41 protein-coding genes and 1 pseudogene are annotated in these 48324 nt (G+C 43.3%); 23 read left to right on the forward strand and 19 right to left on the reverse strand.

What is annotated here, in order from left to right:
• Window positions 1-128: 128 nt before the first annotated feature.
• A pseudogene (locus F6K57_RS16720) lies at window positions 129-440 on the forward strand (transposase); the annotation flags it as partial.
• Between the two features lie 386 nt (window positions 441-826).
• Here F6K57_RS16720 and F6K57_RS16725 read toward each other — a convergent pair.
• From F6K57_RS16725 to F6K57_RS16735, 3 genes are all read right to left on the reverse strand, one after another.
• Entirely contained in the window at window positions 827-1207 is a 381-nt protein-coding gene (locus F6K57_RS16725; RefSeq protein ID WP_293028451.1) for a DUF760 domain-containing protein, read from the reverse strand.
• Between the two features lie 170 nt (window positions 1208-1377).
• Entirely contained in the window at window positions 1378-1851 is a 474-nt protein-coding gene (scpB, locus tag F6K57_RS16730) for an SMC-Scp complex subunit ScpB (RefSeq protein WP_071104321.1), read from the reverse strand.
• A gap of 15 nt (window positions 1852-1866) precedes the next feature.
• The gene (locus F6K57_RS16735) at window positions 1867-2742 is read right to left on the reverse strand and encodes an ABC transporter ATP-binding protein (RefSeq protein ID WP_293043746.1); all 876 of its coding nucleotides are present in this window, start codon (window positions 2740-2742) and stop codon (window positions 1867-1869) included.
• A gap of 370 nt (window positions 2743-3112) precedes the next feature.
• Between F6K57_RS16735 and F6K57_RS16740 the strand changes: the two genes are divergently transcribed.
• The 5 genes from F6K57_RS16740 (at window position 3113) to F6K57_RS16760 (ending at window position 7845) form a co-directional block, all read left to right on the forward strand.
• On the forward strand, window positions 3113-4621 hold the full coding sequence (locus tag F6K57_RS16740) for a peptidoglycan-binding protein (protein WP_293069359.1): 1509 nt from the start codon (window positions 3113-3115) through the stop codon (window positions 4619-4621).
• Window positions 4622-4965: 344 nt separating this feature from the next.
• Complete coding sequence (locus tag F6K57_RS16745) at window positions 4966-5499, forward strand: hypothetical protein (RefSeq protein WP_293069361.1); 534 nt, start codon at window positions 4966-4968, stop codon at window positions 5497-5499.
• A 9-nt stretch (window positions 5500-5508) separates the two neighbouring features.
• Window positions 5509-5700, forward strand: coding sequence for a hypothetical protein (locus tag F6K57_RS16750; protein WP_293055933.1), 192 nt, complete (start codon window positions 5509-5511; stop codon window positions 5698-5700).
• 378 nt (window positions 5701-6078) lie between these two features.
• A complete protein-coding gene (locus tag F6K57_RS16755) occupies window positions 6079-6216 on the forward strand; it encodes a hypothetical protein (RefSeq protein WP_293069363.1) in 138 nt (45 codons plus the stop codon).
• A gap of 279 nt (window positions 6217-6495) precedes the next feature.
• A complete protein-coding gene (locus F6K57_RS16760) occupies window positions 6496-7845 on the forward strand; it encodes a serine/threonine-protein kinase (RefSeq protein ID WP_293069365.1) in 1350 nt (449 codons plus the stop codon).
• A gap of 193 nt (window positions 7846-8038) precedes the next feature.
• Here the strand turns inward: F6K57_RS16760 and F6K57_RS16765 are convergent, their stop codons facing one another.
• Both F6K57_RS16765 and F6K57_RS16770 read right to left on the reverse strand, forming a co-directional pair.
• Window positions 8039-8905 carry a DUF928 domain-containing protein gene (locus F6K57_RS16765; RefSeq protein WP_293028468.1) on the reverse strand — a complete coding sequence of 289 codons (867 nt, stop codon included), beginning with the start codon at window positions 8903-8905 and terminating at the stop codon, window positions 8039-8041.
• A 319-nt stretch (window positions 8906-9224) separates the two neighbouring features.
• On the reverse strand, window positions 9225-11477 hold the full coding sequence (locus F6K57_RS16770; protein ID WP_293069367.1) for an adenylate/guanylate cyclase domain-containing protein: 2253 nt from the start codon (window positions 11475-11477) through the stop codon (window positions 9225-9227).
• A 431-nt stretch (window positions 11478-11908) separates the two neighbouring features.
• Here F6K57_RS16770 and F6K57_RS16775 point away from each other — a divergent pair, with 431 nt between their 5' ends.
• The 4 genes from F6K57_RS16775 (at window position 11909) to F6K57_RS16790 (ending at window position 14939) form a co-directional block, all read left to right on the forward strand.
• Window positions 11909-12229 (forward strand): DUF2282 domain-containing protein, encoded by a 321-nt coding sequence (locus F6K57_RS16775; RefSeq protein WP_293040768.1) that lies wholly within the window; start codon window positions 11909-11911, stop codon window positions 12227-12229.
• A gap of 706 nt (window positions 12230-12935) precedes the next feature.
• A complete protein-coding gene (locus F6K57_RS16780) occupies window positions 12936-13796 on the forward strand; it encodes a DUF692 domain-containing protein (RefSeq protein ID WP_293069370.1) in 861 nt (286 codons plus the stop codon).
• Between the two features lie 182 nt (window positions 13797-13978).
• On the forward strand, window positions 13979-14206 hold the full coding sequence (locus F6K57_RS16785; RefSeq protein WP_293026384.1) for a hypothetical protein: 228 nt from the start codon (window positions 13979-13981) through the stop codon (window positions 14204-14206).
• On the forward strand, window positions 14160-14939 hold the full coding sequence (locus tag F6K57_RS16790) for a DNA-binding domain-containing protein (RefSeq protein WP_293069372.1): 780 nt from the start codon (window positions 14160-14162) through the stop codon (window positions 14937-14939). Before F6K57_RS16785 ends, F6K57_RS16790 begins: the two co-directional genes overlap by 47 nt.
• 447 nt (window positions 14940-15386) lie before the next feature.
• Here the strand turns inward: F6K57_RS16790 and F6K57_RS16795 are convergent, their stop codons facing one another.
• Together F6K57_RS16795 and F6K57_RS16800 are read right to left on the reverse strand one after the other, a co-directional pair.
• Window positions 15387-16235, reverse strand: coding sequence for a hypothetical protein (locus F6K57_RS16795; RefSeq protein ID WP_293069374.1), 849 nt, complete (start codon window positions 16233-16235; stop codon window positions 15387-15389).
• Between the two features lie 425 nt (window positions 16236-16660).
• The gene (locus F6K57_RS16800) at window positions 16661-18634 is read right to left on the reverse strand and encodes a hypothetical protein (protein ID WP_293069376.1); all 1974 of its coding nucleotides are present in this window, start codon (window positions 18632-18634) and stop codon (window positions 16661-16663) included.
• Window positions 18635-18885: 251 nt separating this feature from the next.
• Here F6K57_RS16800 and F6K57_RS16805 point away from each other — a divergent pair, with 251 nt between their 5' ends.
• Window positions 18886-19101 carry a hypothetical protein gene (locus tag F6K57_RS16805; RefSeq protein ID WP_293069378.1) on the forward strand — a complete coding sequence of 72 codons (216 nt, stop codon included), beginning with the start codon at window positions 18886-18888 and terminating at the stop codon, window positions 19099-19101.
• Window positions 19102-19114: 13 nt separating this feature from the next.
• Here F6K57_RS16805 and F6K57_RS16810 read toward each other — a convergent pair whose 3' ends face one another.
• From F6K57_RS16810 to F6K57_RS16820, 3 genes are all read right to left on the reverse strand, one after another.
• A complete protein-coding gene (locus tag F6K57_RS16810) occupies window positions 19115-21106 on the reverse strand; it encodes a tail fiber protein (RefSeq protein WP_293069380.1) in 1992 nt (663 codons plus the stop codon).
• Between the two features lie 389 nt (window positions 21107-21495).
• Window positions 21496-24756 carry a DUF6603 domain-containing protein gene (locus F6K57_RS16815; RefSeq protein WP_293069382.1) on the reverse strand — a complete coding sequence of 1087 codons (3261 nt, stop codon included), beginning with the start codon at window positions 24754-24756 and terminating at the stop codon, window positions 21496-21498.
• A 288-nt stretch (window positions 24757-25044) separates the two neighbouring features.
• The gene (locus F6K57_RS16820) at window positions 25045-29058 is read right to left on the reverse strand and encodes a hypothetical protein (protein WP_293069384.1); all 4014 of its coding nucleotides are present in this window, start codon (window positions 29056-29058) and stop codon (window positions 25045-25047) included.
• Window positions 29059-30385: 1327 nt separating this feature from the next.
• Here F6K57_RS16820 and F6K57_RS16825 point away from each other — a divergent pair.
• On the forward strand, window positions 30386-30787 hold the full coding sequence (locus F6K57_RS16825; RefSeq protein WP_293030289.1) for a hypothetical protein: 402 nt from the start codon (window positions 30386-30388) through the stop codon (window positions 30785-30787).
• A gap of 351 nt (window positions 30788-31138) precedes the next feature.
• Here F6K57_RS16825 and F6K57_RS16830 read toward each other — a convergent pair whose 3' ends face one another.
• Window positions 31139-31351, reverse strand: coding sequence for a DUF2281 domain-containing protein (locus F6K57_RS16830; protein ID WP_293069387.1), 213 nt, complete (start codon window positions 31349-31351; stop codon window positions 31139-31141).
• Between the two features lie 85 nt (window positions 31352-31436).
• On the opposite strand from F6K57_RS16830, the gene F6K57_RS16835 reads away from it, so the two are divergent.
• From F6K57_RS16835 to F6K57_RS16845, 3 genes are all read left to right on the forward strand, one after another.
• A complete protein-coding gene (locus F6K57_RS16835) occupies window positions 31437-31604 on the forward strand; it encodes a hypothetical protein (RefSeq protein ID WP_293069389.1) in 168 nt (55 codons plus the stop codon).
• A gap of 71 nt (window positions 31605-31675) precedes the next feature.
• Window positions 31676-32215 (forward strand): TRAP transporter small permease subunit, encoded by a 540-nt coding sequence (locus F6K57_RS16840; protein WP_293069391.1) that lies wholly within the window; start codon window positions 31676-31678, stop codon window positions 32213-32215.
• 4 nt (window positions 32216-32219) lie between these two features.
• Window positions 32220-33551 carry a TRAP transporter large permease subunit gene (locus tag F6K57_RS16845; RefSeq protein WP_293069393.1) on the forward strand — a complete coding sequence of 444 codons (1332 nt, stop codon included), beginning with the start codon at window positions 32220-32222 and terminating at the stop codon, window positions 33549-33551.
• Window positions 33552-33560: 9 nt separating this feature from the next.
• Here the strand turns inward: F6K57_RS16845 and F6K57_RS16850 are convergent, their stop codons facing one another.
• On the reverse strand, window positions 33561-33740 hold the full coding sequence (locus F6K57_RS16850; RefSeq protein WP_293069395.1) for a hypothetical protein: 180 nt from the start codon (window positions 33738-33740) through the stop codon (window positions 33561-33563).
• An 81-nt stretch (window positions 33741-33821) separates the two neighbouring features.
• On the opposite strand from F6K57_RS16850, the gene F6K57_RS16855 reads away from it, so the two are divergent.
• On the forward strand, window positions 33822-34649 hold the full coding sequence (locus F6K57_RS16855; RefSeq protein WP_293042015.1) for an ABC transporter permease: 828 nt from the start codon (window positions 33822-33824) through the stop codon (window positions 34647-34649).
• Window positions 34650-34671: 22 nt separating this feature from the next.
• Here the strand turns inward: F6K57_RS16855 and F6K57_RS16860 are convergent, their stop codons facing one another.
• The 4 genes from F6K57_RS16860 to F6K57_RS16875 form a co-directional block, all read right to left on the reverse strand.
• The gene (locus tag F6K57_RS16860; protein ID WP_293042012.1) at window positions 34672-35985 is read right to left on the reverse strand and encodes an ATP-binding protein; all 1314 of its coding nucleotides are present in this window, start codon (window positions 35983-35985) and stop codon (window positions 34672-34674) included.
• A 2-nt stretch (window positions 35986-35987) separates the two neighbouring features.
• The gene (locus F6K57_RS16865) at window positions 35988-36437 is read right to left on the reverse strand and encodes a response regulator (protein ID WP_293019839.1); all 450 of its coding nucleotides are present in this window, start codon (window positions 36435-36437) and stop codon (window positions 35988-35990) included.
• A gap of 20 nt (window positions 36438-36457) precedes the next feature.
• Window positions 36458-38494: a PAS domain S-box protein gene (locus F6K57_RS16870; protein ID WP_293069398.1), complete on the reverse strand. Its 2037-nt coding sequence runs from the start codon at window positions 38492-38494 to the stop codon at window positions 36458-36460.
• A gap of 297 nt (window positions 38495-38791) precedes the next feature.
• Window positions 38792-39445: a hypothetical protein gene (locus F6K57_RS16875; protein WP_293069400.1), complete on the reverse strand. Its 654-nt coding sequence runs from the start codon at window positions 39443-39445 to the stop codon at window positions 38792-38794.
• A gap of 526 nt (window positions 39446-39971) precedes the next feature.
• Here F6K57_RS16875 and argB point away from each other — a divergent pair.
• The 4 genes from argB (at window position 39972) to F6K57_RS16895 (ending at window position 41749) form a co-directional block, all read left to right on the forward strand.
• The gene (gene argB / locus F6K57_RS16880; RefSeq protein WP_293069402.1) at window positions 39972-40865 is read left to right on the forward strand and encodes an acetylglutamate kinase; all 894 of its coding nucleotides are present in this window, start codon (window positions 39972-39974) and stop codon (window positions 40863-40865) included.
• Between the two features lie 79 nt (window positions 40866-40944).
• Window positions 40945-41076 carry a hypothetical protein gene (locus F6K57_RS16885; protein WP_293069404.1) on the forward strand — a complete coding sequence of 44 codons (132 nt, stop codon included), beginning with the start codon at window positions 40945-40947 and terminating at the stop codon, window positions 41074-41076.
• The gene (locus tag F6K57_RS16890; RefSeq protein ID WP_293069406.1) at window positions 41076-41591 is read left to right on the forward strand and encodes a hypothetical protein; all 516 of its coding nucleotides are present in this window, start codon (window positions 41076-41078) and stop codon (window positions 41589-41591) included. Before F6K57_RS16885 ends, F6K57_RS16890 begins: the two co-directional genes overlap by 1 nt.
• 29 nt (window positions 41592-41620) lie before the next feature.
• Window positions 41621-41749: a hypothetical protein gene (locus F6K57_RS16895; protein ID WP_293042925.1), complete on the forward strand. Its 129-nt coding sequence runs from the start codon at window positions 41621-41623 to the stop codon at window positions 41747-41749.
• On the opposite strand, the gene F6K57_RS16900 is transcribed toward F6K57_RS16895, so the two are convergent.
• The gene (locus tag F6K57_RS16900) at window positions 41750-42073 is read right to left on the reverse strand and encodes a PepSY-associated TM helix domain-containing protein (protein WP_293019827.1); all 324 of its coding nucleotides are present in this window, start codon (window positions 42071-42073) and stop codon (window positions 41750-41752) included. It abuts the gene before it with no gap.
• A gap of 137 nt (window positions 42074-42210) precedes the next feature.
• Between F6K57_RS16900 and F6K57_RS16905 the strand changes: the two genes are divergently transcribed.
• Window positions 42211-43044: a DUF3153 domain-containing protein gene (locus tag F6K57_RS16905; RefSeq protein ID WP_293069408.1), complete on the forward strand. Its 834-nt coding sequence runs from the start codon at window positions 42211-42213 to the stop codon at window positions 43042-43044.
• A gap of 373 nt (window positions 43045-43417) precedes the next feature.
• Window positions 43418-43618: a hypothetical protein gene (locus F6K57_RS16910; protein WP_293069410.1), complete on the forward strand. Its 201-nt coding sequence runs from the start codon at window positions 43418-43420 to the stop codon at window positions 43616-43618.
• A 151-nt stretch (window positions 43619-43769) separates the two neighbouring features.
• Here F6K57_RS16910 and secA read toward each other — a convergent pair whose 3' ends face one another.
• Window positions 43770-46586: a preprotein translocase subunit SecA gene (gene secA / locus F6K57_RS16915; RefSeq protein ID WP_293019823.1), complete on the reverse strand. Its 2817-nt coding sequence runs from the start codon at window positions 46584-46586 to the stop codon at window positions 43770-43772.
• Between the two features lie 347 nt (window positions 46587-46933).
• Complete coding sequence (locus F6K57_RS16920) at window positions 46934-48010, reverse strand: hypothetical protein (RefSeq protein WP_293019821.1); 1077 nt, start codon at window positions 48008-48010, stop codon at window positions 46934-46936.
• A 166-nt stretch (window positions 48011-48176) separates the two neighbouring features.
• Between F6K57_RS16920 and F6K57_RS16925 the strand changes: the two genes are divergently transcribed.
• Window positions 48177-48323 (forward strand): hypothetical protein, encoded by a 147-nt coding sequence (locus tag F6K57_RS16925; protein ID WP_293069412.1) that lies wholly within the window; start codon window positions 48177-48179, stop codon window positions 48321-48323.
• The last annotated feature ends 1 nt before the right edge of the window (window position 48324 follow it).

Raw genomic sequence — 48324 nt, forward strand, 5'->3', positions numbered from 1 at the left:
AGATGAAAATCCGTTCTAGAGGTACCAATGTCAGTGGTTCCGTTTGATGAGGAGCCGGATGATGTGAAAATGTCACGTCCGGTTCTGAAGACGAGTCGGTGAGGCGACTCACCGGCTTAGTTTAATAGTGGCTGGAATATTTTGGTCAAAAGTTTGGTCGGGTAACTGTTGCAGTCAACCCTGCTTATACCAGCCAGAATTGCTCTAATTGTGGCGAAGTAGTCAAGAAGTCTTTATCGACTAGAACTCATGTCTGCAAGTGTGGGTGTCGGCTAGATCGCGATCACAACGCCGCAAAAAATATACTAACTAGAGCCTTAAGTACCTTGGGGCACACGGGAACTCTACTCAACGCTCGGGGAGATTTGTCCTCTACTCTTTTTGGTTCCGGCCTGGAAGGGCAAGACGAGTCGCTGAACCGAGAATCCCCTAGCTTCTAGCTATGGGGAGTGTCAACAGATTAAGATTTGGCTGGGTCGTTGACCTTCTGTGCATCCAGTCCGCGTCGAAGATTTTGTTTGGGTTACGATAATGGGTAATCGGTAACAAACTTCGCTGCAGTTGTCGGTAATTTAGGACAAGAGAACTTCGGATCAGGGCAGAATAATGGATGCACGAGTATCCCCCTTTATCCGCCCATCCTCCCATCCGATCCATCTCGACCTGCGCCTAAAAAGGAAAAAGGGACAATAGATTGTTATAGTATCATCCCTTTAACCTATTCCATTTACTCTTTTTCCCAAGTTAATCATTCTGAACATAGTGGAATTCACTGGTGTCTACCTAACTTAGTAGGTATCAAAGTAGGTATTAAACCAGAGGACATCTATGACTCAGTTGGGTTTGGGGAGTCGCTACGCTTTTCACTTGGCCGCTTGTGAGTAGGTAAGGGAGTGGAGTTGCTTAAGTTGTCCTCAAGAACCATACGCTGTTCCATCTGACGGAGAAAATAACCAGTCATCATGGCTGAAGCCAACAATCCAGCTAAATTTTCCCGATCAGTGGTGATTTGAACATTAAAGTTTTCTGATGGCAGCATCCCTACTAGCCCCTGAACGTTCTGAGAGATGATTTGTTGGATTTCAGGGCTAGCAGACTTAGCAATCCTTGCTAAAACATCAGAAGGTTGATTCTGGAGGTATTGCAGCAGTTGGTTCGCTTGAGGCTCTGCTCCTGGGGAACTTAGAAAATCGGGGTTGAATACCATTAGAAATTTTAGGTTTGACCTGCTTCATCTCGACTTTTCTATACTCTAAACGATTGTGAGATAAGCTGAATCCGCTTTCGGGGATAAATCTAAGTTTTTTCGGTAGAAATTCTGAGAAAAAAAGCTTACTTAAAGAAATCTTGAAGTTTCTGTAACCCTTGGCATAGCTTCTATTGGGGTGGCAGTAGCTGCTCAACTTCAAAGTGTTGATGAAATTTTTCAGTAACTTGTAACCAGTACGAGCGCCCCTCAGTTTGTCTACGTTTCTGGACAAAATCGAGCTCGACCAGTTCCTGGATATGTTGATACGCTCCACTCCCACGAAGGTTGACTAGGTCAGCTTGAGTAATCGGACCTTTAAGAGCGATCGCAGCTAAAGTCCTCAAAGCACCTGTGCCCAATTCAGCGGGAATTAAGTTTTGCAGTAATTCACTAAAAGTGGCTCGTAACTGTAAGCTATACCCAGCAGGAGTTTCCACAACTTCTAAAGCACTGTCCCGGTGGGCATAGTCTGCCATCAGTTCAATCAGGCCATCCGCAACTTTTTCGCGATCGCATTGGGCATACTCTGAGATTTCCTCTATGGAGACGGGCTGTCCCTTCAAGTATAGAATCGCTTCAATTTGGGTAGCTAGACGAGGCATTGTTTTAATTCGCTTCTAATCCAATTGACGTCCTGTCAATTCAACAAAAATATCTTCCAGGTTGGAGGGACGAACCATCACACCAGTTTTATCCGGTAAACTTTCGAGATAGCCACTCGCTTGTTCCAGAGTCGGGAAAAATTTGTACTCAAAGCGTTCTGAGAGTTGTTTGATCAGCAATCCTTCCCCATGTTGGTGGCGCAACTGTTCAAGTGTACCTAATTCGATTAGTCTACCAGAATCCATGATCCCGATCCGTCCTGGCTTGCCAGCGCCATAGCCATCGCACAAAAACTCCACTTCTTCCATATAGTGGGTAGTTAGCAATATGGTCATACCTTGGCGATTCAAATCCCGAATAATTTCCCACAGGCGACGGCGGGTTTGGGGGTCTAATCCCACTGTAGGCTCATCCAAAAATAGAATCTTCGGTTGATGTAACAGCGCTCTAGCAATTTGCAACCGACGCTTCATTCCCCCAGACAGAGTTTTCACTAAACTATCCCGTCGGTCTATTAGCTCTACATACTCTAACCACTGATTAATCAGCCGCTGACGCCCAGGATTGGCAATGTGATGCAGCCGTCCGTGGAGTTCCATGTTTTCCCAGACAGTCAGGTCAATATCCACGCTAGTTTGCTGCAAGACCACACCAATATTTTCCTTGACCTGATCTTTTTCTTGTACAACGTCGTAACCCGCTACCTTAATTTGCCCCTTGGTCGGTTCAGTTAACGTAGTTACCATCCGAATTGTAGTGGATTTACCAGCACCATTCGGACCAAGCAAACCAAATATCTCTCCTGATTCAATCGTAAAGGAGAGGTCATTGACTACAGGGACCTTATCGTAGATTTTGTAGATGTTCTGGAGGGAAACAGCTGGGGGCATAGATTCCTTGTATGTATGATATTGAGTCAACAGACTTAAGCTAACCCGCTTCCACACCACAGGTTAGAAGCAAATTATATCATGTTGATCTAATTCCGTTAATAAAAAGAGCAGTAATCGCAAATTTAGGGGCAAATACAACTGCTACAGTTGTATTCATCAATATTAACGGTTATTTAATTAACATAGTATTACTTTGAATTTTAAATTTCCAATACTTAAAATCAAGTATTGGAAATTTAAAGTAAACTTAAGTATTATTATATCTAGACAAAGCATCAATCCGTAGGTTAAAACAAATAGGGGCTGTTCCTTTGGTTACTCCATTAGTTATCAGCTACAGTTATTGACTTTTATCGTAGAATTTAGTATGGCAATATTTCGGATATTAGGTCGGGTAATCGATCCAAAAACCAGTGGCGTCGTTTCAGGACTAAGGGTTGAAGCATGGGATAAAGACCTTATTTTCAACAACTTGGTGGGTAGGGCCATCACTGATGACCATGGCAGCTTTGGTATGGAATTCGATGAATCCTATTTTCAAGAACTGTTTACTGACCAACGACCAGACATTTTTTTCAAAGTATTTTGTGATCAGCAACTGATAAAAAGCACTGAGGATTCAGTGCTGTGGAATTTGGACATTGGCGAGACTGAAGTCTTGATAACTGTAGATAACTATAGCAAAAATAACGTTTACGAAAAATACCTACAAGCTGCTGTTCAAGGTTCTAAAGATAATCCCAAACTATTATATCTCGGTATTAATACTTCACCATACAAACAGCAAATTAAAGATTATCCCTCCCGCCTGAACCAGAAACCGGATGGTAAACATCTAGTGTCTGTAATTAAAGCGGATAAGACTTTCAGTCCTTATCCAATCCTGGGGCAACTTCCAGATATTGATCAGCAAGGTTTGGAGTTTCTCCATCAAGACATCAAAGAAGCTTGTGTCTGTGTTGGTAGTTTTGTAGACCAAGAGTTCAAGGTAAAATGGTTGGGACGAAATGCCCTAAGTAATGACGAATTATGGAGTGGTAGTAAGATTATCCCCATTATTAATCTAGTATCTCGCCTTAATAGCAAATCTCCTAATGACGACCTCGATAAGTGTACAATTCGAGGCACAGACCAAGCTGGAAATCAAAGGGATATTCCTGTCTGTGATTTAATCACAGATGTGATCAGTTATGACTACAATACAGCAAGTTCTAATTGCTTAGGAGCAATGTTAAAGCGCTTTGCTCCCCAAATGGACTTAGAAAATTGGCTGAAACAGATTACAGGTAATGATAGCCTGATTTTCCGTGGCCGATATGGGGAAAAACCCTTTATCGAGTACCCCCAGTTGTTTGGTAGCACAACCAAAAGGATAATTCTAACTGCTGACCCTGAACCCCCTCAATGGGAAAGTAATACTATATCCGCTTATGATTTAAATCGGATGATCTCAATGGTGGGTTGGCATAATTACATACCGGAAGCATGCCAGCTACCAGGAGTTAAGTGGGATAGTCTCGAAAGTATCATCAGAGCAATGGCGAACGATCCAGCTCGGTTAGTTGATTTAGCTATTAAAGAGTTGGGTTTGTTGAATGTGATTGACTCAACAGTGATTATCTCAAAACTCGGCAACGGAGTTACCAGTATTAGGAACAGAACCGAAGCGGTTTATGTCGCCCTAGTTAAATTAGTTAAGCCTAGTCTTGACGATGCCCTCAAGCCAGCTAAATTGATTACCTTCAGTATGGCGCTACGGGGAGCAAAAGTGCTTGAGCCAAGAGATTTCAATCGTGAAGCGGTGGAACTTGATGCCAGAATAGCAACAGAAGTGACAGAGATTTTGCGCAGAGCGGTGATGGGGGAATTGGTTTGAATCTAGTGTCAATTGGGTGAAGTACATAATTTTGGGATTTTAGGGAACAGGGAACAGGGAGCAGGGAGCAGGAAAAAATCCTGTGTACCTCATAAGTATGCAAAAGGTTATATCCCTCTTGTGTCACTTTGATCAATTTTCACGGTAAGTGTCCGGTTACTGTCTAAACTCCAAGTAAATGTAAGTAGTTATATCAAGTCCGGTTAATCACCTCCCAAGTAGTCTCTGGATTGTAGGCCAGAAGGGATATCATGATTAGTCAACCGGACTTGATATTATATCATGGCCAGAAACGTTTTATGCTTGGGTTTTTTAGGGTCAGGTTTAGACAAAAATTTAAAACCGTGTGGGGACAAAAACCTAAAGAAAAAAAGTATAGCTTCTCGTCTAACTACTACAAGATTTTCTTGGATATCCAAAGACGATGTGACTTTCAAATTTCTTTTTCAAACTTTCTTTTGTACGTTTTCTTTGTTCTGCAATATACTATCCCTATTTTTTTAGCGACTATCGCAGGTATTACGGCAGGTAATGAGTTATTGGTCACGTTTATTCAAGAATTTGTTTCTGATGACCAAGCTGAAAATATCGTCAAGTTTTTTATATTTTTAATTAGTCTATTAGGAACATTATTCGGCACCATAAGTGCGACAACTAACCCTTCGGAAAGCTATGATAATGCAGCAGCGTTTCATAATAAATTTTCTGAGTTTAAGATTAATTTAGCGATAGATATGATAAATCTTGAACTTACTAATGCTATGGAAGAAGATTACCTGCAGCTTCTGAAGCAAAAAAATGCTAATCTTTCGGAATTGATTCAGGAATATAATCAGAAACGGTCGATCGATAAGAATCAAGTAGGGGGAGATAATTAAGAGGGGGGAGTGTGGGAAGTGTGGGAGGTGTGGGGAGATGGGGAGATGGGGAGATGGGGAGATGGGGCTTTCAAGGTGAAGTTTCCAGATCCGCTGTTCCCTGTTCCTTTTGCTATATATAGCGGACGCAAAACAAAAAAACCAACAACATCCCATACTCAGCACGCTAAGCTATATATAGATGAATGGATTTTAAGCTGATATCTGGAATAGTACGGTTGACAAATTAAAAAGCTGTCGCTATAGTAAAACTATTGATATCTCCAAGCTGGGCAGGCTAAGGAAAAACACTTCTATCCACGTAAAGGAGTGTTTTTAGGTTTAGCAAAGGCGCAAAGGTGATTGGTTGGAGTTTTCTGATGCCACTTTTACCTTGGAGCCAAAGTAATGATCCTAAAAATAATAAGTAAATAGGTAAGTAAATAGGTAAGTCCTGATCTGGTCTTAAGCCTTATATTAGCGATTGGCCGTAGGTCACGCTACGCGAACGCTAGTTTTGTCGTAGTAGTAAACAGTCGTTACTTCTAGGGATAAATAGCAATTGCGTCACATCCAAATAATTTGGATAAAGGCGGTGCCATGGCTATGCCAATTGTTAGGAACGATTGCTTAGGCTTAGGAACTTATTCCAATCAGCAACGCCGAAATTATCACTACAGTAATCAGCGATCAATCTATGCGCTAGGCGCACGCTGCGCGAACAGCGATCGCTTTTAGCGGAAGCTTCGCTTCATCGCGTAGCGTGACCTACGGTCAATCAGCTAACACGCTACTTGAAAAGCTGCCCAAACCGCTATTAATAATGAGAGCAACAGAGCTGAGCCAAAATTAGTAAATTGGTATTAATCTCTTTATTTAAGAAGCTGCGAATTTATAGCGTTTATAGCATTTATGAGGTACGCTTTTCAACCTCAAAGTCCCCCTTAATAAGGGGGATTTAGGGGGATCACTTGATAGCTGAATCCTGACAGAAATCAAGTTTTTAGGAGACAGCCAATGATATTACTACATCAGCCAAGCACAATTATTGGTGACCGCTATCGCATTGTTGCACCCTTAGGTCAGGGTGGCTTTGGAACAACCTACGAAGCTGAAGATTTAACTAACTACAAGCGAGTAGCCCTTAAAGCCATCTCCCTGCGCGGACTAGAAAACTGGAAAGGGTTAGAACTTTTTGAAAGAGAAGCTAAAATCCTTGCCAAGCTCAACCATCATGCTATCCCCAAATACTTAGACTACTTTTACATCGACACTGCTGATGACCGCCGTTTTTACTTAATTCAAGAATTGGTTGGGGGTCAGTCGTTCAGTGAGTTAGTCAAAAAGGGTTGGTACCCTAGTCAGGGGGAAATCAAGGAAATTGCTTTCCAGATTTTGGACATTCTTGAGTACCTCCATCAACTGAATCCAGCTGTGATTCACCGAGATATTAAACCACAAAACCTGATTATAAATTCCAAAGGTATAGTATTTTTGGTGGATTTCGGTGCTGTCAAAGATGTCTATCGTAATACGTTAAGCTACGGGGAAACATTTGTTGGCACTTTTGGCTATATGCCACCAGAACAGTTTCAAGGACAAGCATTTTGTGCTTCTGATTTATATAGTCTAGGGGCAACACTATTGTTTTTGTTAACCCATCGCTCTCCTGCCGATCTACCTCAGCAGCGACTAAAGATTGATTTTCGTGGTTCAGTGCAGATATCACAGCATTTTGCTGACTGGTTAGAGAAGATGCTAGAACCAGCTGTAGAAGATCGATTCCAGTCTGTGGAGGAAGCGATAGATGCCTTACGGCAAAAAAAGTCAATTTCCAGTTCTTTGTCTGGTTCTATAATACCACAGCGGCAACAACCTGCTGGTAGTCGCATCATTTTTACAAAAAATTACCAGCGTTTGGTAGCAGAAATTCCGCCCTGTGGATTAAACGGTAATAACTTGCTTTTGGCTATCTTGATCTTATCTGTACTTAAATTTATTCTTGTCTGGAAAATGGTGACAATAGTAACTTTTTTTTCGACTGTATTTTTCCTGGAATTCTGGATTATTGTGCTAGTTTTATTGGGACTATTATTTGATATTGCTGGTGAGATATATTTGGAAATTAACCGATATACCTTCAAGATAGAATGGCAGTTATTTGGTTTAAGCTTGGGACAGATTACAGGACGTACAGTAGATCTTAAATTTGTTGAAGTGGATAGTAGTGTTAATTTCCTAGGTCAAAAAACTATTACCTGTGCTATTGGGGAAGGAGCCCAACAACACAAATTTGGTTCCAAACTTACCAAAGTTGAGAAAAGATGGTTGGTTGAGGAATTGCGCGACTTTCTTGGAGTGATATAGCGCTACCCTTAGCGTCAGAAGTCAGAAGTCAGAAGTCAGAAGTCAGCAGTGATCCACTGATACCAAGTTGCGGTCAAACATACAACTTTCCCCATCTCCCTATCTCCCCATCTCCCTATCTCCCCATCTCCCTATCTCCCCATCTCCCTATCCAACCAATCTACTATCTTTGAATACAACTCGGTATGACCCACTACTGTGCCACACTACCCAATCCCACTTGTTCCAGCAAAGCGATAAAATCTGCTCGAATCGAGGAGTCATTGGGATTAGCAGCTTGAGCCTGGTAAAGGGCATCAAGGGCATCAAACCAAGCCCCTGCTTCGGCATAGATGATTGCTTGTTGATGCAGTAACTCAGAGGTGGAGCTGTTGGTATTTGCACCAACTGCTGCTAGCTTTTGCTCTAATTCTGGGGATTGTGATACCCGCTCAATCCAGCTCCTATAATAGGAAGTCTTAGGCGGGTTTTCGCGATCGCATTCTAGGGTAACAGACCACATATATATCTTCCTGTCTTCTTCCTCCAGTCCTGGTGGGTTTGCCATCAGTTCTGGACTGTTTTCCGGAAGTTCTACGGAGATAATCCCTACCTGACCTGAGTCAATCCTTTTCTCAAATATTGTCTGGTGTCCTACTGTGTCCACCAACGTAAATACTAGTGGTACGTCTACAGGCTCGGACAAATACCAGAAAAATCTAGGATGAGCAGATATAGTCTGTGCAGCTACTTCCCTTGAGGGAATTAACAGCGTCACCAATTCACGTGGTAACTCCTCATACGGGCTTCGTGAACCAGACCCATTACTCTTGCGAGGAGCGCTATCGGTTGGTGGCATAAATCGTAAGCGTGAGCCTTTGGCTGAACTATTTTGGGAACTATTTTGGGTTTCCGATGAGTTATGATTAGAATCTACAACCTGACCGTTGACAGATTGCAACCTTTGAGAATAGCTAGCTTGAGGGGTGAGTGTGCAAAACAGCAGTACAATCAGTAGTGAGGTTGTACGTGCCCATGTTGTACGTCCCAATAAATTAATAATGTTAGCGGTAGTTTTCATAAGTTTATTGAATTATTAAACTAGAATAGACAATTACAAGAATTAGCATTAATCCTTAGTAAAGCCTGAGTTTAAGCTTAATTGTTTCAGAGATATAATTTTTTGGTGCCATGGATTTCTAATCTCAAATCCCGCTGACTAGTTTTCCTGTGGCAGGGAAACGATCAAAAGATTATCCCGCAACCAACACAGGGTTTTTCTAGCAGCGATTAACTAGACTTGAAATTAGACCAAATTGCCTGGAACCAGGTAACTTTTTATACCCGAAACCCTTGACCCAACTCAACGGTGACTAAATTAGACTTCACAGAACTTAGAATCAATTCCTGATTACTGACTGGTATAGAGATTCTAGTTTTGCTGATATCTCCGGAGGGACAGCAGTTAACCGGATGTAAAAACTTCCCGGTTCTGCTGTTTTTTCTAAAACCTTGGCGTAGATGTCCTCACTGGGTTGGTTCACATTATCTGGATCGAGTAAGTTGAGCTTAAGATTACTCAGTGGCTCAGGGATAGCAGAGATTTCGCTGCTGTTAGCACGAAGCTTAGCTCCCTTACTTGAAATCTCGACTAAACGCCCAGTGTAGACCGACTTGCTGATATGCTTTCCATCTATAAAAGCATAATTAAATTGTAGCTTGGTTTTTTGGTTAACTTCGAAAAACGTTTCTTGCTGTTTGGGTAAAAATAGGTTATAATGATGCCCAATTCCACCCACTTCATAGATAGTAATTGGCTGTTTAATTCCCTTGGGTTTTACCTGTATTTGACCGTCAATTCTTAAGAATTCGCCAGTTTCTTCCAAAGTGGAAGAAGAAATCATAACTTGACCACCAGTTGTATAAGATTCGATTCGGTAAGCCAGGTTAACGGCGCTGCCAATCACACTATATTTGGTGCGTTTTTCGGAACCAATATTCCCAAGCACAACCACACCAGTATTGATACCGATGCCCATTTCCAGTTTTGGATAGCCCAACTGCTCGATTTCTTCATTGACACTAGTCATGGCTAATTGCATCGCTAGGGCACAAGCCACTGCTCTGTGGGCATCATCCTCTTGGAGGGTGAGAGCACCAAAAAGCACTAAAATCCCATCCCCGATGAACTCGTCGATAGTTCCTTGATAAGCAGTAATCACATCCGCCATGTGACCCAAATAGATGTTGAGGATTTTGACTACCTCTTGGGGATGTAACCGTTCTGAGATCCCAGTGAAGCCTCTTAAATCAGAGGTCAAGATGGTGATTTTCCGGTTTTCACCCCCGAGTTTTTGTTTGTCTGGGTTCTCCAGCAAATCCTCCACCACTTGGTCAGTTAGGTAACGTCCAAAAGTGTGACGAATCTCTTTAGCAGTGCTAGCAACGTAAGCTGTGATGGCAATTGCAGACCCACTTAAGGCTAACAATGGCGGTATCACCGGGAGCCACCAACCCCCCAAAAACGCTCCATAGGTACTTCCAAATAATGCCCCTGTGGCCACCACGGTAATCGCAGTTCTCCTCAAGGACAGCCCTCCGAGACCGCCAAGATAGCGCCATTTCCAAGTTAGAGTCGCACCAACGAAAGACCAGACTACAATCCACAGGATTTCCACAGGCTCCGACCAGGTTTTGAGCAAGGGACGACCATCTTCCACAGCACTAATAATTTGGCTGACCATGTTAGCTTGGACTTCCACCCCAGCCGTTGACTCCCGGATGGTAGTGTCATTACTGTAGGAGGTGTAGAAAAAGTCATTTAAACTGACCGCAGTTGCACCAATTAAAACGATGGAATCATTGATCAAGTCATCTGGAATGTTATCTTCCAAAACGTCGGTCATGGTTACGGTGCGGAAGGTTCCCGCTGGTCCGCGATAGTTCAAGAAAATCTGGTAACCGCTATGATCGATTCCCACATAACCGCCGTCATTGCTGGCCAAAGGGCGAAACATGGCCTTGCCCCACTGGAAAATTCTGGGATCTTGCTGTAATGGTTCAGGAAAAATGTTTTTTGACTCTAGATAAATCCCCGCTAGGAGCATACTAAAGGAGGGCTTTAAGTGATCATTTACCTTCAAAGTAAGTAAGCTGCGCCGCAGGATACCATCCATATCGTTTACGACATTATTGGCACCTACGAGACCACGTTCACTGAGAATCGGTGGAGGAGGCACCGCATTGTCAGGGTTGTCTTGATCGATGTATTCGATACCAACTAAGTTGGGTGTGGTTTCAAACACCTTGAGTAACTCACCATGACCGGGCTCAACTGGAAAATCCCGATACAGGTCAAGACCAATCGCTGCAGGATTTTGAGCTTTGATTTTGTCTAAAAGTTGGGCAAGCATCCGATCAGTGATTGGCCACCGTTGAGCACGCTTTAAATCTGCCTCAGTCATAGCCACAATCACAATCCGTTCATCCGTAGCTTCCTTCGGACGCCAACAAAAGTATTGGTCGAGAGCCGCTAGTTCGTAAGGCTGTAACCAGCCGAGTAGCCTGAATGCGATCGCAATTCCAGCCACCACCGGTGTAGTAATTAGAACACCGCGCCATTCCCATAGTTGTTGTTTTACTGGTTGCCACATATAGCAGTTTTCAATTGGGTGAGGTACTTTCGTTCTGGATTTTAGGGAACAGGGAACAGCGGATCTGGGAGCAGGGCAGAAACTTCAGATGTACCTCACGCTTACTAGGAAACTATATTACGGTTGAACCCTTACTGGACTAACTACAAAGCTCTGTCTTAGCTTTGGGTCGATTCACCCTCCCCACACTTACGGGAGTGATAGATTTACAACAAAAAGCTGATAGCTGATGGCTGATAGCTGATGTTGACAATGTCCTATCCCATTTTAATAACTTTCTCAGGGTTATCTCATACTTTTCAAAGACTCGGTTAAGATAGGTTAAATACTTTAAATAATAATTACATAGATTGGAATTAAACCAACACTGTTTTAGTTTAATTCTGTCTACGGACTTAGGAGTCAGTTCTGATATTCGGGAGAATTCTGTGATGAAAGATATCAAAAAAACCGTAATGGTAGGCGCTGCCTTGACTAGTGTCTTGGCTCTAGGTTTAGGTGTAGCATCTGAAAACGCCTTGGCCGGTAAGGAAGGAATGGAAAAATGTGCTGGTATCGTTAAGGCGGGTAAGAACGATTGTGCAGCCAACGGCCATAGTTGCGGCGGGATGGCTAAGGTAGATAGCGATCCTAATGAGTGGATCTACGTTCCTGAAGGCACTTGCAACAAGATTGTTGGTGGAACTATTGTACCACCAAAAACCTCCAGTCAGGAAACTGAAAAGCCAACCGAGAGTGCGCAAGCCAATTAAAGGAAGCATTCAGCACGCTTGGCACTCAGCTATCAGCTTTGGAATCATGGCTGAGTAGGGTTATGTACAAAGATCCCCCCTAACCCCCCTTAAGAAAGGGGGGAATTAGATTCAGCTGAGTAGCGTTATGTACACATATCCCCCCTAACCCCCCTTAAGAAAGGGGGGAATTAGATTCAGCTGAGTAGCGTTATGTACACATATCCCCTTAAGAAAGGTAGGGCTGTTTCATTCTCTAGAAAATAGATGGGGAGATGGGGAGATGGGGAGATGGGGAGAAAAGGAGCGCGAATAGTCGGAATTTTGGCCAAATTTATCTAACCCTCCTCGAAGGCCGAATCACGAATTGTTAGTCATTGGAGTTGCTTCCTCCCAACTAATTTGTCAGATTTTAATGACTAAATTGGCGGATTTTTCGGGAAATTTTAGTTTATTTCCCTATCCCCCTATCCCCCTATCCCCCTATCTCCAATAATCGTTAACTTATTAAAGTTTGAAACAGCCCTGCCTTAAGAAAGGGGGGAATTAGATTCAGTTGAGTAGCGTTATGTACACATATCCCCCCTAACCCCCCTTAAGAAAGGGGGGAATTAGATTCAGCTGAGTAGCGTTATGTACACATATCCCCCTTAAGAAAGGGGGGAATTAGAGTCAACTCACCACTACCATGGATAAATCCGAAAAATAATGCCATGACAATAATGCTATGACAACTCAGGTTTCTTCAGCTTCAATTAACGGTGCTGGAATCGGTTTACGCTCCGCCCATTATCAAGATATCCTTACTCATAAACATACTATACCTTGGTTTGAGGTATTATTAGATAATTATTTAACGTCTCAGGGTTTACCACTCCACTATTTAGAAAAAGTTCGCCAAAACTATCCGGTTACGTTGCATGGCGTCGGTATGTCTTTGGGGTCAACGGACCCTTTAGATTTAGAGTATTTGACAAATTTAAAAGAGTTAGCCCAGCAGATTGAACCAGCATACATTTCCGATCACCTATCCTGGATTTCCGTTAATGGTCACTATCTTAACGATTTAATTCCTCTTCCTTATACCGAAGCAGTGATGGAACATGTAGCCCAACGGATTTTGCAAGCTCAGGAATTTCTAGGTTGTCGGATTTTGATAGAAAACCCATCGGCTTACGTGAGCTTCACAGATTCAACCATGCCAGAATGGGTATTTATCCAACAATTGTTAGAAAAAGCAGATTGTTACTTGTTGCTAGATGTCAACAATCTTTATGTCACTGCTACTAATCAGGGATTTGACCCCCTTGATTACCTGAATACAATACCAGCAACCAGGGTCAAACAAATTCACTTAGCAGGGTATGAAGAACGGGAAGAGTATCTATTTGATACCCACGGTTATCCTGTTCATCCTCCAGTGTGGGAATTGTATCAAGCAACATTAGAGCGCTTTGGTCCGGTGCCTACTCTGATTGAATGGGATACTGATATCCCAGCTTTTGAGGTATTAATGACTCAAGCGAGTAAAGCTCAGGAGTATTTAGATCAGGTAAGTATAACAAAGGGAGTAGGGAGTCGGGAGTAGGGAGTCGGGAGTCGGGAGTCGGGAACTTCGGATCAAAAATTATCACAATTTATTTAGGATACCTATATATAGCATTTTTAAATAGGTCATGAACACTCTTGCTGATTTCTCATATAGCACTACGCATTAAGGTTAGGACATTAATACAAGCTGAAAAGCTTTTGTAGTAAACTTTAGCATGCATGCCTCTTGCCTCTTGCGTTGCGCGTAGCGCTATAACATCAAAAACTATTCGGAGCTCTTTACTACTGTTCCCTGTTCCCTATTCCCTATTCCCTACTCCCTACTCCCTACTCCCTACTCCCTGTTCCCTGTTCCCTGTTCCCGATTCCCTTTGCTATAACCTTAAAAACCGATATAATCATGGAATTAAGGACACTACAACAGCTATTTTACGATGCTGTTTTTGAAAATAATCCTGCCAGTACACAAACCATTGCTCAACACATCAAAGCAGCTAAACAATTGACCCCTGCTGAAGGGTTAGCCATTTATCGTGGCAGTGTCTTAGGCAACCTGAGCCAAACCTTAATGTCAATTTATCCAGTCTGCTGTTGTTTGGTGGGAGAGAAATTTTTTGATGCAACAGCAGTAAGATATATCCAACGCTTTCCTTCTCTATCTATGGATTTAGGGGATTATGGCGAGCACTTTGCTGATTTTCTGGCAAATTTTGAGCCAGCCAAACAGTTACCCTATTTACCGGATGTGGCGCGGTTAGAGTGGCACTGGCATCGGGTGTTTAATGGTGAAGAGGCTACCAGGTTAGATGTCCAAGCATTGAGTACAGTTCCCCAAGAAAAATGGGGAGAACTGATTTTCCATTTACCTAAAAATAGTGTTCTGATTGAGTCGGCTTACCCTATCCATCGCATTTGGGAGGTTAATCAGGCTGAATACCAAGGTGATCAGCAAGTGAATTTGGATGAAGGGGGGATACAACTATTCCTCTGGCGCAATGGTTATGATATGCGCATTGAGCTGCCAACAAAAGCAGAATGGCAACTGCTGAAGGCTTTTCAAGGGGAAAATCGATTTGAAGCCATTTGTCAAGACCTGGCTGCTGATGAATTAGCTATTGATGTAGCATCTGAGTTACCGCGATTTGTACAACGTGGATGGATTGCCAGGTTTTCGATGTAGAAGAAATATCAATGTGCGATCGCTACACTATATAAGAATGTAGAATGTAGAATTAAGAATGGAGAATGGAGAATTAAGAATGTAGAATTAAGAATGGAGAATGGAGAATTAAGAATGGAGAATGGAGAATTAAGAATGGAGAATTAAGAATGTAGAATGGAGAATTAAGAATGTAGAATGGAGAATTAAGAATGGAGAATTAAGAATGTAGAATGGAGAATTAAGAATGTAGAATGGTTAAGGCTGAATGGTGAATGGTTAAGACAGAAGCCAGAATGGTGAAGGCAGAAGGCAGAATGGTGAAGGCAGAATTCTTAATTCTTAATTTTTAATTTTTAATTCTTAATTCTTAATTCTTAATTCTCAATTCTTAATTCTCAATTCTCAATTCTTAATTCTCAATTCCCAATTCTTAATTCTTATCTTGATTCAGCAACGCCAAATCACTTAGTAAAGCACTGCACTTGGTCCTTCAGAAATACCAGTCTTGGGGACTTCTTTGTCTCCAACCCATTCAGAACCATTAAATACATTACACCACATCCATCCACTGTCCTCTCGCCCTTGATGTAACAGGTAAATTTCGTCATTATATACGACTGCTGATGGTCCAGCAGTTATCCCAGTGTTATGTATCTTGTGATCTCCAGCCCACTCATTGCCATCGAAGACATTGCACCAGAGCCAACCGTTATCACCTCTGCCCTCGTGAAACACGTATATTTGACCGTTGTAGACTAATGCATCTGGATCATCGGTTAAACCTGTGCCCCGTACCTCTTTATCTCCAGCCCACTCATTGCCATCAAAAACGTTATACCACAGCCAACCACTATCCCCCCGTCCTTGGTGGAACACATAGAGAAGGTCATTGTATACTACTGCTGATGGACTAGAAGTAATTCCGGTCTTAGGAACTTTTTGATCCCCAGCCCACTCATTGCCATCAAAAACGTTATACCAGAGCCAACCACTATCCCCTCGTCCTTGGTGGAACACATAGAGAAGGTCATTGTATACTACTGCTGATGGGCCAGCACTTATACCAGTATTACCAATTTCTTGATCTCCAGCCCACTCATTGCCATCAAAAACGTTATACCAGAGCCAACCACTATCTCCCCGTCCTTGGTGGAATACATATAACAGGTCATTGTATACTACTGCTGATGGATCTCCTGTCATCCCAGTTTTATGAACTTTTTCATCTCCAAGCCACTCATTGCCATCAAAAACGTTATACCAGAGCCAGCCACTATCTCCTCGCCCCTGATGAAATACGTAGATGTTGCTCATTGTTTGTTCCCTAATTTGTCTCTAGTTAATCATACTAGTACCACAATACACCTATTAACATTCTAGAAAGAGCCTAGGGCGTGTTTTCAAAGTTTTCCGCAAGATTTAGATCCCCCCCAGCCCCCCGCGCGGAAGGGGGGAGCCATTCTCAAAGTCCCCCTTTTTTAAGGGGGATAATGGGGGATCTCCGAGGCAATAAAACACGCCCTAGGGGGGCAAAACTCAGTATAAAAAAACTTGGGAGATATCCTCTAACGGGTGCATGTCAATTTTGTTAACCCCTGATTTGGATCCCCCTAAATTAATAAGGGGGACTTTTCAATCTAATTCCCCCCTTTTTTAAGGGGGGTTAGGGGGGATCTATGTACCTAATTACAAAGTTGACATGCTCCCTCCTCTAACTCCTGACTCCTGAATTCTATCTCCTATTCCTCCTTCACAAACCTAACTTTTTGCACCCCTTCCATCATCTGTAAGCCAAATTGAGCCGAGGTAAAGTTATCTAAAGATCCCCCACCATCGCTGTTGAACCAATTTTTAATATTCTCAGCAAATGTCACTAAGTTGATCACCCTTTTAGCTGAATTATTCCAGGGTACAGGTATTTTTGAATCAACAATCAGCTCACCATTGGCATTTCTTAAATCTTTGGTAACCTCTGTGTCATCTACGTCAAAAGGATCTACTCCAAAGTGCATAGCTTCTGGTTTTTGGTGAATATCGACGGTTTTCACTTCCCCTTGGAATATACAAATTAAGACATCCTTGGCTAATTTCTCCATCCGTAATAGGGGTAAAAGATTGCCTTCCGTCTCGTCAATGGAATCCCCATCCGCCACAGCCGTATCATAACCATCCACCAGTAATCCAGGCCATCCAGCCACCACTTGCGATCGCATAATAATTCCGGTAAGCTTTTGATCATCACTGCGGGTTAAACCACTGTTGCTAGAACGGATTACAGTATCTTCGGTGACATCTGCCCCTGTTACCCGACCAATACTAAAGGCACCATCCTGTAAACAGTCTACCCATAAAGAATCTACACAGAAGAACCGGATTGATTCTGAGGGGAGTAGCTTTTCATCAGGAACTAAATAGTTAAAAGGTATACCTTTCAACAATTCCAAATCTCTGAACCACTTGAAGACATAGAGGGGAAGGTCTATCGGTGCTGCACTCTGCTTGGGAGTTAAGGGCAAGTGAATTAAAATGTTTTCCAGTTGTTTCAGTCTTTGAGCAAATGCTCTTTTCCAGTTATACAAGCTAGTGGCTACTGTGGAATTTTGCAGAGTCAACATCCGTCCTAATTGCCAAGCTGCTGCATAGGAAGTATCAAACAGTCCTAACTCAGGATCATAACGTAATAATTCATCCGCAGCTTTAGCAGGAAATTCATAGGTATCGGAGTGAAAACCCGTTGCTAAAGGACCATGATACCAGGAAACCGTTTGACTTCCTTCCCGGAGGGAATGGGATAAAGGAACATAGCCCATGGCTAAGGATTTTTCCGCAGTGGAATTCTCATTAACCGGGAGTCTGGGAGTGCTGGGGGTACGATTCAGATTCTTGAGTATTTCGGTAAAGGTTTGTTTAGGATCTACACAAGAAAAACTCCAATTTGCTAAACTCACAAAGCGGATCAGGTCTTCATCCCCTGCCCCTTGGAAATCAAAGCCGTCATCGCCATAGCGTCCCTCAACGGAAATTAAATGAACGTAACTTGTGCCATTGGGTTGGGGTAAACGGCTACAGACAACAGTAGCAAATTCCTTGGCTTCTTCTGCTTCTTCCTCGGTGGCGTCTTCAGAAACATCTAAGTCTTCTGCTTTCCGAACATGGGAAACATAAGCAATATCAGCTTTAGTAGGCAAAATATCAGCTACATACTTCTTTTTGATATCGAATACTGTTGTGTTCTCGTCTGCTGTTTGTCCTACGCCATCAAGGGTGTAAGAAGGGAACTTCACCCCAGATTCCCCCGCTACTAATTCTCCCAGGGTAATCGTTTTTAGTTTGGGTTTATCATCGTCATCCTCAAAATCCGAGTCCCAGAATAATAGTAAAACCAGCCAAGTTAAATTTTCATCACTTTGACCAGGATAACGTTCCCAAGGAAGAGTACTCCGGTTAACAGTGATATGGGGTAGTACGTTGGAATGGTCACCTAAGCTTTCTGGTGGGGGAAAAACCGCATAAATGTCTTGAGGTGTCAGGGGTTCAAATCGTTCCCCAATTACAGAAAATATTAATTCCTTCTCATATTTTATACCCTCAGGAATCCTGCCTTTGGTGTCAGAAATAGTTTGCTCCACTTTGATGTGGTATTCCCCACTTTCAAGGGCTGGTTGATGGTACTGAATGAATTTTACTTGTTGTCCTGAGGTGGTTGTAGTCATGATATTTTTCCTGTTGATATTTGTAGTGCTTGGAGGGAGTCAGGAGTTGAGGAGTCAGGAGATAAGGAGATAAGGAGTTAGGAGGTTAGGAGTTGAGGAGTTAGGAGATTAGGAGTTGAGGAGTTAAGAAGATAAGGAGTTGAGGAGTTAGGAGATTAGGAGTTGAGGAGTTAGGAGATTAGGAGTTGAGGAGTTAAGAAGATAAGAAGTTGAGGAGTTAGGAGTTTAGTAGTTATTAGGAAAGAATAAAATTGACTGTTTATTCTGAATTCTCTCTCCTGAATTCTCTCTCCTTACCTCCTTACTCCTTACCTCCTTACTCCTTACCTCCTTACTCCTTACCTCCTAAATTCTGTATTCTCTCTCCTTACCTCCTTACTCCTTACCTCCTTACTCCTTACCTCCTGTCTCCTTACCTCCTGTCTCCTTACCTCCTGTCTCCTTACCTCCTGAATTCTGTCTCCTAACTCCTAATTTCCTCTAAAATTTGATGATGTAGTTAAGGGCGTAATAAGGTGGTAGATTTTCATGAGGCTCCCCACCACCTTGACTGCTGATCTTGGCAGAATACGATAGATTGGGCTCACTCCCGTCTCCGGGGTCTGAATCGTAGTGATTGGAACCTAACATAGTATGTGTTTCATCGAACTTTAAAAGCCGGTCGTAATCACCATTATTATGATTATGACCTGGAATTTGAGCAAGTGTTAAGGTAACTTTCTCTTTTCCTCCTGTTTTATGAAGATTGTAATTAAGCTCAGCATCAGCACCAATGATAAATTTCTTATGAAGATTTGGCAAATTCTCTTTTCCCAGAACCTCATACAATTCTGGATAGTCACTCTTATCAAAATGATTACCATTACATAACAACCATCCGTCTGGGGCTTCTGTTCCAGCATAAGGAACAACTGTGCCCACAGGAATTACATATCCAGTTTGATCTTTGATTCGTCCAGTAAATGTTACATTGCCGTCAGCGCACAAACTCATCACCGTCATATCGGCATCGGTACCATAATGGTTGTGGTCGTCCGGGTGCCCAGAAAGGGCAATATCGAGTTGAGTCCTTCCGCCTTCTTCCGTTTCAAAAGCCCCTACTCTGAAAGCTACTGTGTTAGAGTTCTTAACCCCCGTAACTGCAATTCGCCGCAACTTTAACATTTCTTCAGTTTCAATCTCGGGTGTTGCTGGTAAACCGGCGATTTCTAGTTTAAAGTTACTATCCAAACGCATGTATCTAGAATTATCATCTTGGTTGTAAAACACGACAGGATAATTTTCGCCGGTTTTACCTAGATCAGAACGGAATCTTAGAAGACCTGTATTTTGAATTTCACCGCCATCGAGAGTGATGCCATCTTGAACATTGAGCAAACCGTCTAATTCTTTTCTCGTTCCCATACGCACTTTCGTATCAACAACTAGAGGTGCTTTTTCAATTTGACAGACAAATTGCCCATCCTTATATCCTGGAACATACTGATAACTTAAATAGAGGTTAGCCTCTCCTGTGGGATGGGAGGTAATAATATTATCCAAGTTGATTAACATGGTTTTTCTTGCCGCCAATACCACATCAGCACTTTGGGGAATAAAAGTCCACTGCAAAGCTTGAACAACTCCCTCTACTTCAATGGTTTCGATATCGCCATTTTGTTGCCATTGGTCTCCCGCAATGGAGATGGTAATATTGTTAACTTGGTCTCGTGTTCCTAAGGCCCAGGGTACATCCGCTGCTGTTCCCACTTCTAAAGTTACTACCAACTGAGAGCAAAGATTAATATCTGCATCATAGTGGAAGATAATATCAGGAGCTGCTGAAGTGGGAAGGTTGGTATTAGTCAGGCGCAGTTGTAAACTGCTAGCTTCATCATAGGTATTGAGAACCTTGTTACAATTCACAAAACCAACATAAAGAGGGATGTTTGATTTTCCGCTTGATTGAACCATGGTTAATTCCAGAGTAATGTTTTCATCGTAATCACCGCCTTCAGGGATTTTCGCCGGGCTCATTACCTCAATACCTCCCTGGTCAAATTCCCAACTAATTGTCACATCAGCGGAGGTTATTTTATCAAAAGATTGAGCCGCAACTCCGGTTAAAATAACCTTCATCGTGTCTTGGTCAGACAGCCAAGTTTCTGTCCCTGTCCAGAGTAGGTAAATACTGACTCCATCTGCATTGGAAACAAAGCTAATTGACCAATCTGCGCTCTCCACAGCGATCGCACTAGGATCGGCTAAGATGCCAGGTAAAAAAGCCAACTTAAAATGGTAATTGTCCCCATCGGCTTGACTTACCCCGCCCATAGGACGAATAGCGATAGTTTTGTCTGAGAGGATATTGCTGATCTCGATATCCAGTGGGGGAACATCCTCCGGTTCCCCAATAACTAATACCAGACATTGTTGATCATCATCCTCCGTTTCTTGATAACACCAGGTAAACCCAAAGGGCATTTCGCTCATAATTTTATTTCCTGTTGTGAATGGTTATTTTTAGGAGGTAAGGAGTTAGGAGTTAGGAGGTTAGGAGTTGAGGAGTTAGGAGGTTAGGAGTTAGGAGATTAGGAGTTGGGAGTTAGGAGTTGGGAGGTAGGAGTTAGGAGTTGAGGAGTTTGGAGTTTGGAGATTAGGAGTTGAGGAGTCGGGAGTTTGGAGGTGGGAGTTACCAAAAATTATAGTTCGCCACATGTAGTCAGAAAAGAATTATTTTTATTCTTTATTCTTTCTTCTGTTTTCTATCTCCTGTCTCCTTACCTCCTTACTTCCTTACCTCCTAACTCCTTACCTCCTTACCTCCCTCCTATCTCCTTACCTCCTGTCTCCTAACTCCTTACCTCCTAACTCCTTACCTCCTAACTCACCTGCGGTGCAAAGATAAAACTATCCGAGACACCAGAATGGATACTGACTTTGCTAGTGTCAAAGCCTAATGCTGTTAAAAGGTCATCCCGTTGGGAATTACTTTCCACAGTTGCGTTAATGCGATCGCGTTTGGCTTGTTCGCTTGTTAAGCTGGCATCGGGGATAAATGCTGCGATGGTTTCCCAAATGTAAGAATTATCGATGGGTAAAGTGTCATAGAGTAAATGTTCAACGCCGATTACATCGGTTTCTCCAGGTTTGGGCTGTTCGGCAGGAACAATCTGGAAACTAAAGAACACATCTTCGATAAATGGGTCATCATTAGGTTCCGGGGGAACAATGTGTTCTGAAGAAATAGGATCACCCCAAGCAGCAACGGGTGCATATTTGGTGATGGGTATAAACTTGAATTTCCCTTTAGCACCCTCTTCGTCACCATTCCTGGTAATAGTAACATTGTGGACGGTGGTTAATTCATCTTTCTTAATTCCCATGGAATTAATTCCAAATGCCATCTCTGTACCCACAGATTGGTCAGCACCCCAAGTTTGTACCTGTTTCGCAGGAATAATACTATCGGTGGTCAATTCCAAGTCTTTAGGATTAATCACCCAGATTTCTGCGCCGTCTGTTTCGCGGATAATCTGCTTGCTTAAACCATCAACCACGGCAATGCTGCACACTTCATCATCTGGGGGCAAGAAAGCTCCCCTAAACTCATCCCAGTCAATGGGATTGGGATATTGAGACGTTTGATCCCCAATCTTGATGGTGACGGTAATAATGATAATTCTGATCTTGAATTTACAACCGAAGTCTGGACCCCAAAAACGAACATTGACCCCCAGACCCACGGCAAGGGCACCAATCCCCGCCCGCACAAAGAAGTGCCAGGAAACATCATAATGGTAGGGTTTCCAACTGATTAAGAAATCAATCCCCGCATCAAACTCAGCCCACAGAGCCCCCGCCCTAAAGGCAATGGCAAAAAGTCCACCTACCATTACTCCATAGCCACACAGAGCAAAATAGACCTGGGCGGTGGTAAAGGCATTATCGTCAATCTGCCAACTGTAGCCTAAGCGAGGTACATCAGGATAACGATCCGCAGCATAAAAACGGGGATGGTAGCCCCCTTGGGTAACAACAAAATCCCCTGCCCTTTCTCCAGCAAACCACAGCCCGAAAGCATAACCCCCTGTTAAATGACACTCTCGGCTAAACACATAGGAACTAGGGGTTAGTTGTCCCCGCACCATGAGCACCCCTTCAGCAGGAGCAAACCTTGATTCCATCACCATTTCTGCCACGGCAATTGGTTCAAACGGACCAGTTATGGTGGTAGGCAGCATTAAAGTGACAATGGCAATGAAATCGATCTCAAACCCACTGGAATCCAGGGCAATGTTCAACAGTCCAAAGCCATCCATGATCTTAAAGCAGGTGAATTTAATCCCTGCTGCCCCAAACCAAGCCCCAACTTCCGGAGGCATATAGTTAGACAAAATCAGCAACTCATCAGCCAGAAGCTGGGCACTCTCAGCAGGATCCGGTGCTTTTTGATCATGAACTGCCTCATCCACGAAAGGAAAGGCTACTAGTTCATCCAAGGTGGGAACAATTAGTCGGTAGTTATAACCAAATCCCCCTGATATACCGGTAACGAAGAAGAAAGGTGGTCCTCCCAAGGGATAGTTGAGTGCTAGGTAGAGAAAGAGACCAAAATTGTCGCTGTCAGTAAAGTTAGCAAAAGCCCCAATGGAAGATAGGGAGAGACATTTTTTGCCTCCCTTACCAATTTTCAAGCCAATAACGGCTGTTCCTAAAAATCCATCGTAGCTGCTGCCCTCAACTAGTAGGAAAGTGCCACCTATTTCTAGTCCACTGGTGATCACTTCTAAGCCAAAACCATCCAGGTTAAACGAAGGAGAAAACTCCATTAAAGGAGAACCTATGGACAACCCATTAAGGGTCATTACCATACGGGATACCTCTACAACCAATTGAGGCGTTAGGTTAATTTTTTGATTTTTATAGGTGAGTCCTACTTTCTCGAAATGCAGGGGGCCAAAGGATTTTTGTACTGTTAACCAAACACCATTTTCGGTGATAGTAACGGGAAGTTCTTCGTCATTGGAGCTGACATTGGAACTGGAAGCAGCAAGTACTTGCACATCGCTAGTTGGGACTAAACTACTACTCGGTTTCGCAGGAGGAGGAGGAGTAGTAGTCTTAGGACGGGATAAGGGGGTTAACCAAGCTTTGGCATAGGGACCAATTTCAAAGTGAGCGCCAATAGAAGCACCCCGTTTCAGGACATTTGTGCTGTTGCAGGGGGGTTTGATTCTTAGAGGTACTCCTATTTCTTCGAGGAAATAGTTAACTTGCATTAGCTGTTTGCGAGAGAATTCTTGTAATGCCACTAAAAATTCAAAAGCAAATTCACTATCAGCGATCGAAGGAGTTAATGCTTGGTTAACTAGGGGAATGTCGTTAAACATGATCCGGCCATTGAAACCAATACTAAACAGCATTGATCGTTTCTTGGCAACTACGGTACTGGAATTACCAGTATTATTTGGGTTAGCAGGGCAATCAATCACCATCACGATGCTGCTGTTCACCTTGAAATAACTCAATAACTCCAGGGGAATTAAATCACTGAGTCCGAAGGAAATTGTACTAATTAGGTCTTGGAGGGCAATCTCTAGACTTTTTTCAGCAGCCAGACTTGCCGTAATAATTGATGAGGACTGGGATTGACCTGGAGACTTTTTATTTTGGAAGAATAAGGTAAATCTCAGGACGAGGGTACCATCGTCATATTCTGCGATGTATTCTGTCTCGCCATCTTCAGACTCTGTAGGAGTATAGGTAATTGAATCACCCAGAGGAATATCAATTGTCCCACCATAGAGCCCGTCTTGTTTAGTATTTGGCGCATCCTCAACCTGAATTAGGATATTGGCATTTACTGCATTTACATTTTGGGGTTCTTCTGAGGTATCGGAAACCTCATCATCCGGTGCGACATTAATCGTTGCTGACCAAACAAATTGATGGAAAAAAGTTCCATCTATATCGACATAGTAGTACTCTATTGTACCAAGGTTAAATTCATTGGCAATGGTTGCTAAAACAACATCATTAAGCAGAGTAATAGCTAGTTCATTCCATAAAAAATTCTTTAAATCTTCGACGTTATTGAACCCTGCTATTTGCGCAATCTGATCAGCATTTAATGCGACCATTATTTCGACTCCTTAGAATTTGATGGTTGAAAAATATGATTTGTATCGGGAAACAGAATTTAGGAGGTTAGGAGGTTAGGAGATAAGAAGACAGAATTTAGGAGGTTAGGAGATAAGAAGACAGGAGATAGAATACAATTGAATCTTTTCTGACTACATGTAGTATAGTGAGGACTTTGGTCACTTCTACCTCCTGACTCCTGACTCCTGACTCCTGACCTCCTAACTCCTTACCTCCTGACTCCTGACTCCTGACTCCTAACTCCTAACTCCTAACTACTAACTCCTCTACTCCTCCTGTGCCCGACTCAGTTGCAACCAACCCTCATACAGTTGTTGGGGTTCAGAAAACGTTGCTGTGGGGTTAACCCCTTCAATTTCCGTGGTTTCTGACCACTCGTCACCACTTAGGGATACCCAAGACCACACAGCATTAGCTTGTTGGGGGACAGGAATTGCTAAACCACTGCTAGCATCAAAGGCTGGGGGATCAAGTTGATCGCCATCGTGGATGTCAATTGTCATATCAGTTTGGCGATCGCATAACATTGGGGTAGCCAGGAAATTAACTTCCATTGACTGTAATGCGGTCGTGTAGTTTTCCGACGGTAAGGTCAATTCTCGGTTGGGTAAGAACCCACAGGTAGCATGAATTGTGCCCCGAGGATCGATTAACATGGTCACTCCTTGGGGTGGTGCATCCACGGTTTGCTCGAAATACACCAACCCTTCTGCTTCCGTTTGAATCAAACTGTCATTGGATAAATTACTTTGGGGTGCATAGAAGATATTTCCTTCATAGTCATAACCTTCATCATTGTCTGCGGCGGTTTCTCGCCAATAACCCACTAACCCATCGTTGAGTTGTTGATAATCCCCTAAACGAATAGGAACTTTAACTTCCGTATACCCGTAGGTGGGTACTTCTTGGTCAGCGCTCTCAATTTTGACAGTAGGATCGCACACAGGTAATCCTTTAACCTCTAAGCTAAAGGTGGCACGTACCACAGCCATGGGTCGTCCAATTAATAATGCCAGAGTGCTATGGAGGGCAAACCCTTCGGGATCGATGGTGGCTAGGGAATTGTCTAAGGTAGAAAGAAACTGTTGTTGAAAACTTTCTCCTTGATTGAGGAGATACTCTACCAGCTTGCGCAGATGAGGATTAGAGATGCTGGCGACATCAGGAATACCAAAGCCTCCAGGGGCAGCCCTCCAATTACCAGCTCGATCTAAGGAACCCAAAGTTTTTCCTTGCTGGTCATAAATACTCAAGGTGCTGTCGAGATTATTGGGGACAATCCAACCACAAACGGGATTTCGGGCTGGCTTGGTAGTCATTTCGATCTCACTGGGAGCATCGGCTGCTAACCAGTGGAAGTTGAGACGGGCATTTTGGGCGAAACGAGGTGCCAATAAAAATTGATAGTCAACGTTATCAGGGGGAGTCATCCGGCTACTAGTTACCAAATCCGCTTGTCCTGCATCTGGGTCAATGACGGTAAAATGTCGTCCATAACTATCCACTAACCACAATTGATCGATGGTCATTCCTCCACTGCGGATCGGGTTGAAAATGTCTCCTGAGAGGAATTCGTATTGAATGCTGCTATCGCCTAAAGTCCAACGCACCTGATCCGTTACCAATTTTGCTGTGTTATTGGTAGTGAGGGGATCGTCCACTTCTAGTGACAGAGTGGGTTGGGAGAGCATGATGGTGTCGTTAAACCCACCGATAGTTTGGGCTTGACAGTCTAAATCTTCCATCTGTTCGTAAGCCCACAATGCTACGTAAATGGTATCTTGGGCTTTTTGCTCTTCGGTCATTGCTTGTACATCATCTGTAGCCTCATACCAGGATTTAACCGCCTCAAAATTTTCACTCAGGTAGTCTGGGGTTTGCTCGTCTTCGGGAATATTATTTTGATAGTAGTAAGTGGGCAAAAGTTGTGCGTTTAAATAACTAGTCAGTTGTCCGCTTAACTCTTCTCCCGCCGACGGGGTTAAAATGCTGAACCCCTTATAACTATTACCATCTGGGGTAAAACTGCTTTCCTTGCCAGGTTTCAGTTGGAGGTCGATGGCATTGGGTTCTAAGCTATAGTTATCCAGGATTTGATTGGGTTGATAATCTTGAACCACTCCCTCCTTCATCTCACGACTAGGATAGTTCAAGACATTCCACTGGAAAGCAAAGGGATTCCAAGGTTGCTGACTCCAGGTATTAAAGTTAATGGAGTCTTCTCCTGATGAGGGTTTAAGGCTATTAATTTTTGCTAAAAGCCCATCCACATCATTGGTAATGTTCGTAACATCAAAATCTATCGGGTAGCATTCTAAGAAACCATCCTCCCGCAACCGTCCATCTTGTCCAAAACGATTGGAAGCCTTGGCGGCGTCTCCGGTCAAGAGGACAAAGGGATCGCTAGGACGCCAGTAATTGTCACTAGGAACTTGGCAGAGGCGGTATTGGGTGGTGGAAGTTGTGTAGTTTGCGATCGCACTTCCTAAGTTACGAATAGCACCAACCAGGTTATAAGCGATTTGAGAGGCTGTAGGGGGAATATAGATGGTAAAAATCCCCCCTTCTACGTTAACGGGATAGGTTTGTCCTCCATCCTCAATATTCCAAGCCCTTCCTTCATAGAAGTTTGCTTCTCCTTGATTAGTTATGCTAACAGTTGGATTATCAGATAGTTCAATCCCACAGTTTCTAAATTCTGGCTTGATATAATCAGAAAAATTGCTATAACTTCCCTCAACGGCCTGATCTATCGCAGCTATGTAATCATTGAAGTAGCTACTTAACCTCGATACAACTTCAAAGGGCAAGGTTTTCGCTGTCACTGTGGTGCTGGTTCCCTGTCCAGAAAATTCTATTTCTCCCGCAGTAGCCATGGCTGTTCGCAAAGGCACCAGGCTGTAATCATTGACATCTCCGTAGAAGTTGGGATCGTCCCTCATGTAAAGGTACCATTGGCTATATAACCGACGCTGCAAGGATTCTATGTCTAGCTGAGCCTGATTATATTGCTCTTGGATGATGTTCAGTTCATTCAGTGATTGGGCTAAATCATCTGGTAAGGTTAAGTCATTCTGTGAAGAAGTATCCGTAGTGTCTGACTCATTCTTGGAAACCTGGGGCATAATTGACCACAGATAGCCATTTTTCTCCGTACCAAACCCCACTTCATGTCTTCCTGCTCGGAATTTGGCATACATATCGAGCTTGTTAAACTCTAACCTTTCTAATATTTGCAGGGCTTCTAACTGTTCTTCAACGATTTTGCCAATGGTATTGTTAGAGTTGCCACCAATAGTCTGATCCTTATTGGGATAGGAATTTGCTAAGTAAGCAGCCAGGGCTTCGGCGGGAGAATCTCCCACGGCTAGGTTAGGTTGGGATAAATCTGCGGAACCACCATTCCCACTGAAGGTAATGCGAGAATGATAGATAGTCTGGGGTGGTATGGCTGCTCCTGACTCAATCGTCCAACTAAATTCTTCTTGTAGAAGTGCCAGTAATTCTTCGGAGTCAGTAACCCCACTATTTTCTTCTAAAAACTTTTGGATACAATCCTGTCCACCATCGCTGTACCAACCCACCACATCATACTGTAAATCTAATCCAGGAGTCTCTGTGGGGTAATCAGGGTCGTGGAAACCAAAAACACTGTAGGAATTAGGATAAAATGCAGCAAAGGTGACTTTAACTGTATCTAATACGGGTACATTGGCATTGGTCCCTACGGCAGTTAAAGCTGCAGCATACTCTTTACTAGCATCATCCGAATCCCATTCTCCCAGTTCCCAACTTTTACCCATATAGCGGTAACGTTGATATTGATAAGTGCTGGCATCATCAGGATCTGTATCCACTACATCCGGTGGGTCAATGAGAATATTAATCGCCTTTGGTGGTGGGCTATTATCCTCTACTGGACGCTCAGGATAGAGATAGTCACTTTCGAGCACCCACTGTTTATCTCCCTTGTCTCCTCCTTGGCGGATAATCAGCCAACGATTGGGAACTTGAGGGAAAGTAGTGAAGGTATTATGGGTTCCAGTAGTGAGGGCATCGGGTATAGACCAATGGAGATGGATACCCGCTTCCAGAGTCAATTGGTGGTTAAATAAGGGGGCGAGAGCCTGTTCACTGAGGTTTGCTTGTCCAGAACCATGGGTTTCCCCTTGATATTTATAGGGTAGTAGGCTGTAGTCTGCCATGGTATCAAGGACTTCCTGGTCGTTTGCCAGACACAGAGCATCAAGATTAATGGGAACAAGTAGAGTGTTGCTCATGGGTAGTTATTTACACACGATTTGCAGTTTACTATTTTTTTGTGACAAAAAAAAATAGGTGTTTTTGCTGGGGGAGTGACATGCAATCTGAAATCCTTACTGGGGAATAATTTCAGCTTATAAGTTAAAAAAAAATAATTTTTTTTTTGACCTTAAATTGAACATAGTTATAAGGGTTTGAGCTTGCCATTAAATGAATCGATGGTGAATTTTGGACTGTATCTTCCATGATATCATTGGCATCAAAGCCTTATATAAATACTCGGACAAAAAGAAACGTTAATGTATAAATTTTTGTAAATAAAAGTCAGAATTATAATTAATCTTTTTTTTAGTTTTGGGTTCAGCCAATTGTGAGATGATAATAAAATTGTTTTGATCATGGGATTAATGTCATCTCTTTCTTTAATAGTCTTTACTCCTAACTCTTTGGAGGAGGTAAGGAGGTAAGGAGACAGGAGGTAAGGAGATAGGAGGTAAGGAGTTAGGAGTTAGGAGTTAGGAGTTAGGAGTTAGGAGTTAGGAGTTAGGAGGGAGGAGGGAGGAGTTATAAGTTATAAGTTATAAGTTATAAGTTATAAGTTATAAGTTATAACTTATAAGTTAAAAATGATTGTACCAGTAGTTAGTCATAAGTCGCAAAAGTGAATTAAAAAATATTCTGTTTTCTAAGTCAATTTTTCTCTATACTGTTTGATGCATAAGTTAAAAATGATTGTACCAGTAGTTAGAAGTCGCCAAATTGAATTAAAAAATATTCTGTCTCCTAACTCCTAACTCCTAACTCCTACCTCCTAACTCCTAACTCCTACCTCCTAACTCCTAACTCCTACCTCCTAACTCCTAACTCCTAACTCCCACCTCCTAACTCCTAACTCCTAACTCCTACCTCCTAACTCCTATCTCCTAACTCCTAACTCCTAACTCCTAACTCCTAACTCCTACCTCCTAACTCCTAACTCCTACCTCCTAACTCCTAACTCCTAACTCCTAACTCCTACCTCCTAACTCCTAACTCCTAACTCCCACCTCCTAACTCCTAACTCCTAACTCCTACCTCCTAACTCCTATCTCCTAACTCCCACCTCCTAACTCCTAACTCCTAACTCCTAACTCCTACCTCCTAACTCCTATCTCCTATCTCCTAATTTTTTAATTGTAAATAATTATGACAATTAAAAAAAAATCGAGATTTTTTTGATTTTCCACTTGACAACAATACTAGCCAATGTTTATAATATAATCATTGGAAAAAGAGCCGCGCTTCTTGCTTGACCCGGCACAAGCGCGGCTCTTTCCCAAACCACAGTTTAGGTAACTCTATAATATGGCAAAAAAACGATTCGTTCATCATCCCATCGATTATCACGAAGCTATGGAGCGTCTTGAACAGCTTGGACAACAGAGGGAGCCAAGGGAGGAAAATATCTATCCCTATCCCATCACGGAACGAGAGCAAATCCTAATCCTACTGTACAGTTACTGCCAATTGGGCATGACACCGCAACGGTTTTACCAGAAGTGGGACCTGACTCGCGAAGATATGGCTTTGATCTGCTCCTGTTCCGTTCAAACCGTTAATGGCTGGTTTTCCACTAGTCGTCGCTGTTATCCTCCCACTGCTGGTCACTTGCGCCATCTAGCGATTATGGATTTTTTGTTGGAGGATTTTGAGACTATTCCGAAGGAGTTATTGGAGCGATTGTGCTTGAAGGAGGAGAGAATGTAGAATGTAGAATGGAGAATTAAGAATGTAGAATGTAGAATGGAGAATTAAGAATTAAGAATGGAGAATGGAGAATGGAGAATTAAGAATTAAGAATGGAGAATTAAGAATGGTGAAGTCAGAAGGCAGAAGGCAGAAGGCCGGGCGTTGCTTAATAATGGAATAATTTTATGAATTTTGTGGAACGGGCATCTTGCTTCTGATATTTTCACCCCAGGCAGGATGCCCACCCCACTCATATTCATTCCTTGATTCAGCAACGCCGAAGTCAGAATTCCCAATTCTAAATTCTAAATTCTACATTCTACATTCTACATTCTACATTCTAAATTCTTCATTCTTAATTCTTAATTCTCAAGATAGAGGCTCGTTAAAATCATCACTGATCCATCCTTGTCCTTCTAGCAAGCCTGAAATCCGAGGAGCCTGAGATTGACTGGGCTCAGATTTAACATACTTGAGAGCCAGAAACTCGACAAAATCAAACACCATGCGTTGTTGCTGTGGTGGTAATGCCTGCAAGCTTCTGAGAAAATCTTTAGGTAAACCTATCGTCTGGTAATTCATCACTATCCTTTCATCAAACACTAATAGCTGCTGACTTGATAGAAGGCGTTGCTGAATAATGGAATGATTTTAAGAGTGAGGTGGAATGGGCATCTTGCGTGGAACTGGCATCTTGGTAGAACTGGCATCTTGCCAGTTTCCTCCTTATTTTCGAGCGGGCAGGATGCCCACTCTACTCATATTCATTCAAAGATTCAGCAATGCTTGGATAGAACTTATCCAATCTTATCTATTCTTAAGCACAATGTCTTGATGCAGCGCAGTCATGGGTAATTGCTATGTTAAAATATCATTCCAATAGCTGGTAAGTGAGGAGTGTAGCTATTGCAACAACTATTACGTATCTCTAGAGTAATTGATAGCTTCAATGAGAGAATCGGTCGCTTAACCTACTGGATTTTGCCACTGATGATCCTGATTGGTGTGTGGAATGTGGTTGGTCGCTACTTGGGACGTTTTATAGGAGAAAATTTGAGTTCTAATGGGTTTATCGAAACTCAATGGTACTTGTTTGACTTAGTATTCCTGTTGGGGGCGGCTTACACTCTCAAGCATAATGGCCATGTGCGAGTGGATGTTTTTTATAAGAGTTTGAAGCCAAAGGCTCAAGCGATCGCTAATTTAATTGGGACATTATTGTTCTTAATTCCCTTCTGCATCATGGTAATTTATTTTTCTTGGGGAGCAATTGTTAATTCCTGGACGATTCAAGAAATGTCCCCAGATCCAGGAGGGTTACCCCGTTATCCAATTAAATCCATGATTATTGTCAGCTTTGGGTTGCTGATTCTTCAAGGAATCTCAGAAGCGATCAAAAACTGGGCAATTTTTGCCGGATATTTGGCACCCCAGGAGGAGGACTAAAACCATGGGTTATGACTGGTTAGGTCCAGCCATGTTTGGCGGTGCCTTGGTATTACTTTCGCTTGGCTACCCGGTGGCTTTCTCCCTAGGTGGGGTGGCAATTTTGTTTGCCATCATAGGAGTGAGTTTGGGTATCTTTGACCCGATTTTCCTGACCGCTATGCCCCAGCGGATTTTCGGTATCATGGCCAACTACACTCTCCTAGCCGTGCCCTACTTTATTTTTATGGGTTCCATGCTAGAAAAATCTGGCATTGCTGAGCAGCTGTTGGAAACCATGGGAATTCTGTTTGGACGGCTGCGAGGGGGATTGGCCTTAGCGGTGGTGATTGTGGGTGCGTTGCTGGCGGCATCTACTGGAGTCGTTGCCGCAACAGTAGTGGCAATGGGACTGATTTCCCTCCCAATTATGTTGCGCTACGGTTATAACAAGGAACTAGCCACTGGGGTAATCGTAGCATCGGGGACATTAGGACAGATTATCCCCCCGAGTGTAGTCCTGGTGGTATTAGCAGATCAGTTAGGAATATCCGTAGGAGACCTGTTTATCGGTTCCGTGATTCCTGGTTTAATGATGGCTGGGGCGTTTGCCATTCATGTGATCATCGTAGCATGGCTCAAACCAGACGCAGCACCAGCCCTACCACTAGAAGTCCGAGATATCAGTGGAAAAGCGTTGGGAAAGCGGGTAATCCAATCAATGATACCGCCATTATTGTTAATTCTATTAGTATTGGGCAGTATATTTTTTGGCATTGCCACTCCAACAGAAGCAGGGGCTGTGGGTTGCCTCGGCGCAATGGTATTGGCTGGTGTGAATGGTCAGTTGAATTTGCCATCCCTGCGACAGAGCTCTGATGCGACGATGCGGATTACCAGCATGGTGATTTTTATATTGCTGGGTTCAACAGCATTTAGTTTAGTGTTTCGTGGCTTGAATGGCGATCGCGTCATGGAAGCGATGCTGTTAAACCTTCCCGGCGGTTACATTGGCTTCCTAGTAGTCAGTATGTTAACTATTTTCCTACTAGGCTTCTTTATAGACTTTTTTGAGATTGCCTTTATTGTAGTACCGCTGTTTGCTCCAGTGGCTCAACAGCTTAACCTTGACTTGGTCTGGTACGGGGTAATTATCGGAGCCAATCTCCAAGCCTCATTTCTGACACCACCCTTTGGCTTTGCTCTGTTTTATTTACGGGGTGTTGCCCCACCAGAGGTGAAAACCATGGAAATTTACCGAGGTGCGATTCCCTTTATTCTGTTGCAACTGCTGGTGCTAGTGTTGATTATTGCCTTTCCTGGTATAGTCAGTTTCTTGCCCTCTTTGAGTACTTGACAAGCTAGGTTAATGGGAGTCGGGAGTGGAACAGGCATCTTGCCTGTTACAATTCCCAGTCGGGAGTCGGGAGTCGGGAGTGGAACAGGCATCTTGCCTGTTACAATTCCCAGTCGGGAGTAGTTGATGTAGGGTGGGCAGTGCAGCAGACAGATAATGAAGCTTGCAAAGTTGGTAGGCACTGCCCACCCTACGATTAATGACTCTGGTGGTAGTCGGTAGTAATATTGACTAATGTAAAGGAAAATTAACTTAATTTAAACCGATACTGTGAAATCCAATCTATCACTGCCCCATCACAACACCTTAAAAGCGTCCCAGTTACCGACTATAGTCACAGATAGCCTCACGGTTTTGTGGGGGGACTGGCTAAAGTTACGGGTGCGAGCCACCCAAGTCGTTGCTAGTGGGCTAATCTCCCCAGTGATCTACATATTGGCATTTGGTCTCGGCCTAGGGAGTACCTTAGATCGGACAATGACTCCCCCAGTTGGTGAATCCTATTTAGAATTTATTCTGCCAGGAATGGTGGCGCTGTCGTCTATGACCATTAGCTTTGCTGGCACTACCTTTTCCATTTGCGGTGATCGGCTATACACCAAAACCTTTGAGGAAACCTTGTTGATGCCAGTCCATCCCTTAGCCTTGCATGTCGGCAAAATGATGGCGGGGATTTTGCGGGGATTAATGACATCTGCTTCAGTTATTTTGGTAGCAGTGCTGTTTACTGGGAAAGTATGGAGTTTTCTCAATCCCTTATTTTTCTTGTTGCTAGTGCTTAATTGTGCTGTGTTTGCCGGTTTAGGGGTGATAGTGGGATTGAATGTCAAATCCTTGGAAATGGTTGGTCTTTTCAACAACTTCTTAATTGTTCCAATGTCCTTCCTAGGTGGGACGTTTTTTGACCCAGGGACCTTACCTACAGTCTTAAAAGTGATTGTCTATCTATTGCCTCTAAGTTATACCAGCACTGGACTCCGGGCTGCTGCTTACTTACCCCTGTCTGAGTTTCCCTGGTATGCGATACCGATTCTGCTGGGGTTTGCGATCGCACTTTCTCTATTTGGTGCTCACCAATTTGCTCACCAGCAAGACTAATTAGGCATACTTACACCCTTACCTAGGTATTAGGCTTTGCTGAATAATGGGATGAGTGTAATGGCAATGTGACCGTAAAGGCTGTACCAACTCCCACTTCACTCTCTACACAAATCTCACCACCGTGGAGGTTAACACATTTTTTGACAATTGCTAATCCTAGTCCGGTACCAGAGATAGTACCAACATTACTACTGCGCTGGAAAGCCTCAAATAACCGTTCTTGGTCTTCTGGGGGGATGCCAATGCCAGAATCTTGGATCCGGAACATCGTACTATCATCACTCATGATCAGATCAAATTGGATATCACCCCCATCCGGTGAATACTTAATCCCATTGGAGAGCAAATTAGACAGAATTTGCCGCAATAGTTTTTCATCTAGATCAGCTTTGCAAAACCAACCCTGATTACTACAGCAGGAAGTTTCCTTTGAATTATCTATACAGTTAAAGTTAATAGTAAACCCAGTCTTAGCTGTTAGTTTAAATTCTTCCACAATTTCCTTACATAAGGCTACCACATCTATAGGTAATGGTTTGAATTCCAATTTTCCTGCCTCAGCTTTACTGAATAGCAGTACATCACTCACTAACTTAGTCAGATGTTGAACCGTCGTTTGAATCCGCTGAAAATAACGTCGCTTTTTTTCGGAAGACCATTTATGACTGTAATGTTCTAATAATTCTGCCGAAGAGAGGATGGTGGCCAGTGGGGTGCGATATTCATGAGAAACGACTGAAACAATCCGAGATTTGAGGTCATTGAGTTCTTTTTCTTTATTCAACGCCTGACGAAGTTCTTCTTCCAAGGACTTCCGATTTGAAATTTCCTCTTGCAGGTACTGATTTTTTTGCCTTAATTCATCGGTTTGTTCTGCAACGCGATGTTCTAATTCTTCATTGAGTCGTTGCAATTGCTCCTCACTTTGTCGAAGCTGCTTCATAGTATTGGCTCGCTCAATAGCGTAGCGAATTGTGCGCATCAGCAATTCACTATCAATTTTGCCCTTGACTAAATAATCTTGTGCTCCTTTTCGTAATGCTTCTAGGGCAGTAACTCTATCATTAAGACCCGTTAACACCACAATGGGTAAATCCGGTACTACCTCGTGGGTTTTTGTTACCGTAATCAATCCCTGTTTATCCGGTAACGATAGGTCTAACAAGACTATATCAAAATGATGTTTACTGAGGGAATCAATAGCATCTTGTAACTTTTCTACCTGCACCAGTGACCACTGAATCTCTTGAGCATCAGTTAAAATGATTTGGAGAAGATCCGCATCAGCTGGGTTATCTTCTACTAGCAGTATTTTCAGGGAATTGGTGTCCATATTTATTGATATAATGGCAGTCTAACAAGGTCTAACCAAAATTCTTCAATCCGCTTCACCATCGACATAAAACTTTCCCAATCTATGGGTTTACAAATGTAGCAGTTAGCTTTTAGTCTGTAAGTATTGATAATATCTTGCTGAGAGTCAGATGTGGTTAATATAATAATTGGGATTGTACTTATCTGGGGGTCTTCCTTGATTTCTTGGAGAACCTCGCGACCATCTTTTTTTGGTAAATTAAGATCCAGAACAATTAAAGCTGGACGTGGGGCTTCCTGATATTTTCCCTGCTTACGGAGAAATGCGATCGCTTTAGCTCCATCATCAACCCAGTGAAACTTACTGGATAGCTTGCTATCACATAATGCCTCTAAAATGAGTTCGGCATCACTCGACGAATCTTCTACCAGCAGAATATCAATTGGTTGAGTATTTGTCATAATGTTCATGATGCCAGTTCCTGAAATTTCTAGATAATGTTTAACTCATGATGATGCTGTGGTATTGAGAAGTAAAATTTTGTGCCTACTCCTAGCTCTGACTCTACCCAAATTTTTCCGCCATGACGCTCTACAATTTTCTTACAAACTGCTAGACCAATGCCTGTGCCGGGATACTCACGGCGGGTATGCAAGCGCTGGAAAATAGTAAAGATGCGCTCAAAGTACTCAGGCTCAATACCAATACCATTATCACGAACTGAAAAGATCCATTCCTTACCCTTCAGTTCCGCTGAAATATGGACTCTGGGTAGCTCTTGGCTGCGAAACTTAATAGCATTACCGATGAGATTTTGCAGAAGTTGACTCAGTTGTATATCATCCCCCATAACTACAGGTAAGGAGTCATGGGTAACTATGACATCGCTCTCGATAATCGCCACATTTAAATTGTCTAAAACCCGATTCAGTACTACCTCGCAGTCAGTAGCTGCTAATTCTTTACCATGGGTTCCCACCCGAGAAAAACTCAGCAGATCCTGGATTAACTGCTGCATGTTAGTAGCGCCATCTACGATGTAATGAATATACTTATCCGCTTGAGCATCCAGGTTACTCTGGTATTTTTTAGCTAAGAGTTGGGTGTAGCTACTAATCGCTCGCAGTGGTTCTTGTAAATCATGGGAAGCCACGTAAGCAAACTGTTCTAACTCACGGTTAGATCGGGATAAATCTTGATTAAGTCGTTTGAGGGCCTCTTGAGCTTCCTTACGCTCTGTAATCACCTCAGTACTCATAATGATACCGCTAATCTTCCCACTAATGTCAACCCAAGGACGGATTTCCCACTTGAGCCACTGTTGTTCACCATTAGCGCGAATAAACAAATCTTCTTCACACTCTGCTGAATAACCCTCTAAGCACCGTTGGTGTATTTTCTTCCAACCCTCAGGAGTTTCTGGAAATACGTCGTAGTAGCTTTTGCCAATGATGTTGTCATCATATATGTTGTACTCTGAGTACCAGTGGCGACTAACAAACTGGTACCTCATCTGCTGATCGAACATGGCAATAGCTGCGGGTACATATTCCAAAAATCGGTTGAGCAGCTCCAGGTTGTTGCCTAATTCGGACTCAACCTGGCGGCGCTCCCTGATTTCAGCTGTTAAGACTTCATTGGCTTCTGCTAGTTGCTTTGTCCGTTCTAATACTCGTTGTTCTAACTCTTCATAGGCTTGGCTGAGGACATCATCCTCTAGCTTGCGCTTCGTGATATCCTCTACCACGGACACCACTCCGATGATGGTGCCATCAGATTCAATTAAGGGAGCATTGTGCCACTGGCAAAATATACTACTGCCATCTTGTGGATGGTAGTTTTCCGTAATGCAGTTGCTACACTGAAAATTCAAACAGTCTTGCAGAACTCGCTGGAACTGCTCTACGGAAGATTGCGGCTTCATCAATTCATGGGCACGATGCCCAAAGGCTTCCATCTTCTTATAGCCAAAAATTTTTTCGGCTACATGGTTCCACTGCATCACTTCACCATCCAGGCTCCACTCAATGAAACCAAGGGGAGTTTGCTCTACCAGGAGGGACAAGGTTTGTTGGGATCTCAGTAGTTCTTCTAGGGTTTGCTTACGTTCAGCAATTTCCTTTTCCAGAGCTGTGTTAGTCGCTTCCAGTGCAGCTCTACTGGAGAATGCTAAGACTTTTGGCATCACTACTACTAGTGCGATAGCGCTAGACAGAGAAAGTATGGCACTAGTGCCTTTGACTAAACCAGAGAGCCAATAATCTGGATGCCAAATTGTCCAGACCTCCAGCAAGTGACTGGTGCCACAGCACAAAACCAAGGCACTCAATAGTAAGAAAATCTTCAGTAATGGCAGATCTTGGTTTTGAGACCAAAAATAGATCAGCAACAGCAGAATAGAGTAATAGGATAGGGCAATTAGCAAGTCCGATCCAGCATGAAGTCCAACTAATTCAGGCTTCCAGACATAGCAATGCTCGTGGGATATATAATGACCAGAGAACATGTATTGTAAGGTTTTGAGCATATGCCGTTGGTCAATTGGGCAACAATTTCCAGCAGCACCGATGGTAACAGCAATGGTCAGATTAACCAGCTTGGTTTCGTACCAAGTAGCAGATCTCCCACTTATCCGTTGGAGTTAATTCCCTTTTGAAGTGGAACTGGGTATCAAGAAGGTAATCACCTCCCACGACACTAAGACACACTTAGTTCTTATATTGTTAACCTTTTGACCACCCACTGTAAATCTGTGAAATTACGGAATTTAAAATTGCCCCACAACAAGTCTTTGCCCAGAGAACTTTAAATCCCAATTTGGGACTTAGGTAGCTCGATTTATCTTTCTATCCAAAGATTGCAGCATCACCTGCCAGCATACCTGGCTGAAATAGAGAGTGATGTTCATAATACCCAATAACCGAGTGGCATCTTCTAGCATGGCTCTGGTTCCTTGTCCTGACAAATGGGACGAGTCTACCAAACCAGATATTACAAATAAAATTGCCGCAATCATCAGCAGTATATATGGTGTAGCTCGAATTATCCTCCAAAAAGCTAATCCATACAGGATGGCACCTATGCCATACATAAAATACACCGGCGCTTTTGAAATCCCTTGATTTACTAGTATTAAATTAATCCTGAAAACATCATCAATTAATAATATTCCAATGCCAATGGCAGAGGAAAAAATAAATCGATTTATTTTTTGATTAGGCTGGATTTTGTTCAGCAATAACCAGCACCATAAACAAATGGTTACTACTACGCACCACATTAATTCAGAGACAGCTGATAACGTGCCGATGTAGGGGCGATTGATAAGAAAAGGATCATCAAAAAGTCCTACGACTATATAACCCCTGTCCTGAATCTTGACATAAATACTTAAAATTAAAAATAGTATAATAATTAAGCTGTTATACCAAAGAATATAATGATCGTGGCGCAGCTGCTTGAGAAGGATTTTCAGCATCGAGGTGAAACAGGTAAATAAGCAATTGTTTGTTGGGCTATATACTTAAGCTAACACAGGAGCTCATGGTAATCGGTCATTGGTGGGTAGTAGTGAGGTAAAATTACTGATTACTAATTACCCATTAAGGTAAATCTAAGATAAAGCCCTGCTTGAAGCTAGTAGCCTTGTTTGATTCTGTTAAATTAGTCTGGGCTTTTGCTTCTAAATCCGCAATTTTTCCTAAAAACTATCTGATTTCAATATCTGGGTGAGGTACCTGGTCCTAGGTTAATTGGAGTAGGGAGTAGGGAGTAGGGAGTAGGGAGTCGGGAGTAGGGAGTAGGGTCGAAAATTATACCTATATCAGCATCTGACCATCTGACCCATCTATTTTTTACGAAAATGAAAATTAAGCAGCTCTACCTCTGTTCCCCTGAAGCTTTGTCTGTTGCAATTCTTAAGGAGGGTGTGATTCCATCTAGCCCTAAGCCATGAAAATGATTTACACTGCTGTGGATGTGATTATAGATTTGAGTGATTGCCTATGCTCTATACTCAAGAGTACATAAGGGAAACTGAAGCAACCCGTGTGCGGGTACTTAGTGAAGCACTACCCTACATCCAAAAGTTTGCTGGTCGCACAGTCGTGGTTAAGTATGGTGGTGCGGCAATGAAAGACAGCAATCTCAAAGAGCAGGTGATCCGGGATATTGTATTCTTAGCTTGTGTAGGTGTACGACCAGTCCTTATCCACGGTGGTGGTCCGGAAATCAATAGCTGGCTGGGGAAATTAGGGATTGAGCCACAATTTAAGAATGGTCTGCGGGTTACCGATGCTGCCACGATGGATGTAGTGGAGATGGTGCTGGTGGGTCGGGTGAATAAAGAGTTGGTCTCTGGGATTAACTACGCCGGTGGTAATGCTGTCGGGCTGTGTGGCAAAGATGGTAACTTATTCGTAGCACGCCCAGAAGGTCAAGAGGGTATTGGCTTTGTTGGGGAAGTGAGCACTGTGGATGTGCGGCTAGTAGAGTCTTTGGTCAATAGTGGCTACATTCCAGTAGTGTCTAGTGTGGCGGCTGATGATACTGGCCAAGCTTACAATATCAACGCTGACACGGTTGCCGGTGCGATCGCAGCTGCTTTAGAAGCAGAAAAGCTGATCTTGCTGACTGATACCCCTGGGGTTTTGAAGGATCCTAAAGACCCATCTAGCCTGATTGCTCACCTAGATATTCAACAATCACGGGAGTTGATTGACAGTGGGGTAGTGTCTGGTGGGATGATTCCTAAGGTAAACTGCTGTGTGCGATCGCTTGCCCAAGGGGTACGTGCGGCTCATATTATTGATGGTCGCATTCCCCATGCCCTGCTCCTGGAAATCTTCACCGATGAAGGAATCGGTTCGATGATCGTGGCATCAGAATTTACTAACTAAGGACACAGGGAAAATGGCAACTAGGAAATTGTTAATTGAAAATGTCAATTAATAATTAATGATAGCGTTTCTCGTAGCTATGAGGTACACATTATTTTTTACCTCTTCCCTCTTCTCTCTTACCTGTTCCCTGCTCCGAAGTCCCTGCTCCCTAAAAACCCGAAATTTGTACCTCACAAGTCGTAGAATTGCTATATTAACAAATGACTAATGGCTAATGAAAAATTTTCCCTTGAGTACCAGTCAGGAAAAGCCGCATTTGAACGAGGAGAATATCGTGCTTCTATAGAGCATTTGACCACAGCCAGAAATCTGGTAAATCTATCCTCTGGGCTCGGGGGAGAGGTGCAAATGTGGTTGGTGATGGCTTATGAGGCAGCTGGGCAAAAAGCGGAAGCGATCGCACTTTGCCAACAGTTGACTAGCCATCCTGACCTAGACACCTCCAAACAAGGTAAAGATTTACTCTATATTCTGCAAGCTCCTCAGCTTACTAGACCAGCAGAATGGATGACCAACATTCCTGACTTAGGTGCGATCGCAGAAAGTGACGACCGGGAGAGTTATGTGTATAGGTCTTTTAGCGATCGCAAGCAGCCTAGCCTAGGCTTGGTACCAGAACCCCTAGATCCTGCTGAGATTAACACTAAGGATAATCAATTCGTCTGGCTAGCTGTTGGTTTGGTGAGTTTAACCCTGGGTGGATTGATTTGGTTTGGGCTTTGATATCACTAGCAGAGACTGTTTCTTGAACTTTGCTTAAATCCAAGGGTTGGGTGGGTCGCACCGCGTCGCAAAAAGCGCGGGGTCGCACCGCTCCCGACTCCCTCAAACCCACTTCTAGTAAGCCCCTCACCGAATTAAAAACTGCTAGAGTCAGTTAATTAACTATCTGGGGCGGTTTTTTTATCTGTCACTTTGCTAGAAAAAATACCTTTCTTGCTGATACTTTTCCAATACATTACTATACCTGTAACTAACATAAAAATTAATCCTAAACCATTTAAAAGTACATAAATCGGCCTCAGTTGATCACCAAGATATTCTCCTTCGTGAATCGCCATTAAAAAGTGGGTTTGATCTTTAGAAAGCCCAAACCAGGCTCTCCCTAATCTATAGGCTATCCCGGTGATTGCTGTGATCATGAAAGGCAGTACGATGATTGGAGCTAAGGTACTATGCAGTTTACGTAAAGTAGGCTTATTCATAGGATTTGGCCTGGTTTATGAGATTCTATAACATGATTACAACATGCTATTGTATTGGTTTTAGGTTATATATGTAACAAATCGACCTATTGTTTCATAAATCCCTAAGGACACTCAGGAAAAAAGGAGAAGGGTTGGTGAAGTTAAATTTTGTGAGTTTAAGGCAGTTGGTTAGTGGAACTCTGAGGCATTTACGGGTTCTGGGGGTGATTGTGCTGGCATCAGTGCTACTGTCTGGTTGTGTCAACTATGATCTTGGGGTCAGGTTTGACGGTGAACACCATGGCAAGATTGTCCAGCAGATCAAGCTTGGAGAACAGCTGACAAAGTTGAGCGATGCTGAGGCGACGGAATGGCTCAGAAGTCTCGAAAGTCGGGCAAAGCAGCTTCAGGGCAAAACTCAGCGCCTCTCAGACCGAGAAATTGCGATCGCAATTCCCTTTAACAACGGTAAGGAATTAGTATCCAAGTTTGAGCAGTTTTTTAACCCAGTTGGTCACCCAGAAGATGCCCCATTAGCAGCAGAGAGTGATATTAACCCAAGTTTTAACTCTAATTTACGCCTAGATCAAAACAACTTTCTTGTGGTGCAACGAAATCACTTAAGCTATGACCTGGATTTGCGTAGCCTAGGGGTAATCAACTCTGATAACGGCAAGATTGTGGTTACTGCTGCTTCACTATTCGATTTGCAGTTTAGCCTAGAGACCCCTTGGGGAGCAAACAGTATTGAGAAATCCCCCAATGCCATTCGTCCCACGATTTACGATGATGGAAATCAGCTAGTTTGGACACTGCAACCTGGTCAAATCAACCATATCGAAGTGGCATTTTGGCTACCCAGCTTCCTAGGTATTGGTATGATTATTATCATACTGGTGGTATTAGGTGGTTTCTACTTAAAATACAAGTCTTTCCCCTGGGAAAGAACTGAAACTAATCAACCAGCAATACCATCAAAGGTGATGTAGTTTAGACCAGTTAAAGTTAGACCAGTTATAGAAACCAGTAATAGCTATTGGTTTCTATAACTACTAAGTTAATCAACATTTAACCTTCCCGTTTAAGTGTTGTTAACTTTCTATAGCAATTCTATAACTGGTGAGGTACAAATATCTAGGTTTTAGGGAGCAGGGACTGAGGCCGTGGGCCACGCGGGGCGCGTTCGGAGCAGGGAGCAGGGATTAGGAACCCACCCCTAACCCCTCCCAGGAGGGCAAGGCAAGAGTCAAGAGTGAAACAATCTTGTGTACCTCATGAGTCCTAGAAACGCTATATCAGCTTAGTATTATTACCTGGGTAACGGCTTTGACTGGATTGGTAGCAACAGGAGAAACGACAACAGTGGTTGGGGCCGTCGCTGGACTAGTGGGTGGATTGATGAGTGGAGTAGCAATCGGTATTGTGGTAGAAAAGTTTATGGATAGGGGATTGACCATAGAGTTAAGTCGGGAATCGGGAATCGGGAATCGGGAATCGGGAATCGGGAATCGGGAATCGGGATTCGGGATTCGGGATTCGGGATTCGGTAACTTAAAACCTTAAACCTTAAACCTTAAACTATACTCAACCAAGGCAAAAGGCAAAAGGCAAAAGGCAAAAGGCAAAAGGCAACAGGAAGCAGCCAACCTTAAACCTTCAACCTTAAACCTTCAACCTTGAACCTTCAACCTTGAACCTTAAACTTAAAAATACATCAAACTGCTTGTGGTTGCATTTGTGGCTGGAACTGGAACAGGGAGTATACCACATTGCGGCGGATATCGATCATCATTTCCAAGAACATCTCATAGCCTTCCTGCTTATACTCAATCAGGGGGTCTTTTTGGCCATAACCTCGTAATCCCACTGACTCCCTTAGGGCATCCATGGATTGTAAATGCTCTCGCCAGAGGTTATCGATTTGATTCAAGATAAAGAATCGCTCAGCTTGCCGCATTAGTCCTGGCTGGATTTGATCGACTTGAGCTTCCTTGATATCATAGGCTTTGCGGACTTCTTCATGGAGGAAGGTTTTGATTTCCCCGACAGTCATATCTTCTAGATGCTGTGGTTCTAGATCTTGCAGTAAGTAGACAAATTCTTTGACCTTTCCTACCAAGCTCTGTAAATCCCACTCTTCTGGTGGTAACTCTGGGTTAACGTAGGCATCTACAATATCACTCATGGTCTTTTCGGCATACTGGATGACTTGTTCTTTGAGGTCTAGTCCTTCCAGCACTCGCCGTCTTTCCGCGTAAATTGCCCGCCGTTGGTTGTTCATTACCTCGTCATACTCAAATACCTGCTTCCGGGTATCGTAGTAGAAGGTTTCCACTTTCTTCTGGGCATTTTCTAAGGAGCTGGTGAGCATCCCGGATTCGATGGGCATATCTTCCTCAACCCGGAACATATCCATCATCCTTGCTACGCGATCGCCTCCGAAGATTCGCAGAAGATTGTCTTCCAAACTGAGGAAAAATCGGGTAGAACCGGGGTCCCCTTGCCGTCCCGCTCGTCCTCTGAGCTGGTTATCAATACGGCGGGATTCATGACGTTCAGTACCAACAACGTGCAGGCCACCTTTTTCTACCACTTCATCATGTTCTCGGGTGGTGAATGCGTCATATTCCCCTTGAATTGCTTTATAGACTTCCCGCAGCTTTTGAATCACTGGGTCATTGGTGGGAGCATTTTCTGAAGCGATCGCTAATTTCTCTTCTGCTTCTAATTCCGGTAAACTCTGCTGTCCATACTGTTCAACTGCAAAAGTTACTGCCTCTTTTAGGATTTGTTCCGTTTCCCGGGACAATTTGGTAGGGAAAATCTGAGGGCTAACCTTCCAGCTTTTCGGTTTCTTTCCTGGAGCAAACCCAACAGCGTCCGATTTAGGCTTGGCAGTAGTTACCGCTATGGGGGAAAAGGCTTCGTCTTCCTCGGGCTGCACTATTTTGGGCATAAAATATTCCCGTAGCTTCAGCCGTGCCATGAAGTCAGCATTACCTCCCAAAATAATATCTGTTCCTCGCCCGGCCATGTTGGTGGAAATAGTCAAGGCTCCTTTCCGTCCTGCCTGAGCCACAATTTCTGATTCCCGCTCCACATTTTCGGGTTTAGCATTGAGCAGGTTATGGGGTACTCCCTTTTCGGCTAACAGACCGGACAACAACTCGGATTTTTCTACACTCGTGGTTCCCACTAGCACCGGACGTCCTTGTTCATGGAGTTCAGCACATTCTTCTGCTACTGCCCTCCACTTAGCTGGCTCGGTCTTGTAAACCACATCAGAGACGTCTCGACGTTTAGAGGGTTTGTTAGTGGGAATAATGGTAACTTGCAAGTTGTAGATTTTTTCAAATTCCGCTTCTTCTGTTTTCGCGGTACCTGTCATACCGGCGAGTTTGGGATAGAGCAAGAAGAAATTCTGATAGGTAATGGTTGCCAGGGTTTGGGTTTCATTTTGAATGTCTACCCGTTCCTTGGCTTCTATGGCTTGGTGTAGACCATCACTCCACCGGCGTCCTGCCAACACTCGGCCAGTGAACTCGTCTACAATCACTACTTCCCCATTCCGCACAATATAGTTCACATCTTTCTGAAAGAGTTCCTTAGCCTTGAGGGCATTGGAAATATAATGAGCCCAAGGGTCTTTGGGGTCGTACAAATCTTTAACCCCTAGAAGTTGCTCCGCTCGGATAAAGCCTTCATCGGTCATCAAGATGTTACGGGCTTTTTCATCAACTTCGTAGTGTCCTAGTTGTTCACCATTGTCTGGATCTTCTGGATAGAGCATGCGGGCAATGTCTGCTGCCTTAATGTACTTCTCAGTCGGTCGCTCCACTTGCCCAGAAATAATCAGTGGGGTTCGGGCCTCATCAATCAGTACTGAGTCTACTTCGTCAATGATGCAATAATTAAATGGACGTTGCACCACATCTGACATTGCTGTGGCCATGTTGTCCCGGAGATAGTCAAAGCCTAATTCACTGTTGGTGCTATAGGTAATATCACAGGCATAGTTCTTTTGCCGCTCGACCGGGGACATTCCCGATTGAATCAGCCCGACACTCAGACCTAGGAAGCGATGAACTTGTCCCATCCATTCCGCGTCCCGACGGGCTAAGTAGTCGTTAACGGTTACAATGTGAACCCCTTTACTATCGATGGCATTGAGGTAAGCTGGTAGAGTAGCCACCAGGGTTTTTCCTTCACCAGTTTTCATCTCTGCGATTTGCCCTTTGTGCAGGACAATGCCACCCATGACTTGGACATCATAGTGACGCATTCCCAGAACTCGCTTTCCTGCTTCCCGCACTACAGCAAAGGCTTCTGGCAGAATTTGATCAAGAATTTCATCACGCTCTTGACTAGTGTTGGCTTTCTCCAGCTGCTGTTTGAACTCTGCGGTTTTGCCTCTGAGTTGTTCATCCGATAGGTGCTGGATGTCTTCTTCGAGGAGGTTAACTTCTACAACATCAGGTTGGTACCGTTTGAGTTTACGTGCGTTGGGATCACCAATTAGTCTCTTAAGCATAGCAGGAGAGGGAGATGTATAGTTGTGGGATGTATAGTTGTGCGTTTAGGGACACTTTTATAGATATCCTACCAAACTCCTGTGTCAAAAGATGGGGGAAGATCGGGTAATGGGCAAGGGTGAAGATATTTGTCAATAAAAATGAAAGTGTGGGAAGGGTGGGGAGGGTGGGAGGTGTGGGGAGATGGGGAGATGGGGAGATGGGGAGATTTTTATTAAGGTTAATTAGTCTGACTCTAATAGATAATTGAATACTGATCCAACTATACCTTATTCTCTGGCTTGATTGTCTGACTTGGGATACCGATTCTCTCATCATTCCATCATCTCATTATCCCATCATCTCATCATCGCTTTTCCCTTCCTCCGATCGAGCCACTCTTCCAAGGAGAAATTAAAACAATTAATCGCCGGAATAGGTAAGTAATCATTCTTTTTGAAAGGTATGGTGTCAGGGATTTTAATCCTTCTCGCTGGACTTTTCTGAGGTAAAAGACAATTCCTCTTAAAAAATCCTGCCAGCGTCTGCCCCAGTATTCTTTCTGAATTCCCCCTGGATCAAGACGTATATTGTATGGATTGTAATTATATATATTTAATGAATTGAGTTGAGTTAGACCTTCTTGCTCTGCAAACTGTTCATAAGTGATGCCATTGTGCCGAAACTCGGGATTAGTATCGGGATAAATCCATTCCGATACCATCCAATCTTGACTAGCAAACAAGAATTCTGCACAGTTTTTCGTTACCTGAGCATATTTCAATCTAATCCCAATGGGAATTTCAGCCCAAGGACCATGTTGCCATACGAAATCTGGGTCAAAAAATGCTTTAAATGCCAGGTCTTTGCCATTAATTCTCAGGCGAGCTACCCGACCAACCATGCCAGCTCCAGCTATTTCTACCTCAACCTTCATTCCCCCTGTAGATAGCATTTCAGGATGAATTGGAGCTGGTTGTGTAGGCAAATCCTGGGAGGGCAAATCCTGGGAAAGCATGGCCTTGGCATACAACCCTTTGGAGTTGACCTCTAATTTTTTCCTAGAAGGCTTCGCCTCTACAACAGATTTTGGAGTGTGCTGACATACTCTGGTTTTTTTTACTAAAACAACTGTCTTGTTTACCCTACCTAATCTAAGCCGCACTCTTTTTAGGTAGAGTGTGACGCGGTGTCCTTCTGAGGAGGTACTACTGACATACTTGGCTAATTTATCTAAAAATTGTCTTAACTCTTTGATGGTAATCCCGTTAGTTACATCCAGTAGCTCGGAAGGTGGTGGATAAAAGTATAGCTTTTTTTGACCAGTTGATTTGATCACCTGTTGGCAGAGAGCATGAAATTTCCTGGGAGACATCAGTTTTTGCTGAGCCTGACGTATAATTGGTGCGACGAGTGATTCCTCCCAGTGCTGGTAATCTGCCATAGTTTTATCCTTTTTCTGCCAAATTTATTATTATCTACTGTTTTAACCATCTTTGAGCTCTAAACTTCACACTTCTTAACTGTTTGAGTGAGGGGTGAGGGTTAGGGCGTGTTTTCTTGCCTCGGAGATCCCCCATTATCCCCCTTAAAAAAGGGGGACTTTGAGTATGGCTCCCCCCTTTTTTAAGGGCAGGGCTGTTTCATTCTCGCAAAAAATAGATGGGGAGATGGGGAGATGGGGAGATGGGGAGAATTTTGGACTAATACTCGGGATTTTGGGCAAATTTATCGTTCCCTTACACCAAGGCCGTTAAC

Source organism: Moorena sp. SIO4A5 (genome assembly GCF_010672005.1).
In the GTDB taxonomy this organism is placed as follows: Bacteria; Cyanobacteriota; Cyanobacteriia; order Cyanobacteriales; family Coleofasciculaceae; genus Moorena.

What these genes read in the sequence shown, in the direction of transcription:
- F6K57_RS16800 (WP_293069376.1), bottom strand. Translation starts at nt 18,634, where the DNA reads ATGACTACAACCACCTCAGGACAACAAGTAAAATTCATTCAGTACCAT.
- F6K57_RS16825 (WP_293030289.1), top strand. Translation starts at nt 30,386, where the DNA reads ATGGCAAAAAAACGATTCGTTCATCATCCCATCGATTATCACGAAGCT.
- F6K57_RS16775 (WP_293040768.1), top strand. Translation starts at nt 11,909, where the DNA reads ATGAAAGATATCAAAAAAACCGTAATGGTAGGCGCTGCCTTGACTAGT.
- scpB (WP_071104321.1), bottom strand. Translation starts at nt 1,851, where the DNA reads ATGCCTCGTCTAGCTACCCAAATTGAAGCGATTCTATACTTGAAGGGA.
- secA (WP_293019823.1), bottom strand. Translation starts at nt 46,586, where the DNA reads ATGCTTAAGAGACTAATTGGTGATCCCAACGCACGTAAACTCAAACGG.
- F6K57_RS16920 (WP_293019821.1), bottom strand. Translation starts at nt 48,010, where the DNA reads ATGGCAGATTACCAGCACTGGGAGGAATCACTCGTCGCACCAATTATA.
- argB (WP_293069402.1), top strand. Translation starts at nt 39,972, where the DNA reads ATGCTCTATACTCAAGAGTACATAAGGGAAACTGAAGCAACCCGTGTG.
- F6K57_RS16845 (WP_293069393.1), top strand. Translation starts at nt 32,220, where the DNA reads ATGGGTTATGACTGGTTAGGTCCAGCCATGTTTGGCGGTGCCTTGGTA.
- F6K57_RS16740 (WP_293069359.1), top strand. Translation starts at nt 3,113, where the DNA reads ATGGCAATATTTCGGATATTAGGTCGGGTAATCGATCCAAAAACCAGT.
- F6K57_RS16795 (WP_293069374.1), bottom strand. Translation starts at nt 16,235, where the DNA reads ATGAGCAACATCTACGTATTTCATCAGGGGCGAGGAGATAGTGGCTGG.
- F6K57_RS16865 (WP_293019839.1), bottom strand. Translation starts at nt 36,437, where the DNA reads ATGAACATTATGACAAATACTCAACCAATTGATATTCTGCTGGTAGAA.
- F6K57_RS16810 (WP_293069380.1), bottom strand. Translation starts at nt 21,106, where the DNA reads ATGAGCGAAATGCCCTTTGGGTTTACCTGGTGTTATCAAGAAACGGAG.
- F6K57_RS16820 (WP_293069384.1), bottom strand. Translation starts at nt 29,058, where the DNA reads ATGAGCAACACTCTACTTGTTCCCATTAATCTTGATGCTCTGTGTCTG.
- F6K57_RS16870 (WP_293069398.1), bottom strand. Translation starts at nt 38,494, where the DNA reads ATGCTCAAAACCTTACAATACATGTTCTCTGGTCATTATATATCCCAC.
- F6K57_RS16830 (WP_293069387.1), bottom strand. Translation starts at nt 31,351, where the DNA reads ATGAATTACCAGACGATAGGTTTACCTAAAGATTTTCTCAGAAGCTTG.
- F6K57_RS16765 (WP_293028468.1), bottom strand. Translation starts at nt 8,905, where the DNA reads ATGAAAACTACCGCTAACATTATTAATTTATTGGGACGTACAACATGG.
- F6K57_RS16815 (WP_293069382.1), bottom strand. Translation starts at nt 24,756, where the DNA reads ATGGTCGCATTAAATGCTGATCAGATTGCGCAAATAGCAGGGTTCAAT.
- F6K57_RS16760 (WP_293069365.1), top strand. Translation starts at nt 6,496, where the DNA reads ATGATATTACTACATCAGCCAAGCACAATTATTGGTGACCGCTATCGC.
- F6K57_RS16735 (WP_293043746.1), bottom strand. Translation starts at nt 2,742, where the DNA reads ATGCCCCCAGCTGTTTCCCTCCAGAACATCTACAAAATCTACGATAAG.
- F6K57_RS16780 (WP_293069370.1), top strand. Translation starts at nt 12,936, where the DNA reads ATGACAACTCAGGTTTCTTCAGCTTCAATTAACGGTGCTGGAATCGGT.
- F6K57_RS16725 (WP_293028451.1), bottom strand. Translation starts at nt 1,207, where the DNA reads ATGGTATTCAACCCCGATTTTCTAAGTTCCCCAGGAGCAGAGCCTCAA.
- F6K57_RS16770 (WP_293069367.1), bottom strand. Translation starts at nt 11,477, where the DNA reads ATGTGGCAACCAGTAAAACAACAACTATGGGAATGGCGCGGTGTTCTA.
- F6K57_RS16890 (WP_293069406.1), top strand. Translation starts at nt 41,076, where the DNA reads ATGGCTAATGAAAAATTTTCCCTTGAGTACCAGTCAGGAAAAGCCGCA.
- F6K57_RS16900 (WP_293019827.1), bottom strand. Translation starts at nt 42,073, where the DNA reads ATGAATAAGCCTACTTTACGTAAACTGCATAGTACCTTAGCTCCAATC.
- F6K57_RS16755 (WP_293069363.1), top strand. Translation starts at nt 6,079, where the DNA reads ATGGCTATGCCAATTGTTAGGAACGATTGCTTAGGCTTAGGAACTTAT.
- F6K57_RS16790 (WP_293069372.1), top strand. Translation starts at nt 14,160, where the DNA reads ATGGAATTAAGGACACTACAACAGCTATTTTACGATGCTGTTTTTGAA.
- F6K57_RS16860 (WP_293042012.1), bottom strand. Translation starts at nt 35,985, where the DNA reads ATGGACACCAATTCCCTGAAAATACTGCTAGTAGAAGATAACCCAGCT.
- F6K57_RS16785 (WP_293026384.1), top strand. Translation starts at nt 13,979, where the DNA reads ATGCCTCTTGCCTCTTGCGTTGCGCGTAGCGCTATAACATCAAAAACT.
- F6K57_RS16835 (WP_293069389.1), top strand. Translation starts at nt 31,437, where the DNA reads ATGGGCATCTTGCGTGGAACTGGCATCTTGGTAGAACTGGCATCTTGC.
- F6K57_RS16885 (WP_293069404.1), top strand. Translation starts at nt 40,945, where the DNA reads ATGAGGTACACATTATTTTTTACCTCTTCCCTCTTCTCTCTTACCTGT.
- F6K57_RS16875 (WP_293069400.1), bottom strand. Translation starts at nt 39,445, where the DNA reads ATGCTGAAAATCCTTCTCAAGCAGCTGCGCCACGATCATTATATTCTT.
- F6K57_RS16925 (WP_293069412.1), top strand. Translation starts at nt 48,177, where the DNA reads ATGGCTCCCCCCTTTTTTAAGGGCAGGGCTGTTTCATTCTCGCAAAAA.